Source organism: Streptomyces sp. NPDC001770 (assembly GCF_053596135.1).
The window spans coordinates 1-56,734 of sequence record NZ_JBSFFN010000040.1; the positions used below are offsets into that span (position 1 = coordinate 1).

At 72.4% G+C, this 56,734-nt stretch carries 51 protein-coding genes (1 of these 51 cut by a window edge); 27 read left to right on the forward strand and 24 right to left on the reverse strand.

The annotated features are described in order from the left end of the window. Positions 1-31 precede the first annotated feature (31 nt). From ACWCSV_RS29010 to ACWCSV_RS29045, 8 genes are all read right to left on the reverse strand, one after another. Positions 32-1,492 (reverse strand): diaminopimelate decarboxylase, encoded by a 1,461-nt coding sequence (locus ACWCSV_RS29010; protein ID WP_451147198.1) that lies wholly within the window; start codon positions 1,490-1,492, stop codon positions 32-34. Positions 1,493-1,664: 172 nt separating this feature from the next. Further along, positions 1,665-3,404, reverse strand: a complete 1,740-nt coding sequence (locus ACWCSV_RS29015; protein ID WP_451147200.1) for a PucR family transcriptional regulator — start codon at positions 3,402-3,404, stop codon at positions 1,665-1,667. 132 nt (positions 3,405-3,536) lie between these two features. Further along, on the reverse strand, positions 3,537-4,892 hold the full coding sequence (locus ACWCSV_RS29020) for a tetratricopeptide repeat protein (protein ID WP_451147290.1): 1,356 nt from the start codon (positions 4,890-4,892) through the stop codon (positions 3,537-3,539). 215 nt (positions 4,893-5,107) lie between these two features. After that, on the reverse strand, positions 5,108-5,905 hold the full coding sequence (locus ACWCSV_RS29025; RefSeq protein ID WP_451147202.1) for a family 1 encapsulin nanocompartment shell protein: 798 nt from the start codon (positions 5,903-5,905) through the stop codon (positions 5,108-5,110). Continuing rightward, positions 5,905-6,990 carry a Dyp-type peroxidase gene (locus tag ACWCSV_RS29030; protein WP_451147204.1) on the reverse strand — a complete coding sequence of 362 codons (1,086 nt, stop codon included), beginning with the start codon at positions 6,988-6,990 and terminating at the stop codon, positions 5,905-5,907. Before ACWCSV_RS29030 ends, ACWCSV_RS29025 begins: the two co-directional genes overlap by 1 nt. Before the next feature lie 160 nt (positions 6,991-7,150). Then, positions 7,151-8,608 (reverse strand): NADP-dependent phosphogluconate dehydrogenase, encoded by a 1,458-nt coding sequence (gene gndA / locus ACWCSV_RS29035; protein ID WP_451147206.1) that lies wholly within the window; start codon positions 8,606-8,608, stop codon positions 7,151-7,153. A 123-nt stretch (positions 8,609-8,731) separates the two neighbouring features. Further along, positions 8,732-9,301: a DUF5709 domain-containing protein gene (locus ACWCSV_RS29040; RefSeq protein ID WP_451147208.1), complete on the reverse strand. Its 570-nt coding sequence runs from the start codon at positions 9,299-9,301 to the stop codon at positions 8,732-8,734. Positions 9,302-9,797: 496 nt separating this feature from the next. Next, the gene (locus ACWCSV_RS29045; RefSeq protein ID WP_451147210.1) at positions 9,798-10,181 is read right to left on the reverse strand and encodes a hypothetical protein; all 384 of its coding nucleotides are present in this window, start codon (positions 10,179-10,181) and stop codon (positions 9,798-9,800) included. Positions 10,182-10,502: 321 nt separating this feature from the next. Between ACWCSV_RS29045 and ACWCSV_RS29050 the strand changes: the two genes are divergently transcribed. The 3 genes from ACWCSV_RS29050 to ACWCSV_RS29060 all read left to right on the forward strand — a co-directional run bounded on the left by ACWCSV_RS29050 (position 10,503) and on the right by ACWCSV_RS29060 (position 14,242). Continuing rightward, positions 10,503-12,104, forward strand: a complete 1,602-nt coding sequence (locus tag ACWCSV_RS29050) for a carboxylesterase/lipase family protein (protein ID WP_451147212.1) — start codon at positions 10,503-10,505, stop codon at positions 12,102-12,104. A gap of 94 nt (positions 12,105-12,198) precedes the next feature. Continuing rightward, on the forward strand, positions 12,199-12,795 hold the full coding sequence (locus ACWCSV_RS29055; protein WP_451147214.1) for a DinB family protein: 597 nt from the start codon (positions 12,199-12,201) through the stop codon (positions 12,793-12,795). A gap of 286 nt (positions 12,796-13,081) precedes the next feature. Further along, positions 13,082-14,242 carry a S1 family peptidase gene (locus ACWCSV_RS29060; protein WP_451147216.1) on the forward strand — a complete coding sequence of 387 codons (1,161 nt, stop codon included), beginning with the start codon at positions 13,082-13,084 and terminating at the stop codon, positions 14,240-14,242. 157 nt (positions 14,243-14,399) lie between these two features. On the opposite strand, the gene ACWCSV_RS29065 is transcribed toward ACWCSV_RS29060, so the two are convergent. Genes ACWCSV_RS29065 through ACWCSV_RS29080 form a run of 4 tightly spaced genes read right to left on the reverse strand, consistent with a single transcriptional unit; the run spans position 14,400 to position 18,981 of the window. Next, a complete protein-coding gene (locus ACWCSV_RS29065) occupies positions 14,400-15,758 on the reverse strand; it encodes a GH1 family beta-glucosidase (protein ID WP_451147291.1) in 1,359 nt (452 codons plus the stop codon). 20 nt (positions 15,759-15,778) lie between these two features. Beyond that, positions 15,779-16,618 (reverse strand): carbohydrate ABC transporter permease, encoded by an 840-nt coding sequence (locus ACWCSV_RS29070; RefSeq protein WP_327180262.1) that lies wholly within the window; start codon positions 16,616-16,618, stop codon positions 15,779-15,781. A 28-nt stretch (positions 16,619-16,646) separates the two neighbouring features. Beyond that, positions 16,647-17,657 carry a carbohydrate ABC transporter permease gene (locus ACWCSV_RS29075; protein WP_451147218.1) on the reverse strand — a complete coding sequence of 337 codons (1,011 nt, stop codon included), beginning with the start codon at positions 17,655-17,657 and terminating at the stop codon, positions 16,647-16,649. 10 nt (positions 17,658-17,667) lie between these two features. Next, a complete protein-coding gene (locus ACWCSV_RS29080; RefSeq protein WP_451147220.1) occupies positions 17,668-18,981 on the reverse strand; it encodes an ABC transporter substrate-binding protein in 1,314 nt (437 codons plus the stop codon). A 143-nt stretch (positions 18,982-19,124) separates the two neighbouring features. On the opposite strand from ACWCSV_RS29080, the gene ACWCSV_RS29085 reads away from it, so the two are divergent. The 5 genes from ACWCSV_RS29085 (at position 19,125) to ACWCSV_RS29105 (ending at position 22,989) form a co-directional block, all read left to right on the forward strand. After that, positions 19,125-20,480 carry an ROK family transcriptional regulator gene (locus ACWCSV_RS29085; RefSeq protein ID WP_451147222.1) on the forward strand — a complete coding sequence of 452 codons (1,356 nt, stop codon included), beginning with the start codon at positions 19,125-19,127 and terminating at the stop codon, positions 20,478-20,480. Positions 20,481-20,606: 126 nt separating this feature from the next. Beyond that, entirely contained in the window at positions 20,607-21,161 is a 555-nt protein-coding gene (locus ACWCSV_RS29090) for an N-acetyltransferase family protein (RefSeq protein ID WP_451147224.1), read from the forward strand. A 216-nt stretch (positions 21,162-21,377) separates the two neighbouring features. Continuing rightward, a complete protein-coding gene (locus tag ACWCSV_RS29095; protein ID WP_451147226.1) occupies positions 21,378-21,944 on the forward strand; it encodes a hypothetical protein in 567 nt (188 codons plus the stop codon). Between the two features lie 63 nt (positions 21,945-22,007). Continuing rightward, positions 22,008-22,343 (forward strand): hypothetical protein, encoded by a 336-nt coding sequence (locus ACWCSV_RS29100; protein ID WP_451147228.1) that lies wholly within the window; start codon positions 22,008-22,010, stop codon positions 22,341-22,343. 85 nt (positions 22,344-22,428) lie between these two features. After that, a complete protein-coding gene (locus ACWCSV_RS29105; RefSeq protein WP_451147230.1) occupies positions 22,429-22,989 on the forward strand; it encodes a GNAT family N-acetyltransferase in 561 nt (186 codons plus the stop codon). A 34-nt stretch (positions 22,990-23,023) separates the two neighbouring features. On the opposite strand, the gene ACWCSV_RS29110 is transcribed toward ACWCSV_RS29105, so the two are convergent. Beyond that, positions 23,024-23,626, reverse strand: coding sequence for a TetR/AcrR family transcriptional regulator (locus ACWCSV_RS29110; RefSeq protein WP_451147232.1), 603 nt, complete (start codon positions 23,624-23,626; stop codon positions 23,024-23,026). Between the two features lie 72 nt (positions 23,627-23,698). Here ACWCSV_RS29110 and ACWCSV_RS29115 point away from each other — a divergent pair, with 72 nt between their 5' ends. From ACWCSV_RS29115 to ACWCSV_RS29125, 3 genes are all read left to right on the forward strand, one after another. After that, entirely contained in the window at positions 23,699-24,526 is an 828-nt protein-coding gene (locus ACWCSV_RS29115) for a class I SAM-dependent methyltransferase (protein ID WP_451147234.1), read from the forward strand. A gap of 53 nt (positions 24,527-24,579) precedes the next feature. Continuing rightward, positions 24,580-25,953 carry an NAD(P)/FAD-dependent oxidoreductase gene (locus tag ACWCSV_RS29120; protein WP_451147236.1) on the forward strand — a complete coding sequence of 458 codons (1,374 nt, stop codon included), beginning with the start codon at positions 24,580-24,582 and terminating at the stop codon, positions 25,951-25,953. 209 nt (positions 25,954-26,162) lie between these two features. Further along, on the forward strand, positions 26,163-27,452 hold the full coding sequence (locus ACWCSV_RS29125) for a peptidoglycan DD-metalloendopeptidase family protein (protein ID WP_451147238.1): 1,290 nt from the start codon (positions 26,163-26,165) through the stop codon (positions 27,450-27,452). On the opposite strand, the gene ACWCSV_RS29130 is transcribed toward ACWCSV_RS29125, so the two are convergent. Next, positions 27,442-28,551 carry a DMT family transporter gene (locus ACWCSV_RS29130; RefSeq protein ID WP_451147240.1) on the reverse strand — a complete coding sequence of 370 codons (1,110 nt, stop codon included), beginning with the start codon at positions 28,549-28,551 and terminating at the stop codon, positions 27,442-27,444. The genes ACWCSV_RS29125 and ACWCSV_RS29130 overlap by 11 nt on opposite strands. Positions 28,552-28,789: 238 nt before the next feature. Here ACWCSV_RS29130 and glgA point away from each other — a divergent pair, with 238 nt between their 5' ends. Together glgA and glgC are read left to right on the forward strand one after the other, a co-directional pair. Beyond that, positions 28,790-29,959 carry a glycogen synthase gene (gene glgA, locus ACWCSV_RS29135; protein ID WP_451147242.1) on the forward strand — a complete coding sequence of 390 codons (1,170 nt, stop codon included), beginning with the start codon at positions 28,790-28,792 and terminating at the stop codon, positions 29,957-29,959. Positions 29,960-30,002: 43 nt separating this feature from the next. Next, a complete protein-coding gene (gene glgC, locus ACWCSV_RS29140; protein ID WP_390961164.1) occupies positions 30,003-31,220 on the forward strand; it encodes a glucose-1-phosphate adenylyltransferase in 1,218 nt (405 codons plus the stop codon). Positions 31,221-31,321: 101 nt separating this feature from the next. On the opposite strand, the gene ACWCSV_RS29145 is transcribed toward glgC, so the two are convergent. The 5 genes from ACWCSV_RS29145 to ACWCSV_RS29165 all read right to left on the reverse strand — a co-directional run bounded on the left by ACWCSV_RS29145 (position 31,322) and on the right by ACWCSV_RS29165 (position 36,284). Beyond that, positions 31,322-31,777: an ATP-binding protein gene (locus tag ACWCSV_RS29145; RefSeq protein WP_451147292.1), complete on the reverse strand. Its 456-nt coding sequence runs from the start codon at positions 31,775-31,777 to the stop codon at positions 31,322-31,324. A gap of 108 nt (positions 31,778-31,885) precedes the next feature. Beyond that, positions 31,886-32,329, reverse strand: a complete 444-nt coding sequence (locus tag ACWCSV_RS29150) for a response regulator (RefSeq protein WP_451147244.1) — start codon at positions 32,327-32,329, stop codon at positions 31,886-31,888. Beyond that, a complete protein-coding gene (locus tag ACWCSV_RS29155; protein WP_451147246.1) occupies positions 32,326-33,948 on the reverse strand; it encodes a sensor histidine kinase in 1,623 nt (540 codons plus the stop codon). The genes ACWCSV_RS29150 and ACWCSV_RS29155 overlap by 4 nt, the downstream gene beginning before the upstream one ends. Beyond that, positions 33,941-35,164 carry a PP2C family protein-serine/threonine phosphatase gene (locus ACWCSV_RS29160; protein ID WP_451147293.1) on the reverse strand — a complete coding sequence of 408 codons (1,224 nt, stop codon included), beginning with the start codon at positions 35,162-35,164 and terminating at the stop codon, positions 33,941-33,943. Before ACWCSV_RS29160 ends, ACWCSV_RS29155 begins: the two co-directional genes overlap by 8 nt. 199 nt (positions 35,165-35,363) lie before the next feature. Next, on the reverse strand, positions 35,364-36,284 hold the full coding sequence (locus tag ACWCSV_RS29165) for an RNA polymerase sigma factor SigF (protein WP_451147294.1): 921 nt from the start codon (positions 36,282-36,284) through the stop codon (positions 35,364-35,366). Between the two features lie 339 nt (positions 36,285-36,623). Here ACWCSV_RS29165 and ACWCSV_RS29170 point away from each other — a divergent pair, with 339 nt between their 5' ends. Together ACWCSV_RS29170 and ACWCSV_RS29175 are read left to right on the forward strand one after the other, a co-directional pair. Then, complete coding sequence (locus tag ACWCSV_RS29170; RefSeq protein ID WP_451147248.1) at positions 36,624-38,105, forward strand: SDR family NAD(P)-dependent oxidoreductase; 1,482 nt, start codon at positions 36,624-36,626, stop codon at positions 38,103-38,105. 399 nt (positions 38,106-38,504) lie between these two features. After that, positions 38,505-38,678 (forward strand): hypothetical protein, encoded by a 174-nt coding sequence (locus tag ACWCSV_RS29175; RefSeq protein ID WP_390961156.1) that lies wholly within the window; start codon positions 38,505-38,507, stop codon positions 38,676-38,678. Between the two features lie 107 nt (positions 38,679-38,785). Here ACWCSV_RS29175 and ACWCSV_RS29180 read toward each other — a convergent pair whose 3' ends face one another. Further along, the gene (locus ACWCSV_RS29180) at positions 38,786-40,225 is read right to left on the reverse strand and encodes a lipase maturation factor family protein (protein WP_451147250.1); all 1,440 of its coding nucleotides are present in this window, start codon (positions 40,223-40,225) and stop codon (positions 38,786-38,788) included. 80 nt (positions 40,226-40,305) lie between these two features. Further along, the gene (locus ACWCSV_RS29185; protein WP_451147252.1) at positions 40,306-40,812 is read right to left on the reverse strand and encodes a DUF1990 family protein; all 507 of its coding nucleotides are present in this window, start codon (positions 40,810-40,812) and stop codon (positions 40,306-40,308) included. 201 nt (positions 40,813-41,013) lie between these two features. On the opposite strand from ACWCSV_RS29185, the gene ACWCSV_RS29190 reads away from it, so the two are divergent. The 10 genes from ACWCSV_RS29190 to ACWCSV_RS29235 all read left to right on the forward strand — a co-directional run bounded on the left by ACWCSV_RS29190 (position 41,014) and on the right by ACWCSV_RS29235 (position 52,932). Next, complete coding sequence (locus ACWCSV_RS29190; protein WP_451147254.1) at positions 41,014-42,207, forward strand: DUF6777 domain-containing protein; 1,194 nt, start codon at positions 41,014-41,016, stop codon at positions 42,205-42,207. Between the two features lie 86 nt (positions 42,208-42,293). Beyond that, complete coding sequence (locus ACWCSV_RS29195; protein WP_451147256.1) at positions 42,294-44,468, forward strand: SpoIIE family protein phosphatase; 2,175 nt, start codon at positions 42,294-42,296, stop codon at positions 44,466-44,468. Positions 44,469-44,640: 172 nt separating this feature from the next. Further along, on the forward strand, positions 44,641-46,017 hold the full coding sequence (locus ACWCSV_RS29200) for a wax ester/triacylglycerol synthase family O-acyltransferase (protein WP_451147258.1): 1,377 nt from the start codon (positions 44,641-44,643) through the stop codon (positions 46,015-46,017). 119 nt (positions 46,018-46,136) lie between these two features. Continuing rightward, entirely contained in the window at positions 46,137-47,147 is a 1,011-nt protein-coding gene (locus tag ACWCSV_RS29205; protein ID WP_451147260.1) for an aldo/keto reductase, read from the forward strand. A gap of 1 nt (position 47,148) precedes the next feature. Next, a complete protein-coding gene (locus ACWCSV_RS29210; protein ID WP_451147262.1) occupies positions 47,149-48,006 on the forward strand; it encodes an amidohydrolase family protein in 858 nt (285 codons plus the stop codon). A 70-nt stretch (positions 48,007-48,076) separates the two neighbouring features. Beyond that, positions 48,077-48,937 (forward strand): Fpg/Nei family DNA glycosylase, encoded by an 861-nt coding sequence (locus tag ACWCSV_RS29215; RefSeq protein WP_451147264.1) that lies wholly within the window; start codon positions 48,077-48,079, stop codon positions 48,935-48,937. A 45-nt stretch (positions 48,938-48,982) separates the two neighbouring features. Then, positions 48,983-49,735, forward strand: a complete 753-nt coding sequence (locus tag ACWCSV_RS29220; RefSeq protein WP_451147266.1) for a LytR/AlgR family response regulator transcription factor — start codon at positions 48,983-48,985, stop codon at positions 49,733-49,735. Between the two features lie 47 nt (positions 49,736-49,782). Beyond that, complete coding sequence (locus tag ACWCSV_RS29225; RefSeq protein WP_451147268.1) at positions 49,783-50,145, forward strand: hypothetical protein; 363 nt, start codon at positions 49,783-49,785, stop codon at positions 50,143-50,145. A gap of 109 nt (positions 50,146-50,254) precedes the next feature. Continuing rightward, positions 50,255-51,745, forward strand: coding sequence for a sodium/solute symporter (locus ACWCSV_RS29230; RefSeq protein WP_451147270.1), 1,491 nt, complete (start codon positions 50,255-50,257; stop codon positions 51,743-51,745). After that, a complete protein-coding gene (locus ACWCSV_RS29235) occupies positions 51,742-52,932 on the forward strand; it encodes a sensor histidine kinase (RefSeq protein WP_451147272.1) in 1,191 nt (396 codons plus the stop codon). Before ACWCSV_RS29230 ends, ACWCSV_RS29235 begins: the two co-directional genes overlap by 4 nt. Positions 52,933-52,991: 59 nt before the next feature. On the opposite strand, the gene ACWCSV_RS29240 is transcribed toward ACWCSV_RS29235, so the two are convergent. Together ACWCSV_RS29240 and ACWCSV_RS29245 are read right to left on the reverse strand one after the other, a co-directional pair. Further along, complete coding sequence (locus ACWCSV_RS29240; RefSeq protein ID WP_451147274.1) at positions 52,992-53,561, reverse strand: sigma-70 family RNA polymerase sigma factor; 570 nt, start codon at positions 53,559-53,561, stop codon at positions 52,992-52,994. 172 nt (positions 53,562-53,733) lie between these two features. Further along, positions 53,734-54,195, reverse strand: a complete 462-nt coding sequence (locus tag ACWCSV_RS29245; RefSeq protein WP_451147276.1) for a universal stress protein — start codon at positions 54,193-54,195, stop codon at positions 53,734-53,736. A gap of 157 nt (positions 54,196-54,352) precedes the next feature. Between ACWCSV_RS29245 and ACWCSV_RS29250 the strand changes: the two genes are divergently transcribed. Next, positions 54,353-55,222, forward strand: a complete 870-nt coding sequence (locus ACWCSV_RS29250) for a polysaccharide deacetylase family protein (protein WP_451147278.1) — start codon at positions 54,353-54,355, stop codon at positions 55,220-55,222. Between the two features lie 148 nt (positions 55,223-55,370). Here ACWCSV_RS29250 and ACWCSV_RS29255 read toward each other — a convergent pair whose 3' ends face one another. Further along, complete coding sequence (locus tag ACWCSV_RS29255; protein WP_451147295.1) at positions 55,371-56,030, reverse strand: class F sortase; 660 nt, start codon at positions 56,028-56,030, stop codon at positions 55,371-55,373. A gap of 322 nt (positions 56,031-56,352) precedes the next feature. On the opposite strand from ACWCSV_RS29255, the gene ACWCSV_RS29260 reads away from it, so the two are divergent. Beyond that, positions 56,353-56,734, forward strand: partial view of a hypothetical protein gene (locus ACWCSV_RS29260; RefSeq protein WP_451147279.1) — the 5' portion only. Its footprint extends 215 nt past the window's final position; 382 of the gene's 597 nt are visible here — the first part of the coding sequence; the start codon lies at positions 56,353-56,355; the stop codon falls past the right edge of the window.

Below are 56,734 nucleotides of genomic sequence, written 5' to 3' on the forward strand. Positions count from 1 at the left end.
CTCAACTCCATCGGAGTACGCACCCGCTGGATCAACGGCGGTGTGGACCTGGAGATCGTGCCGCCCGCGCAGCTGGACATGGAGGCGATCGACGCTCGGAGGTGCTCTCCACCCCTCCGCGCACGCCGCTGTTCACAGCCCCGAGGCCCACCAGTGCGTCGGCGTGGCCGAGCCCGCTCTCCGCCGCGATCGACTCCAGCGTCTGGGCGTCGCGCACCGGCGCGAAACGCACCCCCTCGCCGCCGTCGCCCCCGCCCTTCGTACGGAAGCCGTACACCGCCGGCCTCGGCAGGCTGTTGTACGCCCACGGCGCCGAGAAGTAGTAGGCGCCCGTGTCGTAGAGCACCACGAAGTCGCCCTCGCGCAGTTCCGGGAGTTCCTGGGCGTACGCGACCACGTCGCCGGCGAAGCAGCAGGGGCCCGCGATGTCCTGCGCGAGCGGAGGCCCGTCCTTGGGCAGCCCGTCCGGCCCGAAGGCGCCCACCCGCAGCGGCCATACCCCGGGCATCAGGACGGTACGGGTCGCGGTCTGCGCGCCCGCGTGGGTCAGGGCGATGCGCCGCCCGCCCGCGTCCTTGGTGTACTCGACCAGCGCCCCGATGAACCCGTTCTTCGCCAGAAGCGACCGGCCGAACTCCGTCACCAGCGCGTACCGCCCGTCGAACAGGTCCGGCACGGCCGTGCGCAGCGCGGTCACGTAGTCGCCGTGGGTGGGCCGTACCTCGTCGTCGGCGAAGTTCACCGGCAGCCCGCCGCCGATGTCCAGGCTGGTGATCCGGCGCTCGCCGAGGTGGGCGTTGATCTCCTCGGCCAGCCGGTACGTCTCCGCGACACCGGCCGCGAGGAGTTCCAGCGGACAGCCCTGGGAGCCCACGTGGCAGTGCAGCCGGGTCAGCCAGGGGTGTTCGGCGAAGGCGCGCACCACGGCCGCGCGGGCCCCGGGGTCCCGCAGTGCGACGCCGAACTTCGACGTGGCGGTGGCCGTGCTCATGGCACCGATCGCACCGCCTCCCACCTGCGGGTTCACCCGCAGTCCGATGACCGAGGGAGAGTTGGACGAGCGCAGTGCGCCGATGCGGCGAAGCTCGTCGAGGCTGTCGGCGTTGACCGCGATCCCCAGCGCCAGCGCCAGCCGGATCTCCTCGCGGGTCTTGGCGGGCGAGTCCAGCACGATCGTCGAGGGCGCGAAACCGGCGTCCATGGCCAGCCGGAGCTCCCCGGGGCTCGCCACCTCGCAGCCCATTCCGTACGAGGCGAGCAGGCGCAGCACCGGAACGAGGGGGGACGCCTTCGCCGCGAAGGTGTGCAGGACCTGCGGGGCGCCGGCGAACGCCTCCCGCAGGGCGTCGACCGAGTTCCGTACCCCTTCGGGGTCGATGAATCCGACGACGGGCTGGGACTTTCCGAGCAGGCCGTCGGCGATCGCGTGGCGCACGACATGGGCGAACTTCGGGGTGGTCGGCGTGCCGGAGGCGGAGAACGTCTGGGTCATACGGTGACGATCGCCGATCGGCGGGCCCCGGTCTTTGTCGGCGGGGCCAAGCCTGGAGGTGAAATTCGTTCTGCCGGGCAAACACCGGGCGCACTGCCCCAGAAGGGGCGAGCGCGGACTGATGGGTGCGAACAGGTGCAGAAGTGCAGAGGCCCAGGTGCGTCGGACGGTTTCAGAAGCCGGCGGCGAGACGGACGGCGACGGTCAGCAGGAGCCGGGTGTCCGGGTCGTCCACGTCCACCCCGTGCCGTTCCCCGACCCGCCGCAACCGGTAGCGGAGGGTGTTGGGATGCAGACCGAGGCGGCGCGAGGCGGCCGGGACGTCACCCGCCGCGTCCAGGTAGGCGGCGAGGGACCGGACCAGCTCGCCGCCGGCCGCGAGATCGCCGCGCACCAGATCGTGCACCGGACCTCCGCCCGCCTCCCACAGCGGCCGGACCGCGTCGAGCATGCGCCGCACGTCGACCACCGGCCCGAGTCCCGGGGCGCCCGCCCACCGCACCGCCGCCCGGTGCTCGTTCCGGCCCGAGTCGCGTGCGGCGAGCCTCTCGCGCAGCACCCGGACGACGAGGGACGCCTCCTCGCACGAGGCCGGGACACCGAGGACGGAATCCACCACGGCCCCCGCGCCCACGAGCACCGGCGTCCCGCCGGGCAGCGAGGAGGCGAGGTCCGCCAGTTCCCGGGCGAGCCCCAGGGCCTCCCGGTCCTTCCCGGAGCCGACGGGCAGCAGGGTGAGCAACCGGTCCCGCTCCCGGAGAACCCGCACGCCGGGGCGGTACGAGGCGGCATGCAGGCCCAGTACGTCGAAGGTCCGGTGCAGGGGAGGAGCCACCGGATCCGCGGCCGATTCGGCGGCCACCGCCACCACCGCGCACGGCGTACCGGACGCGAGCCCGAGCGACCAGGCGTGGGTCCTGAGGTCCCCCTCGCCCCGCAGCAGCCCGCGCAGCGCGTGATCATGCCGTCGCACTTCGCCGCTCTCCCGCAGCCGGTGGCGTACGAGGTGGGGCGCGGCCGTCGTGGCGGCGGCGAGCAACGCGCGGGCCGCGCCCGGCAGCAGAGGGCTGCCGTCCGCCGCCACCCAGATCGAGCCGAGCACCTCGGGGCCGCTGCGCACCGCGACGACCAGGCGCTCGGGGCTGTCTCCTCCGGCGGGGCGGTGGATCACCTCGCGCGAGGTCCAGAGCGTGCGCAGCAGGCCGCTGCGGCGCATCTCGGCGACCCGCCATTCGGGTACCCGGCCGCCGAGGACGGTGGAGCGGCGGACCCCGTCCGCCTCGGGCCGGGTCGCGGAATGGGCCAGCACCCGGAACCGGGTGTCCTCGATGGTGATCGCCCCGCCGGTGGCAGCGGCGATCACCGCGGCGAGCGCGCTCAGTCCGCCGGGCGGGAGGTCGTCGGCCGAGGGCTCCTGAGCCGTGCCGCCCACCGCCCCGAACGCGAGGGCCGAGCGCAGCAGCGTCGCGGTGTCCGTCCAGTCCGCCCACGCGGCGCGGGCCAGCACAGCGATCCCCTGCTCCCGCGCCGCGTCCAGGACCTCAGGCGAGGGCCCGGTGTCGCCACCGTCGCGCAGCACCACCGCGCAGGCTTCCTGCCGGGCGGCCCGGCGCACCGCGGCCACGGCGTCCGGAGAGGAGGCGTCGGCACCCACGGCGAGGAGCAGCAGCCCTCGGGCGGACCCCGGTGTGCCGTTCTCGGCGAACGCGGTGCCCCGGACGGGGATGTCCTGCCCGGCCGGGGCCAGCAGCAGCCGTAGCGTGCCGCTGTCGTCGAAGGCCAGGACGTCCCGCAGAGTGACGTCCTGCGGGGCGACGTCGTGCGGGGTGAAGTGCGGCGGGGTGACGTCTCGGCGCGTGGCACCGGGCGTGGGCGAGGGCGGTTCGGCAGAGGGGGCCGGGCCACTGGTCATGGCACCGAGGATAGGAGGCGGGTCCCGCCCGCCCGGACGGCGTGGCCCGCCCCGGGGACGCAGCCCGTAGAGCCTGCCCGTCGCCCCCGCCGTTCCGCCCGGCGGGAGGAGCCCCGCCCCACCGCCCGCGCCCTACTGTCCGGCGCCCCCCAGGAGCGGGCGCGGGCTCACCGGTGCGGGACCCAGGGTGGTGGAGCCGGGGGCCGCCCGGTGCCCGAGACCGGTCCGGTACGCGTCCAGGGCGGCCTCCGTCCGCCCCGTCCTGCGCAGCAGGTCGCCGAGGAGCCGGCAGATGTCCGCCAGGTCTCCGGCCGCCCCGGCGCGCTCCAGCAGGGCCAGCGCCTTGACGTAGTGCTCCTCGGCGGTGTCGGTCTCCCCGTCCTCCTCGTGGATCAGCCCGAGGAGCCGGTGCGCCCCGGCCGCGTGCACCGCGCCCCGGTCCGGCTGGAGCTCGCCCAGCAGTCGGTGCAGCAGGTCCTCGGCCTGACGCGCCTTGCCCTGGCGGCGCAGGACGTCCGCGAGCTCCACCTCGACCTGGGCCGTGTAGAGGGCCGCCCGCTTCGAGGCCAGCATGTCCCGGGCGGCGAGCAGCTCGCTCTCGGCGCCCGAGAGGTCGCCGCCCTGGGCCCGCACGTAGCCGCGCATCCAGTGGCAGTGCGCCATCTCCGTACGGATCTGGAGTTGCTGGTAGATCTCGGCCGCCCGGGCCAGCGAGGCGTCGGCCTCGGCGGTGCGCCCGGCCGCGATGAGGGACCTGGCCACCCCGCGGTGCATGCCCGCCACCAGTTCCGGATCGTCGACCCGGGGGGCCAGCGCGAGCGCCAGCTCGCCCGCCTGTGCGGCCCGTGCGTGTGCGCCCATGTCCATGTACGGAGCGATCGACGCCGTGTACAGCAGCAGAAGCGCACCCGGGTCCGGCAGGCCGGAGGAGTTCAGCTCCTCGATGGTGCTCTCCAACAGGTAGCAGGCGTAACGGAGTTCGCCCGCCAGCAGGTGCGCGACGGCCCGGCCCCGGACGGCCCGCGCCCGCTGGGAGAGCGGGGCGTCCGCGAGCAGGTGCTCGGCCGCCTCGAAGTGCCGCCGGGCGACGGGGAGATCACCGGTCTCCAGGGCGCATTCGCCGAGCCCCAGGGTCGCCGACGCGCTCTCCTGGTCGAGCCCGAGCCGGTCGGCCTCGGCGAGCAGCTCGGTGAAGTCGGCCACCGCGTCCTCGGCGGCGCCGGTCGCAAGCGTGCGCTGGGCCTCGACCAGGCGCAGCCGCAACTCGGTCGCGAGGTGGGCGGGGCGCCCGGTGGCGATCTCCTCGTAACTCACGCCGAGCCGCTCGGCGAGGTGCCGGACGGCCGCCTCGGAGGGCCGGACCCGGCCGGCCTCCAGCGTGGATATGTAGGCGGGCGTGTACGAGGGTTCGGCGAGCTCGCGCTGGGTGAGACCGCGCTCCGCGCGCAGCCGGTGGACGCGCCGGCCGATCGTGGCGGGGTCGTCCACCGGTCCGCGTTCCGTCCGACGCCCGGTCGGGCTCTTCTCCGCCACGTGGCCCCTCATCTCGCCTCGGTACACACCCCGACCGCGACAGGTACGGGAGATGAGTATCGACCAGATCGTCCCGGGGCGTGGGCGAGGGGTGCATCCTCGGGGCAATTGCCCGTTGAGGACGGGTGTGTCACCGCGAACGGAGGCGGCGCGGCGGCTGCCGGGAGGGATCAGGCGATGAGCGGGACCACGGCCTCCGGAGTCAGCAGCCGGAAGGTGAAGGCCTGCTGGAAGTAGAGGTGCACGGAGGTGGCGTCGTGGCTCTGGTAGCCGATGGACAGGTCCTGGCCGAGCCGCAGTTCGAAGTCCCCGCCCCGGGTGGACAGCAGCACCCCGCCCTTGATCGCGGGCGCCCACAGGATGGGGTCGTCCAGCTGGCGGCCGATGTGGGTGGCCACCGGGTAGCCGTGGTCGGAGGTCTCGGTCGCCTCGGTGAAGGCGTCGGCGCCGAGCAGCAGCCGGTACGGGCCGTCGACACCGGCGAGCCGCAGCCGGGTCAGCGCCTGGCTGACGGCCGCCGGGTAGTCGCGCGCGTCGGCGGGCAGCGGCAGCGGATCGTGCGAGGAACCGTCGCGCAGACCGGTGATCCCGGCCGCCGGGTACCCGTCGATGACTGCCATGTCCTCGGCGAACGCGCAGGTGCGCGCCGCGTCCTTGACGGGCTGCCAGTCGCTGTCGTCGGACCCGCGCTCCACGTCGTCCACGGCCTGCCGGGTCACGGTGAACGGCACCCGCCACTCGACCACCGGCATCGACGTACGGGCCCGCGCCAGCACGTCCGGGGTTGGCGGGTCGATGGGCCGCAGGTGGCCGTCGCCGACCGCCGCCAGGGCGGGGCCCTCCGGGTCCGTCACGTCGACGACCCTGCGGCCCGCGACATGGCGGCTGAACGTCCGCCGCGCCTCCTCCTCGATCTGCTGCCAGGCGGCTTCGGTGACGGGGGCGAGTTCTCGGTGCAGGTTGTTCATCACTGGGCGCTTTCTTGCAGGCTGCCGATGCGCAGCGAACCGTCGTCCGGGAGTGCGGGCGGTGCGGGGAGTGCGGCGTCGGCAGAGCGAACCGGCTGGGCGGCCGTCTCCGGCAGCGGCCGGGTGCCCGCGGCGGCGGGGGGCGGGGGCGGGGCGTCGAGGAAGTCGGCGTCGGGGGCGTAGAAGAGCGTGCCGGTGACCGCAGTGGAGAAGTCCAGGATGCGGTCGTGCGTACCGGGCGGGTCACCGAGGAACATGTTGCGGAGCATCCGCTCCGTGACGCCGGGATCGGCCGCGTACCCGATGAAGTACGTACCGAACTCGCCCCGCCCGAAGCTGCCGAACGGCATGTTGGCACGGAGGATGTCCCGTTCGGTGCCGTCCGGGTCGGTGACGGTGTTGAGGGCGACGTGGGAGTCGGCGGGCTGGACACCCTCGGGGAGTTCGACGTCGTCCGCCTTGGTGCGGCCGATGACCCGCTCCTGCTCCTCGGTGCTCAGCGCCTTCCAGGAGGTCAGATCGTGCAGGTACTTCTGCACGAGGACGTAGCTGCCCCCGGCGAACGCGGGGTCCTCGTCGCCCACCAGCGCGGCTGCCCGGGCGTCGTCGCCCACCGGGTTCTCCGTACCGTCGACGAATCCCAGCAGGTCACGGTGGTCGAGATAGCGGAACCCCTGGGTCTCGTCCACGATCCGGACCGCCCCGCCGAGGCGGTCGAGCAGCTGCGCGGCCCACTCGTGGCAGACGTCCGCCCGCTCGGCGCGGATGTGCAGGAGCAGGTCGCCGGGGGTGGCCGGGGCGGTGTGGCGCGGTCCGCGCAGCTCCTGGAACGGGTGCAGCAGCGCCGGACGCCCGCCGCCGAAGAGCCGGTCCCAGGCGTGGGAGCCGAAACCCAGCACACAGGAGAGCCCGGCGTCCGGGAAGCGGAAGCCGAGGGACCGGGCGATCGAGGCGACCTCCGGCAGCACGGAGCGTACTGCCTCCTCACCACCCGGCTCGATCGTGCCGACGAGGATCAGCGCCGCCTCGGTGAGCGGGGCGACCACGGGCTGCACCTTGACGGGGTCCGGAACGGCGTCGGGCATCGGGCGCACTCCAGTGGCAGCGACGGGGCAGCGGGGGCGGGCGGGGAGGGGCTACTGCCACTCACCCACAGGCGCGGTCCGGCCGCACCCGGGCGCGGCCCGTACGGGCGGGGGCCGGGTTGCGGCCCCCGCGGGCACCACGCGGCCCCTGCCGGACCGTTCAGCTCGCGTCGACCTCCGAGCGGTCGCCGCCCCACAGCGTGTGGAACGACCCCTCCCGGTCGGTACGCCGGTAGGTGTGTGCCCCGAAGAAGTCCCGCTGCCCCTGGGTCAGCGCGGCCGGCAGCCGCTCGGCGCGCAGCCCGTCGTAGTACGAGAGAGCGGCCGCGAACCCGGGCGTCGGCACCCCTTGCAGCGCCGCCTGGGCGACCACCGCCCGCCAGTCGTCCTGCGCCGCGCCGATCTCCCGGGCGAAGTCCTTGTCGGAGAGGAGGCTCAGCAGCTCGGGCCGGCTGTCGAAGGCCGACCTGATCCGGTCCAGGAACGCCGCCCGGATGATGCAGCCCGCCCGCCAGATCCCGGCGACGGCGCCCAGATCGACGTTCCAGCCGTACTCCTCGCTGCCGGCCCGGATCTGGTGGAAGCCCTGGGTGTACGAGACGATCTTGGACGCGTACAGGGCCTGCTCCACCCGGTCCGCGAACGCCGCCGCCTCAGCCCCGGGCAGCGGAGCCGGGGTGGGTCCCGCGAGGTCACGGGCCGCCTCGCGCAGGTCGGCGTGGCCGGAGAGCGACCGGGCGAACACCGCCTCCGCGATGCCCGAGACGGGAACACCCAGGTCGAGGGCGATCTGCACGGTCCAGCGGCCGGTACCCTTCTGCTCCGCCCGGTCCTGCACCACGTCGACGAACGGCTTCCCGGTGGCCGCGTCCGTGTGGGCCAGCACCTCCGCCGTGATCTCGATCAGATACGAGTCCAGCCGGCCGGTGTTCCAGCTCCGGAACACCTCCGCGATCTTGGCGGGGGAGTAGCCCGCGACCCCGCGCAGCAGGTGGTACGCCTCGGCGATGAGCTGCATGTCCGCGTACTCGATGCCGTTGTGGACCATCTTGACGAAGTGCCCGGCGCCGTCCGGGCCGATGTGGGTGGTGCACGGGGTGCCGTCCTCGGCACGCGCCGCGATCTTCTCCAGCAGCGGTCCCAGCGACTCGTACGACTCCGCCGAACCGCCCGGCATGATGCTCGGCCCGTTCAGCGCACCCTCCTCACCGCCGGAGATGCCCGTGCCGACGAAGTGCAGCCCGCGCTCGCGCAGCTCCTTCTCGCGGCGCCGGGTGTCCTCGAAGTGGGCGTTGCCGCCGTCGATGATGACGTCGCCCTCCTCCAGCAGGGGTGCGAACTCCTGGATCACGGCGTCCGTGGGCTCACCCGCCTTCACCATGACGACCAGCCGCCGGGGCCGCTCCAGGGCGTCGACGAACTCCTGCGGCGAGCGCGCGGCGACGAAGTCGCCCTCGCCGCCGAACTCCTCCACCAGGGCGTCGGTCTTCGCGGTCGTGCGGTTGTGCACGGCGACGGTGAGACCGTTGCGAGCGAAGTTCCGGGCGAGGTTGCGGCCCATCACCGCGAGTCCTGTCACGCCGATCTGAGCGGTGCCGGTCGGGGTGTTGCCGGTCATGGGGGTGCTCCTGGCTGTCTCGGGGGTGGTTGTCGGCAAGGGATGGCCTCGGTGGCGGCGGTACGGTGCCGCGTGGGCCGGTACGCATCGGGACGTCCGGACCTTCCGTCTGCCCGCCGGGGGTCAGTGCGCGCGGGCGGGGTCGTCCTCGGAGGCGGCAGCACCTGCGGCGGAGGCGGACTCGGTGCCTAGGGCGTCCGTGCCGTTGTCCGGCGGGGTGGCGGGGTCCCACTCGGGGAGCCACGGCTCCTCGTCGGGGACGACGTGCATGGCCGCCTCCTCGGCGGAGGCCGCGGCCCCGTCCACACCGACGTCGTTCGCGGTGAGCGTGGCCGGTACGGTCCCGTCCGCCTGCTGAGTGATCCTGCCGGCACGGTCCGTACCCACCTCGTCGTCCCACGGCTCGCCCTCACCGTCGGCCAGGTCGCCGGCTCCGTCGCTGTCGCTCGCGGCAACTTCCGGCAGCTCGCGGGAGAGCCGGCTGTCGAGCGACTCCCCGTCGTGCTGCTCGGAAGCGGTGGTTCCCACGTCGTTCACGGCCCACGGCCGCTCCGGCGGCGAGTACCCCTCGTCCAGGGCGTCGCTGAGGTCGGAGTCCACCAGGGTGTCCTCGATGTCCAGCTGTTCGTCGGGGTCGGACGCCTCCTCCGGCTGGGGCTGATAGACGTCGTCCCCCCGGTCGGTGTCGCTCATTGCATGTCCTCTCGCCGATGGCGGAGCCGTACCGTCCCCTGCCGCAATTGCACTCCGGTCGCGCGCCCGCCGCAAAAGGAGGATTTCCGCAGGCGCCGGGGTGGCGGCGCCTGCGGAAGCGCGTATGCCCTGATCGGGGCCGCCGAAGCGCCCCGCCCCCCGGCCGCGGGGGCTCTGTGGGGCTTCGCGCCCGCCCACACCCTGCGAGCGGTTCCCGCCACTCGGGACGCTCCGGCGTCTCGGGCGGAGGCTGCCCGCACGGTGGGGCGAGGGGCGCGGACCACATCCCGGGCACCCGGATCGCCGGGGCCCGGACCGGAGGCATGCAGTGATCAGGGGCGGCGGCCCACCTACGGCCGAAGGGCGTCGCCGTCCTCCCTTTCAAGGATCGGGGGCCCGGCCGCCCGTCGCCACGGCAGGGCGGACGGGGGTGCGGCCGGACGCCTTCGGGGAGAGCCGACCGCCGGGCCCGGCGGCTCGGAGCGTGCCCGTCGTGTCAGAAGTCGTACGTGCCGTAGAACAGGAGGCCGCATACCACCGGGGCCCCCACGACGGCGATCAGCCAAGGGGCGCCCGGCCGGGTGTGCGGGTCCAGGAAAGCGGCTGCCAGCAGTATCAGCGCCGCGGGTACGAACAGGAACATCCCCACCAGGGCACCCACCACCGCCCAGGCGAGCAGGCCCGTTCCGACGACGAGGGACGCCCACGCGAAGGGGCGGGGCTCGTTGCGCAGCATGAGGGGAACGGACACGGGCAGGGCCGTGAGCAGGAAGTCCGCCGCCAGCCCGGTCGGCAGGCCGATGGCCGTAGCGGGAATCGTGGTCGCCGCCGCGAGGAGGACGAGCGCGGACTGTCCTGTCCGGACCGGCCGGCTTCCCATGAGTACCTCCGGGCTCGAACCTGTTCGAATTTGAACACGTTCAAGCCATTGTGCTTCCCGGTTCCCCGTCAACTCCGGCTCCGGTGCTCCAGGTTGGTGGTCGGCGATGAGGGCGGAGGGTCTTTCGCCGGCTCGCAGGCGGCGAGGCGTGCGGCACTCCTCTCCGAGTGCTCCCTCCGGCCGGAGTGGAGTGCCGCCGCCCCTCCATTCACATCGCAGCCGCGTCAATCGCCTCGATTCCGGTGTTGGCGCCCGCACCGCTCCCGTCGGCACGATGGGCTCCGGCCCGCAGGCGGTCGCGCGACGACAGGGGGAGTACCGGTGGATGTGTTCACGACGAGGTCGGGTGCGGTGCGCGGCCGGCCGGCCGGGCGGGTACCCCACGTCACGGCCGTGCTCGGCATCCCGTACGCGGCGCCACCGTTCGGACCCCGTCGGTTCCGGGAGCCCCGGCCGGTGGCGGAATGGACCGGTGTCCGCCCCTGCCTCGCCTTCGGCCCGGTGGCCCCGCAGTCGGCCGAACTCCCGGGCGCGCCCGGATGGAAGCCCGGGGACGAGGACATCCTGACGGTCAACGTCTGGACGCCGGGAGGGGCCGGCGACGCGCTCCCCGTCCTGTTCTGGATCCACGGAGGAGCCTTCGCCTTCGGCTCCTCCGCCCAGCCCGACTTCGACGGCGCCGCCCTGGCCGGGCTCGGACTGGTGGTCGTGAGCTGCAACTACCGCCTGGGCTTCGAAGGCTTCGGCCATGTCCCCGGCGTCCCCGGCGATGTCCTGGCCGGCATCCCGGCCGCGGCGGGCGGGGCCGGGGACGTCTGCCCGGACAACAGGGGGCTGCTCGACCAGATCGCCGCCCTGGAATGGGTACGCGACAACATCGCCGCCTTCGGGGGCGACGCCGCACGGGTCACCGCGGCCGGCCAGTCCGCGGGCGCCTCCTCGGTCGCGTGCCTCATGGCCATGGACCGCGCCCGGGGGCTGTTCCGGCGCGCGGTGCTGCACTCCGCCGTCAACTCCTGCGCCACGGCCGAATCGGCCGCCCGCACCACGCGGGGGGTCGCGGAGGCGGCCGGAATCCCCGCCACCCGGGAGGCGCTGCTCGCCGCTTCCCCGCAAGCGCTGGTCACGGCGTCCGACGCCGTGGTCGAGGCATGCCGCCGGAACCCGGCGACCGGCCGGCGCCACCACGATCCGGCCATTTTCGGACCGGTCGTCGACGGCACCCTGCTGCCCACCGACCCGCTGACTGCCGCGTCCGACGGGTTCGCGCCGTCCGACGGCTTCGCGGCGGACGGTGTCGAGCTTCTCGTGTGCCGCACCACGGAGGAGTACGCCCTCTTCGAGGCGGTCGGCAGCAGTGCGGACATCGGTACGGAGGCCCGACTCGACGCCTTCGCGCGGGACTTCGGGCTCCCCACCGCCCTGGTCCGGGGGTACCGGGACCGGTCGGCGGGCGGATCCGTCCGCGAGACGTACCTGGCCATCCGGGGGGACCTGCTTTTCGCCGAGTACGGCGACCGGCTCGCCGAGGCCCACGCGCGGGCGGGCGGTACGGCCTTCCTGGCGCACTTCGACCGCAGGTCCGGCGGGTGCCCGGCCCGGCCGGTGCGGGCCTGGCACGCCGCCGACGTCCCGTTCGCCTTCGGCACGCTCGACGACGAGAACGTCCACTTCCTCGTCGGAGGGCCGCCGGGTGACGCCGACCGTGAACTGTCCGCGCGGATGATGCGGGCGTGGGCGGACTTCGCGGCGTGCGGGGACCCGGGGTGGGCGAGGCTCGGGGTGGGACCCGGGGTGGGCGTGCACCACTGGCGTACGCGAGAGGAGGCCGGCGGCCGGGGTCCCTCCCCGGAACGGGAGGCGGCGGGGACTGCGGTGCGCGCGCTCTGGCGGGAGGCGGGGATGCCGCTCCTGACCCCCTGAACATGCCATCGGGCAGGCCCCGGCGGACCATGTGGACGGGGCGGCCCGGGAACACGCCCGACGGGGTGTCAGTGCGGGGTGCGAGACTGCCCGGATGAGTCGATCACTGCCCAAAGACGATCTTCAGTCCTCCCTCCAGGAAGCGCGCGACACCCTTCTGCGAAAGCTGGAAGGGCTCTCGGAGTACGACGCGCGTCGCCCCCTGACGGCGACCGGGACCAATCTGCTGGGCCTGGTCAAACACCTGTCGGGCGTCGAACTGGGCTACTTCGGCGACACCTTCGGAAGGCCCTCCGACGAGCCTTTCCCGTGGGCCGACGGCGACGCCGAGGACAACGCCGACATGTGGGCGACCGAGGACGAGAGCCGCGAGGAGGTCGTCGCCCGCTACCGGCGCGTGTGGCAGCACTCGGACGCGACCATCGCCGCACTGCCGCTCGACGCACCCGGCACCGTGCCGTGGTGGTCCGAGTCGAAGCGCGAGGTGACGCTCCACAAGATCCTCGTGCACGTGACCACCGAGACCCACCGCCACGCCGGCCACGCCGACATCGTCCGCGAACTCGTCGACGGAGACGTCGGCTACAGGTCCCGGGGGGACAACCTCCCCGAAGGGGACGCGGCATGGTGGAAGGAGTACGTGGACCGGTTGGAGCGGGCCGCGACGGCGTTCCGCTCGGGCCGGGGCTGAGGCGGGGAGCGGTCGCTCGTACGCGGCCCCCTGCGCAGGGGGCGCCGGCTGCCGTGCCGCCGCCCCCTGCCGTCCTGTCTCCACGATTCAACGTCCGCTATTTGTAAGGACATTGATGCGAACAGGCGTTGACTCGAATCCCGTACTTGGCATGGACCTGACCATTTCGTTGCGTTAGGGTCGTCGCGTGCCGCGCTGAGAGCGCTCTCAGTCGAATACCCCGCGAGCGCTCGCGGACGCCTCCTGTTCCACCCCCACGCATCGGAACACCAGAAGGGGCACTGCCTTGAAACACCTGACACCCCTGCGCGCCGCTCTGTCCGCGCTCCTCGTCGTCGGCGCCTGGGCGACCATCGGCCCGGCCCCGGCGTCGGCGGCCGACACCGCTCCCCCCACGAGCGCCGCCGCCTCCCGGCCCGCCTCGGCCGGACTGCTCGCCGCCATGACCAAGGACCTCGGGCTGACGCCCGCGCAGGCCAAGGCCAGGCTCGCCGCGGAGAAGACCGCCACCGCCCAGGAGCCGGCCGCACGCCGTGCGGCCGGAGCCTCCTACGGAGGATCCTGGTTCGACGCCGGGACCGGCAGACTGACCGTCGGAGTCACCGACGCGAAAGCCGCCGCAGCCGTACGGGCGACCGGCGCCGACACCAAGCTCGTCCCTCACACCCAACGCGCACTCGACCGGGCCAAGTCGAGCATCGACGCGCTCACCGCGCCCGACGGCGTGGCGAGCTGGCACGTGGACGCGGAGGCCGGGTCCGTCGTCGTGGAGGTCGCCGCCGCCTCGGCGAAGGACCCGGAGGTCCGTTCCTTCCTGGCGAAGGCCAGCACGACAGCACCTGTGACAGTGCGTCAGGTCAAAGCCCTGCCACAGACGTTGGCGGCCGGAACGGTGGGCGGTGACCCCTACTACACCGGCAACGTCCGCTGCTCCATCGGCTTCTCGGTGAACGGCGGGTTCGTCACCGCCGGGCACTGCTCGGGGGCCGGCGCGGCGGTCCGGGGCTGGGACGGATCGGCCATCGGCAACTTCCAGGGCTCGACCTTCCCCGGCGACGACTACGCCTGGGTGAACGTCGCCAACGGCTGGTGGACGGTGCCGGTGGTCCTCGGCTGGGGCACCGTCTCCGACCAGCTGGTACGCGGCTCCGCCGAAGCCCCGGTCGGCGCCTCCATCTGCCGCTCCGGCTCCACCACCCACTGGCACTGCGGCACCGTGCTCGCCAAGAACGAGACGGTCAACTACAGCCAGGGCGCGGTGTACCAGATGACGAAGACCAACGTCTGCGCCGAAGGCGGCGACTCCGGCGGCTCGTTCATCAGCGGCGACCAGGCCCAGGGCGTCACCTCCGGCGGCTGGGGCAACTGCACCAGCGGCGGCGAGACCTGGTACCAGCCGATCAACGAGATCCTCAGCCACTACGGCCTGACACTCACCACGGCCTGACACTCACCCCCACGGCCTGACACTCATGACGGCCTGACACTCACCACGGTCTGACGTTCCCGACGGATCATCGGCACCCTGGCAGGAAAATGACAAGGCCCCGGCCGCGTGACGGAAAGCCGTCGCGCGGCCGGGGCCCGCTCCCGGAGGAGTGGCGTCAGGCGGAGTCCGCCACTCGCCCGGAGGACTGCTCGCGGACGATCTCCGCGTAACGGCGCCCACTGGTCTTCACTGTACGGCGCTGGGTGTCGTAGTCGACGTGAACCAGCCCGAACCGCTTGTCGTACCCGTAGGCCCACTCGAAGTTGTCGAGCAGCGACCACGCGAAGTACCCGGCGAGCGGAGCTCCCTTGGCGACCGCCCGGTCGCACGCGGCCAGGTGCTCCTCCAGGTACCGGGTGCGCTCCGGGTCGTGCACCGAACCGTCCGCCGCGACCGTGTCCTGGTAGGCCGAACCGTTCTCGGTGACGTAGATCTTGCTCGCGCCGTACTCCTCGGTCAGGCGCAGCAGCAGCTGCTCCAGGCCCTCCGCGTGGACCTCCCAGTCCATGTACGTGACGGGGGCGCCGGGCACCGGGACCTGCCGGGCGTGCGGGACGGGGCCCGACTCGTCGGCGGTGACGACCTGGCGGAAGTAGTAGTTCAGGCCCAGCCAGTCGAGCGGGGCGGCGATGGTCTCCAGGTCGCCCGGCTGCACCGGGAGTTCGACCCCGTACAGGTCGAGCATGTCCTGCGGGTAGCCGCGGCCGTGGATCGGGTCGAGCCACCAGCGGTTGGTGTGTCCGTCGGCGCGGACGGCCGCCGCGATGTCGGCGGGGCTGTCGCTCGCCGGCTCGATCGGGGAGAGGTTGTTGACGATGCCGACCCGGGCACCCGGGGAGGCCGCCCGGATCGCCTGCACGGCGAGGCCGTGGCCGAGGTGGAGGTGGTACGAGGCGCGGACGGCTGCCGTGATGTCGGTCAGGCCCGGCGCCATCTTGCCTTCCAGGTGGCCGATCCACGCCGAGCAGAGCGGCTCGTTGAGGGTCGCCCAGTCCTTGACGCGGTCGCCGAGGCGCTCGACGACCGCGGAGGTGTACGCCGCGAAGTGCTCGGCTGTCTCGCGGACCGTCCAGCCGCCGCGGTCCTGCAGGGCCTGCGGGAGGTCCCAGTGGTAGAGCGTGGCGAAGGGGGTGATCCCGTTGCCCAGGAGTCCGTCCACCAGCCGGTCGTAGAAGTCCAGGCCCTTCTTGTTGACCGGGCCGTCACCGCCGGGGACGATGCGCGGCCAGGCCAGCGAGAAGCGGTACGCGCCCGCGCCGACCTCCTTGATCAGGCCGATGTCCTCGGGCACCCGGTGGTAGTGGTCGCAGGCCACGTCGCCGGTGTCGCCGCCCGCCACCTTTCCGGGGGTGTGGGAGAAGGTGTCCCAGATGGAGGGGGAACGGCCGTCCTCCGCGACGGCTCCCTCGATCTGGTACGAGGCGGTGGCCACTCCCCAGGTGAAATCGGCCGGGAGGGAGTTGAGGTCGTTCACGGACTGCCTTTCTGAGATGGTCACTTGACAGCGCCTGCCGTGAGGCCGGCGACGAGGTAACGCTGCAGCAGGAGGAACCCGGCGACGACCGGGACGCTGACGACGAGCGAAGCCGCCATCACCTGGTTCCAGTAGACGTCGTTCTGGGTCGCGTACCCCTGGAGCCCGACGGCGAGGGTCCTGGTCGTGTCGTTCGTCATCACCGAGGCGAAGAGCACCTCGCCCCACGCCGTCATGAACGCGTACACGGCGACGGCGACGATGCCCGGCACAGCGGCAGGGACGACGACCCGGAACAGCGCGCCGAGGGGACCGCAGCCGTCCACCTTGGCGGCCTCGTCCAGATCCTTCGGGATGGAGTCGAAGTACCCGATCAGCATCCAGATGGAGAAGGGGAGCGAGAACGTCAGGTAGGTGAGGATGAGCCCGCCGCGCGAGCCGTACAGGGCGATCCCGGTGCTGTTGCCGATGTTCACGTAGATGAGGAACAGCGGCAGCAGGAAGAGGATGCCGGGGAACATCTGGGTGGAGAGCACCGTGATGGTGAAGACCCGCTTGCCGCGGAAGGCGTAGCGGCTCACCGCGTACGCCGAGAACACGGCGATGATCACCGAGGCGACCGTGGCCGCGCCCGCCACGATCAGCGAGTTGGCGAAGTACTTCGCGAGCGGGACGGTCTTCCAGATGTCGAAGTACGGGCGGACGGTGAGGCCCGACGGTATCCACTGGAACTTGCCGGACACGTCCTGGAGCGGCTTGAGCGAGCTGCTGACCATGACGTACACGGGCAGCAGGACGAAACCGGCCAGCAGGGTCAGGATGATCCGCCGGGTCCACACGAAGGACGCCGGGGCCGCCATCGGTGAACGGCGCTTGTGCGTGGTGGCGCTAGACACCGGAGCCCTTCCTTCCGCGTGAGGTCAGCAGCAGGTAGACGGCCGTCACCAGCAGCAGGAAGAGCAGGAGGAGGACGGACATCGCCGAGCCGGTGCCGAAGTTCCAGGTGACGAACGACGACTGGTAGATGTGCAGCGAGATGAGGTCCGCGTTCTCGGGTGCCGCGCGGCCGAAGAGCACGAACGGCGTGTTGAAGTCGTTGAAGGTCCAGAGGAAGAGGACCAGCACGAGCACCTGGTTGACCGGCCGAAGCGACGGCAGGGTGATCTTGCGGATCTGCTGCCAGATGCCGGCGCCGTCGATGGACGCCGCCTCGTACAGCTCGTTCGGGATGTTCTGGAGCCCCGCCATCAGGATGAGGAGGGCGAAGGGCCAGCCCTTCCAGACCGAGACGACCAGCAGCGCGATGAAACTGTTGTCGCCGATCAGCCAGAAGGACGGCTGGTCGGTGATGCCGAGCTGGTCGTGCAGGACGTGGTTCACCAGGCCGTTGTCCCGCTGGAACATGAACGCCCAGGTGATGACGGCCGCGTAGACCGGCAGCGCGTACGGGACGAGGAAGATCGCCCGCAGCACGCCGCGGCCCCGGAAGTTCTCCTGGAGCATGATCGCGGCTGCCACGCCGAGCAGCCAGGACAGGCCGACGGCGAAGAAGGTGAAGACGCAGGTCACGAAGAAGGAGTGGAGCAGCGCCTTGCCGATGGGGGCGTCGAAGTCGACGGCGACAGAGTAGTTGTCGAGGCCCGTCCAGGGAGCGTTGCCCCAGTTGCTGATGAAGAACTGGGTGAGCTGGCGGAAGCTCATCACGATCCCGACGATCATCGGGATCAGGTGGACGAGCAGTTCGAGCAGGATCGCCGGGAGGAGCAGGAGATAGGGCAGTCCGCCGTTGCGGATCCGGTCGGGGATGCGCGGCAGTCTCCTGCGCGCACCCCCGGTGCCCCGGCCCCCACCGCTGTCCGACTTACCGACCCGGGGGTCGGCGGTCACGGTGGAAGTCATGATCGGTGCCTCACTGCCCCATGGTCTGCTGGGCCTTTTCGAGGGCCGCCTTGACGGTCTCGGTGGTCACCGGCTTGCCCGCTGCGGCGTCGGCCCACAGGTCCTTGACCGCGGTGCCCACCGCCGTCTCGAACTGGGACTCGTTCGGCACCTGGGGGAGCGGCGCCGCGCTCTTGCTCAGCGTGTCACGCAGGACCGAGAGGTCCGGCGCACCGAACGCGTCGTCGGCCTGGGCCACCTTGACGGGCGGGATCGCCCCGTAGGTCTTGTTGAGGAGCTTCTGCTCCTCGTCGCTGGTCATGAACTTGACGAACTTCTTGGCGCCGTCGAGGTTCTTGGTGTTCTTGAACACCGCGATGTTGATGCCGGCGACCATCGAGTTGGTCTGGGCGTCCTGGCCCGGGGTCCCGGACGGGACGGGCACGGGGGCGACGCCCCAGTCCTCCGGCTTCATGCCCTGGGCGGCGAAGGTGGAGGCGGCGGCCTGCCACAGCACCATCCCGGTACGGCCCTTGGCGAAGTCGGTGAGCGACTGGTTCTGCGCGTACTCCGCGTTGCCCGGAGCGATGATCTTGTCCTTGGCCATGAAGTCGATGTACTGCTTCACGGCGGCGACCGCACCGTCCGAGGTGAAGGTGGCCTTGCCCGCGGAGTCGAAGAAGTCGGCGCCGTGCTGCTTGCCGAGGACGAACACCTGGTGGATGTTGTTGGAGAGGTTGCCGCCTTCGGCGCCCAGACCCCACTTGCCGTCCTTGGACAGCTTCTTGCCGTCCGCGACCAGTTCGTCCCAGGTCTTCGGCGGCTGCGCGATGCCGGCGTCCGCGAACATCTTCTTGTTGTAGTAGAGCGCGTACGACAGCGAGTACAGCGGCACGGCCGCGGGGTCCTGACCCGCCGCACCGGCCGAGGCGACCGCCGACTCGACGAACCGGTCCCGGCCGCCGATCGCGTCGAAGTTCTTCGTGTCCCACGGCAGCAGGGCGCCCGAGGCCTGCAGCGAGGCGGACCAGGTGTTGCCGATGTTCAGCACGTCCGGGCCCTGACCGGAGGTGGTGGCGGCGAGGATCCGGTTGAGGAGGTCGGCCCACGGCACGACCTCCAGCTTCACCTTGATGCCGGTCTGCTCCTCGAACTTCTTCAGCTCGGGGGTGAGGGTCTTCTTGTCCGCCTCGACGTTCGGGCCCTGGTTCGAGGCCCAGTAGGTGAGCGTCTTCGGCGACTCGTTGCTTCCGCCGCCCGAGGAGGACCCGCCTCCGCAGCCGGTGACTCCGGCGGCGATGGAGATCGCGAAGGTGGCGGCTGCGGCGGCTCTGATGGTGCGCATACGGGATGGCCCCTTTCCGGGGATGGCTGCGTTCGGGGAACCGAACGGCCTCCATGACTTAATTTATGCCGTGATCTAAGAGCTGAAGGAAGGTCGCGTCAAGGGGTTGGACCGGGGTATGTTGCCGGAAGGAAGGGAGCAACATGGCCGAGCGCAACAGACGGACCGTGCGTGACCTGCGACGGGGCAACCGGGCAAGGGTATTGCAACGGTTGTATTTCGACGGCCCGCTGAGCCGCCAGGAGCTCGCCCCGGCCACCGGGCTGAGTTCGGGTTCCATCAGCAACGTCGTCGCCGAACTCGTCGCGGAGGGGGTCCTCGAAGAGGCGGGCATCGTCGATTCGGACGGCGGGCGGCCGCGCACCCTCCTCCGGGTGGCGCCCGCGGGCGGCCTGCTGATCGGGATCGACATCGGCGAAACCCGGGTGCGCGTCGAGCTGTTCGACCTCGCTCTCACCGAACTGGCCCGCACCGAAAGGCCGCTGGCGCAGCACGGGTACGACGTCGAGCGCATCGTCGGCCATGTGCGGGCCGCTGTCGCGGACGTCCTCGCCGACGCGGGCGCCGACGCGCACCGGCTGCTCGGCATCGGCATCGGTGTTCCCGGCATCATCGAACGCACCCACTCCTCGGGGAGCGAAGGCCCCGACGGATCAGGGGCCGTCGTGCACGGGCAGACCATCGGCTGGCGGGCCGTTCCCTTCGAACGGCTGTTGCGCGAGGCCGTCGACATCCCGGCCGAGGTGCCGTTCTTCATCGACAACGGTGCCAAGACGCTCGGGCAGGCCGAGATGTGGTTCGGCGGCGGACGCGGCGCGGACGCCGCCGCCATCGCCCTCATCGGCTCCGGCGTCGGCGCCTGCGTGAACCGGGGCGGTGTCCTCGACGAGAACCGCGTCAGCGTCCCCCTCGAATGGGGCCACACCACCGTCCAGTTGAGGGGGCGCCGGTGCCGCTGCGGCTCCATCGGCTGCCTGGAGGCGTACGCGGGCGGCGAGGCGATGCGCGAACGCTGGTACGAGGCCGGCGGACCGCTCCCCGAGGACACCGACGACGAAGCGGCGCTCGCCGCCCTCCTCGCCGCCGCCTACCCGCCGCCCGGCGGCGCGGACCCCGACCCCGTCGCGGTGGCCCTGCTCGACGAGACGGCCGAATGCCTCGGTGCCGCACTCGCTGACCTCGTCAACCTCTTCCTGCCCCAGCGGATCCTGCTCGGCGGATGGGCGGGACTGCTGATCGGCCCCCACCTCCTCCCCGCGATCCGCCGGTACGCCGACGCGTACGCGCTCCGCCACGCAGCCTCCCGCGTCACCATCGAGATGGGCCGGCTGGGCCCGGACGCCGTCACCGTCGGCGCGGCCACCCTGCCCCTCTCCGACTTCCTCACCCGCGGCGGCAGCCGCCCCACCCCGCTGCCCGCCCCCGACGCCCCGGCCGGCCCCGCCCGTACCCCGGCGGACGCGGTGCGGGCCAGGGCGGTGGTCGCCGAAGGCGTCTGACGCGGAAGGACGTCGGAGTTGCCCGGCGGCCAGGCCGGAGTGAATCCTGTGGCGCCCCGAACCGGCCGTGATCACCGGACCGGGGGCGCGACGTTCCCCGGCCGGGGGTTGGTTAGGGTCTGAGCCATGTCTCCTTTCCCTGAGCCCGCGTCCGAGGCCGCTGCGTCCGCGTCACAGGCCACTGAGCCCGCGTCCGGGCTCGTTGGGTCCGCGTCCGGGCCCGCGCGCTCTCCCGCTCTGCGCCCCGCGACCCGCGCCGACCTCCCCGCCGTACTGGCCCTGCTCGCCGACGAAGAGCGCGTCGTGGACCCGGCGTCGGTCGTCGTGACGGATGCGTACGAGCGCGCCTTCGCGGCGATCGACACGGATCCGCGCAACGAGATGCTGGTCCTGGTGGAGGACGACGGCGCGGTGGTGGGATGCCTCCAGGCCACGTACATCCCGGGGCTCGGCAAGGGCGGTGCCGAACGGGTCCTGGTCGAAGCGGTACGGATCCGCGCGGACCGGCGCGGCGGCGGGCTCGGCCGTACCCTGATGGAACTCGCGGTCGCCCGGGCACGCACGCGTGGCTGTGCACTGGTCCAGCTGACCAGCGGCAACCAGCGCGAGAACGCGCACCGCTTCTACACCGCACTGGGGTTCGCGCGCAGCCACGAGGGGTTCAAGCTCGCGCTCCGGTGATCCGTCGTCGAGCCCGGCATCACCGGCCGGGTGCGCGGGTCGGTCCATCGGTGTGTGCGAGTGCCGATCCTGCGCACTCCGGACCTGGCGGGTGCCATTCGATGGCCAGACCGTCGTGGCGAGGCGGATTGTCGCTCGGTCTACGCCCTTTCGACCGTCGCGCATGAGTCGATATGACCCACAGGGTCCATATATGCACCAGGTCGGCTTCGAGTTTTGGGAGAGAGCCGGGCATCCTTCGACCTCTTCCACTTGAATGAGGACATGGATGGAGCGGTTGTCGGGCTGATCGGAACACTCGTGGGTGCGGCGAGCGGAGTTGTGGGGACGCGAACCGCCACCCGCCTCGGTGGATCGGAACAGCGGCGCACTCAGAACGACCAGTCGGAGAGGCAGGGAAGAACCTCCGCCTATTCGACGCTCGTCACGACGTGCGGTCGCGCGTACCGAGTGGGCTACGCCGCGCAAGTGGCATCGCAAGGAGAGGGTGCTCGGCGGCTCTCCGGCACGTCCCAAGTGCCTCAGCAGTTCAGATCGGCCGTCGAGGAGGTCGATGAAGCCGTGGACGTCGTGAAGCTGCTCGGGCCGGAGAGGATGGCGCGTGCCGCGGACAACATGATGTCGGCCTTGAGCCTCTGGTGCGACGAGGTCGAACTTCTGGCTCGTGGACGGGGAGACGTTCAACGTGCGAGCGAGGCCATTGAACTGTACGAGGAACTGGCTGAGAGGCTCGTAGTGTTGGGACGTGAGACGCTCAGCGGCACAGCCGCCGCCGGGCCCTGAGGACTCGGTCCCCGACGCCCGCTCCGGGACCGTCATCCTGGTCCGCTGCACCGAGGCCGCGCCATGACCGAGCCCCTCGCTTCCGGCAGTCACGCGGCCGAGGTGGAACTGGTGATCGATCAGTTCAACCTCGTTGGGCCGGCCGAGGCCACTGCCACCGTGCGGTGCGTGCTCGGGCCGGTTCGCCTCGGCGCCCGCTTCGACCGCATCATCGACTCGACAGAGACCGTCGACCTGGAACTGACGCAGATCCTTGCCTACTTCGGGCGCGCGGTCGAGGAACTCGACCCCGTCCACACCGCCTTCGTGACCCTCCACGGCACAGGAGTCCGACTGCTCGTACCAGCCGCAGCGGGCTCCCGCCGGCCGGTCATCCAGGGAACCAATCCGCCACCATGACCGAAATGGTGGATACGCCACTCCGCCGCCGGCCTGCTGCGCATATCCGGTAGCGGTCCCGGCTGCCGGTGGCGAAGATCGCGGCGTGAACACTTTCCTGGAGACCGACCGGCTCGTGCTGCGCGCGTTCACCGAGGCCGACACCGACCACCTGTTCGCCCTGGACAACGACCCTGAGGTCATGCGCTTCATCAACGGAGGGCGGCCCGTGAGCCGCGCGGTGATCCGGGCGCAGACCCTGCCCAGGCTCCTCCACGATCACCCGTGCTTCGGGACCCGCGGCTACTGGGCCGCGGAGGAGAAAGGCACCGGCGTCTTCCTGGGATGGTTCGAATTCCGCCCCCTGGACGACCACGACCCTGCCGTGGTGGAAATCGGCTACCGGCTGAACAAGGCCGCCTGGGGCAGCGGCTACGCCACCGAGGGGGCACGGGCGCTGATCCGCGAGGGCTTCACGGCTCTCGGGGTGGAGCGGGTGACCGCGAACACCATGGCGGTCAACACGGGATCCCGGCGTGTGATGGAGAAGGCGGGCCTGTCGTTTCTCCGCGACTTCACCGGGGACTGGCCCGAGGCGATCGAAGGCTCCGAGCACGGCGAAGTCGAGTACGAACTCACCCGGACCACGTGGGAGCGGCACCCGTAGGAGCCGCCGTTCGGCAGCGATCGCGGCGGTTCCCTCAAGCCGGTCGCCTGCCCACGGCGTCCGCGACGACCGCGGTCACGAGCCTGCTGACGGCTGCCGTGGCCGGCGGACCGGGGGCGTGGTCCGCGAAGAGGAGATGCCCGCCGCCGACCAGCGAGAGGGTGAGCGAGTCGATGTCGGCATCCGCCGCGATGCGGCCCCGTCCGCGCTCGTCCGCGAGGTAACCGGAGATCGCGGTCGTGGCCTCGGCGAGGATCGCGATGCCGCCTCCCGGCCGGGCGTGCCGCAGCCGTGCGCGCAGCTCGTCCCGGAAGGTGATGAGCGGGATGACGGCCACCGGGACCGGCCCGAACAGGGTGGTCAGCGCACTGGTGAGGTTGCCGGCCACGGTGCCCGTGCCGACGGATCCGCGCAGCACCTGCGCCTGCCGCTCCAACTGCGCGGCCCGGTCGAGCACCAGGTCGGTGAGGAAGGCGTCGAAGTCGGCGAAGTGCCGGTGCAGGACGCCTTTGGCGCATCCCGCCTCGTCGGTGACGGCCCGGCTGGTCAGCCCGTTCGGCCCGTCCCGCAGCAGCACGCGTTCGGCGGCGTCGAACAGTTGTTGCCGCGCGTCGCGAAGGTGCACCCCGGTCGGCACTCACAGATCCTCTCGCGCTGCGGCCCCCTGGAACCCGTTGTCGAGTGGGCGCACGCCCATTAAGGTGGGCGCGTGCCCACATTACCGCGAGAGCAGCCCGAACCGCCCCGCGTGGCGATGCATCAGGCCCGGCGGACGGCCGAGTCGTTCGGCGCGGACGCGCGAGGCTACGACCGGGCCAGGCCCCGCTACCCCGACGCGCTGGTGACGCGGATCGCCGCCGGGAGCCCCGGGTGCGACGTGCTGGACGTTGGCTGTGGCACCGGCATCGCGGCCCGTCAGTTCCAGGCGCTCGGCTGCGACGTGCTCGGCGTCGAGCCCGATGCGCGGATGGCCGACTTCGCGCGAGCCCGTGGCCTGCGGGTCGAGGTGGCCACCTTCGAGGGCTGGCAGCCGGGCGACCGGACCTTCGACGCGGTCGTCGCCGCGCAGTCGTGGCACTGGGTGGACCCCGTCGCGGGCGCCGTGAAGGCCGCCCGTGTCCTGCGTCCGGGCGGACGGCTGGCGATTTTCGGGCACGTGTACGAGCCGCCGGCCGAGGTGGCGGAACCGCTGGCCGAGGCCCTCCGGCGGGCGGCGCCCGACTCGCCGTTCGGCGACCAGCCCGCCCGGCGTCCGCTCGGCCTCTACCAGGCGGTCTACGCGAAGCTCGCCGACAAGGTCCGGGAGACCGGACAGTTCGAGGATCCCGAGCAGTGGCGCTTCGACTGGGAGCGGCCCTACACGCGCGAACAATGGCTGGATCTGCTCCCCACCACCGGCGGCCTCACCCGACTCGCACCCGATCGGCTTGCCGAGGTACTGGAGGCGGTCGGGGGCGCCATCGACTCCCTGGGGGGACGCTTCACGATGGAGTACACCACCCTGGCCGTGACCGCCGTACGAGCCGCCTCCTCCTGAGCGGAAGCACCCGAACGGCTACGGGCACGAGTACGGGACGCGAGGGGGCACTCATGGCACGGGTCGCGGTGATCGGGGCGGGGATCAGCGGGCTGGGGGCGGCGCTCATGCTCGCCCGGCGCGGCCACCCGGTCACGCTCTTCGAGCAGGACGGGCGACAGGCCGGCGACGACCTGGACCAGGATTTCTTCCACTGGCGCAGACCCCGGGTCCCGCAGGCGAACCAGCCCCACGCGCTCCTCGCTCCCGTGCGCACGGTGCTGCGCGCCGAGGCGCCCGACGTCTACGCCGACCTGCTGGCGCGCGGGGCCCGGGAGTACCACGAGTTCGACTGGTTCGGCGAGCATCCCCCGTACCGGGCCGGTGACGAGGAGCTGGTCACCCTGCGCACCCGCCGCATCGTGCTGGAGGCCGCCCTGCTCGCGGCCGTGCGGCGGGAACCCGGCATCGACGTGCGGCCGGGCTGCCGGGTGCACGGCCTCACCGTCGAGGCGGGCCGACCCGCCCGGGTCACCGGTGTACGGGTGGGGGAGGAGGCGTACCGGGCGGACCTCGTCGTCGACGCGTCCGGGCGGCGCTCGCCGGTGCCCGGCTGGCTGACCGGGGCCGGCTGCCGCCCGCCCGTGGCCGAAAGCCATCGGACCGGGATCGCCTATCTGTGCCGTTGGTACCGCCTGCGGCCGGACGGGCCACGCGACCCCGGCCGGGTGAAGACCGGCTCGGCCGCACCGTTCGCGCTCGCCGGGGTCTTCCCTTCCGACAACGGCACCTTCGCCGTCAACCTCGTTCTCCCGACAGGCGATCCCAGCCGCGGCGCACTCACCGACCCGGCCGTCTTCGAGGCCGCCGGACGGCTGTTCCCCGCCATCGACGCCTGGCTCGCCCTGGCTCCCGCCCCGCAGTCGGACGTCCTGGCGATGGCGGGCCTGGACAACCGCTGGACGGCCCTCGCCGACGCGCACGGACCTGTCGTCGCCGGCCTGGTCGGCGCCGGGGACAGCCTCGTCCACACCAACCCCACCCTGGGCCAGGGAACGGCCCTCGGGCTGCGCGCCGCCCAGTACCTCGCCGCCCATGCCGACCGGATCGCCGCCGATCCGGCTGCGTACCACGCCTGGACCAACCAGGCCCTCCGCCCGTGGTTCGACGGGCAGGTGGCCGCAGACCGCGCCAACGGGCAGCGCCTCGCGGTGAGTTCGCCACACCCGGACCGGTGGGCCGCCGCCCGTGCCGCCTGCGCCTTCGAGGATCCCGTCGTGATGCGGGCCCGCGCCCAGGTGCGCCACCTCCTGCTCCACCCCCACGAGGCCTACGGCACCGACGAAGTGGACCGGCACGTCCATGCCTGGCTGGCGGCGCGCCCCGGCTTCACGCCCCGCCACGACGGCCCCACCCGGGAGGAGTGGAACGCGGTCCTCCCCGGCTGATGGACAGGCAGTGGCCATGGTCACCGATCGCCGCCCGTATCGCGGCGACCTTCCTCGCGGCCCTGGTCAGACACCCGGAGGGCGGGTACCGGACCGTCGCGCCCGGCTCCGGCGAGGATGCCGGTGCGGTCGCGTACTTGTCACGAGCCTTTGTGCGCACCTAAGTTGACGCCTGAACTGTGTCCACCTGCCAGCGGGGGAGCCGCATCATGGCCGCGAACGGACGGCATCGCAGATACCAGCCGAGCCGGATCAACCGGGCGTCGCTCACGGTGACGGCGGGAGGTGCGGGCATAGCCCTGCCGCTGATCACAGCGGGCACCGCGCACGCCGCGTCGACGGACACGTGGGAGAAGGTCGCCGCCTGCGAGTCGACGAACAACTGGCACATCAACAACGGCAACGGCTATTACGGCGGGCTCCAGTTCAGCGGGTCCACCTGGGCCGCGTACGGTGGCACCGCCTTCGCCGCGCGCGCCGACCTCGCGACCAAGGACCAGCAGATCGCGGTCGCCGAGAAGGTCCTCGACGGGCAGGGGCCGGGGGCGTGGCCGGTCTGCTCCGAGCGTGCCGGGCTGACGCGGGACGCCGCGGGGTCCGGTACGGTCACCCAGACCCAGGGCTCCCGCCCCGCCGCGTTACCGGCCACCGCAAAGCAGGAAGCCGAGCAGGCAGTCAGGCAGACGCCCCCGCGGACGCCGGCGGCCACGGCGAAGCAGGCGCCGAAGAAGACCCCCGCCGCCACCCCCACCACGGTGCCGGGCAAGCGCGAGGCGTACACCGTGGCGAGCGGCGACTCGCTCTCCGCCATCGCCGCGACCGAGCGGCTCCAGGGCGGCTGGCAGCGGCTCTACACCGCCAATCGCACGGTCATCGGCGAGGACCCCGATCTCATCCTCCCCGGCCAGCGGCTCGACCTCGCGCCCGCCCGGGCGGCGTCCGGCGCCACGGAACAGCAGGACGCGAAGCCCGCCGCCACCAAGCCCGCCACCACGAAGCCGGCCGCCACCAAGCCCGCCGCCGCGGAACCCGCAGCCAAGCCCGCGCAGGCGAAACCGGCGGCCAAGCCGGCTCCCGCCAAGCAGCCGTCGAAGGCCGCCGGCATGGTCGCCCCCGTACAGGCGTCCCTGGGCACCCCGTACCACCAGTCCGGTTCCTGGGCCAGCGGCTACCACACCGGCGTGGACTTCCCGGTCGCCACCGGCACCTCGGTGAAGGCCGTCGCCAAGGGCACCGTCGTCTCCGCGGGCTGGGCCGGCGCGTACGGGTACGAGATCGTCATCCGCCACGGCGACGGCAAGTACAGCCAGTACGCCCATCTCTCCGCCCTCAACGTGCGCGCGGGCCAGCAGGTCTCCGCCGGACAGCGCATCGCCCGCTCCGGTTCCACCGGCAACGCCACCGGCCCGCACCTCCACTTCGAGATCCGGACCGGACCCGGCTACGGCTCCGACGTGAACCCCCTCGCCTACCTGAGGGCCGGCGGGGTCAAGGTCTGAGCCCGCCACCGGGGGCGGCAGACGCGGGCCCGCCCACCGCCGGGGAGTGCGTCCGCTCGGCGCCGCCGGCTCCGGCGGCGGGCGGTTCGGGCTCCTCGGCGGGCTCCGGCAGCTCCACCCGCTCCCGCCCGCCCTTCCGGGGGCCGGGCGCCCGGCGCCGCGTCGCCCCGGAGCCCGCCCCGTCCGCCTCCCCGGCCGGCCGGTCGCCCCGCCGCTCGGCAGCCAGCCGCTGAGTCGTCAGCAGCACCAGCCCGGCCGCCGCCAGCGCACCGCTCGCCAGCGCCAGCAGGGTCCCCACCGGCCCGAAGCGGAAGTGCTCACCGAAGAGCGTGAGCCCGACCACCGCCGCCACCACCGGGTTCACCACCGTCACCGTGGCCAGCGGCGCGGTCAGCCCCGCGCCCCGGTACGCCGCCTGCGAGAGCAGCAGCCCCGCGGCGGCGAACACCGCGATCACCAGCAGCGACGGCAGCCCCTCGCCGAGCGCGCCCGAGGTCCACTCGACGGCCACCGTCTTGGTGAACACCGAGGCCATCCCGAACGCCACCCCCGCACCGGTCGCCAGCACCACACTGCGCATCATGGGCCGCTGCACCCCTGGGGCGTGCGTCGGAAGTCCCGTCCGCCCGGCGGTGTCCGACACACGCCCCAGCCCCTGACCCGCCAGGAAGAGCGCCGCGACCGCCCCGAAGGTCGCGGTCGCCAGCAGCAGTTGTTCGGCACCACCCAGCGCGTGCGACTCGGCGCTCCCGGTGAGCGCCAGCAGTCCCGCGAGCCCCACCGTCGCCATGACCGCCCCGCGCCACGCGGTGCGTCCCGCCGCCCGCCCGACGAAGAGCGCCGCCATCGGCAGCGCGAAGACGATCGTCAGCGCCCCGAGCGGCTGGACGAGGCTGAGCGGACCGTACGCCAGCGCCACCACGTGCAGCAGCGCCCCCGCGCCGTTGAGCCCCACGGCCGCCCACCAGGCGCCGTTGCGCAACGGCGCGTACGAGCGCCGGTCCCCACCGGAGGCCACCCGCTCCTGCACGATCGCCCCGGCCGCGTAGGCGACCGCGGAGACCAGGGACAGCAGCACCGAAAGCACGAGGGAACTCATGGGACCACGATGTCCTTTGCGAGCCGCCGAGTCGTCGTCCCAGAGGGGGCGATCCGGCGTACTGCCTCCGTAGTACGGGCAGGTGTGCGACGTCCTTCCTTCGACGGTAGCCCTCCTTCCCCCGGGCCGCCGGAGAAGATCCGCACCGCCACGACGTGTACCCGTAAAGTGACCACGGCTCCCCACCGACAGGTGACGGGGTCTTTCGCGTACGCCCCGGGTGAGTGACCATCAAGGCATGAGGGTCGGACTGCTCACCCGCGAGTATCCCCCCGGCGTGTACGGCGGCGCCGGAGTGCACGTCGAGTTCCTGGCGCGCGAACTACGGCCACTGGTCGATCTCGCCGTGCACGCCTGGGGCGAACCCGACGGACGGGAGGACGGCGTGCACTGGCACCGCCCGGCACTCCCGGCCGACGCCAACGACGCGCTGCGGGCGCTCTCCGTGGACCTGTCGATGGCCGCCGCGCTCGGCGACCGCGACCTGGTCCACTCGCACACCTGGTACACCAACCTCGCCGGCCATCTCGCCAAACTCCAGCACGGCGTTCCGCACGTGGTCACCTGCCACTCGCTGGAACCGCTGCGTCCCTGGAAGGCCGAGCAGCTCGGCGGCGGATACGCCCTCTCCGGGTGGGCCGAGCGCACCGCCCTCGCCTCCGCCGACGCGGTCGTCGCGGTGTCGCACGGCATGCGCGACGACATCCTCGCCTGCTACCCGGAGCTCGACGCGGCCAGGGTGCGGGTCATCCACAACGGCATCGACACCCGTCTCTACGCCCCCGACTCCGGCACGGACGTCCTCGCCCGGCTCGGCATCGACCCGGACCGGCCGTACGTCCTGTTCGTCGGGCGCATCACCCGTCAGAAGGGCGTCCCGCACCTGCTGCGCGCCGCGCGCCTCCTGGAGCCGGGCACCCAGCTGGTGTTGTGCGCCGGAGCCGCCGACACCCCCGAACTCGCCGAGGAGTTCCGCCTCGCGTACGAGGAACTCGACGCCGGCCGCAAGGGCGTGCACTGGATCCCGCAGATGCTCGACCGGCCCGAAATCGTCCAACTCCTCACCCACGCGGCAGTGTTCGTCTGCCCTTCGGTGTACGAACCGCTCGGCATCGTCAACCTGGAGGCGATGGCGTGCGGCACCCCCGTGGTCGCCTCCGCCGTCGGCGGTATCCCCGAGGTGGTGGAAGACGGGGTCACGGGGGTACTCGTTCCCTACGACGAGAAGGAGCCGGACCGGTTCGAACTACGGCTCGCCCAGGCACTGAACGGAGTGGTCGGCGATCCCGCCGGGGCCCGGAGGATGGGCGCGGCCGGACGGCGGCGCGCCGTGGAGGAGTTCGGGTGGGACCGGGTGGCCGGCCGCACCGCGGAGCTGTACCGGGAGATCTGCGCGACAGGTGAGTAACCACCGGCAAAGGCGCCGGTGGAGGTCGGACAAAGGGGCGGCGATGCGCGGTGGACCTTCGGTGCTCGGAATCGTACTCGCGGGAGGGGAGGGCAAGCGGCTGATGCCGCTCACCGCCGACCGGGCCAAACCGGCGGTGACGTTCGGCGGCACGTACCGGCTGGTCGACTTCGTCCTGTCCAGCCTGGTCAACGCGGACGTGCTGCGCATCTGCGTACTCACCCAGTACAAGTCGCACTCGCTTGACCGGCACGTCTCCACGACCTGGCGGATGTCCAGCCTGCTGGGCAACTACGTCACACCGGTGCCCGCGCAACAACGGCTGGGCCCGCGCTGGTACTTGGGGAGTGCCGACGCCATCCTCCAGTCGCTCAACCTGGTCCACGACGAACAGCCGGACTACGTGGCCGTGTTCGGTGCCGACCACGTCTACCGCATGGACCCGCGCCAGATGCTGGCCAAGCACATCGACAACGGAGCGGGCGTCACCGTCGCCGGGATCAAGGTGCCGCGCGCGGAGGCGTCCGCGTTCGGGATCATCACACCCGGCACCGACGGCACCCAGGTCGAGAGATTCCTGGAGAAGCCCACCGACCCGCCCGGCCTGCCGGGCGACCCCGACCGGGTCTTCGCCTCCATGGGCAACTACCTCTTCACCACGAAGGTCCTGGTGGACGCGTTGCACCGGGACGCCGAGGACCCGCACTCGGTCCACGACATGGGCGGCTCGATCCTGCCGATGCTCACCGCGCGCGGCCAGGCCCAGGTCTACGACTTCGACGAGAACCACGTGCCCGGCGAGACGTCCGTACAGCACGGCTACTGGCGCGACGTGGGCACGCTCGACGCCTACTACGACGCCCACATGGATCTGCTCTCCGACCGGCCGGCCTTCAGCCTCGACAACCGCCGCTGGCCCATCTACACCCACGCCGGTCCGCTGCCGCCCGCGAGAATCGTGGCCGGCGGGATCGCGAGCGAGTCGGTCATCAGCCCCGGCTGCGTGATCCGCGGCCAGGTCTCCCGGTCGGTCCTCTCGCCCGGCGTCGTCGTCGCCGAGGGGGCCGTCGTCCAGGGGTCGGTGCTGCACGACAACGTCCGGGTGGGACGCGGCGCCATCGTGCGGGGTGCCATCCTCGACAAGAACGTCGACGTTCCTCCCGGCGCGGCGATCGGCGTCAACCCGGAGCGGGACCGGGAGTTCTACACGGTCTCCGGCAACGGTGTCATCGCCCTCGGCAAGGGTCAGCCGGTGCGCTGAGGAGCGGCCCGGCGCGTCCGGGCCGCGAGCCCGCCGGTCCAGCGGCCGAGGCTACGCCGAGCCGAGGCTCTTCCGGGGCTGAGGTTCTCCGGGGCCGAGGCTCAGGAACCGAGCCGGAACTCGGCCCGGATGCGCTTGCCCACCGGGACCGCCTCCGCCGTCACCTGGTCGCAGAGCGCCACCACGATCTCCATGCCGTGCCCGCCCAGCCGCGAGGGGTCGGGGGAGTACAGCACCGGCAGCGCGGTGCTGCTGTCGTAGACCGTCACGCTCACGCTCTCGGCGGTGCCCTCCAGCTCCAGGAGGTACGGGCCGTGGCTGTAGCGGTCCGCGTTGGTGACCAGCTCGCTGACCGTCAGCATCAGATCGCTGCGGGTGTGGGCGCCCAGCGGCGCGAACCACTCGGCCGCGAGCCGGGTGAGAAACCGGTCCGCCAGGGCACGCGCCTGCGCGATGCACCCGGGCTCACCGTCGAACACCTCCGCCGTGAGCAGTACATCGGTGCAGGGAATGCCAGGTCCGGGTGCGTCCGGCAACGAAGCGGCCTGTTCGTTCATGTGCTCCAGCCAGGGCCCGGCGAGGGAGGTGAGAGTCGTTGTCACGGGAGCCGTCTACCCGGGCCGGGGCATCCCACTCCTGGTGAATCCGGAAAACCGGCGGCGGGCTCACGTACGCCCGGGAAGCCGCACCACCGTCACGAAGAACTCGTCGATCTGCCGGACCGCCGCGATGAACTGGTCCAGGTCGACCGGCTTGGTGACATAGGCGTTGGCGTGCAGTTTGTAGCTGCGCAGGATGTCCTCCTCGGCGGAGGACGTGGTCAGCACCACCACCGGGATCGTGGCCAGCTCCGCGTCGCTCTTGATCTGCTCCAGCACCTGGCGGCCGTCGTACTTCGGCAGGTTCAGATCCAGCAGGATCAGGTCGGGGCGGGGAGCCTCGGCGTGCGGGCCGCGCCGGTAGAGGAAGTCCAGCGCCTCCTGCCCGTCCCGCACCACGTGCAGGGTGTTGCGGATCTTGTTGTCCTCGAACGCCTCGCGCGTCATGAGCTCGTCGCCGGGGTCGTCCTCCACCAGGAGGACCTCGATGGGCTGTACGGAACTGGTCACGTGGCATCTCCCGACGGGGCGAGCAGGGCGGGAGCCAGGAGCTCCGCCGTGGTGTGCGTGGGGGCATCCGGGCTGACGGGCAGGGTGAAGTGGATCAGCGTACCCTCACTCGGCTCCGGGTCCAGCCAGATCCGGCCCCCGTGGAACTCGATGATCTTGCGGCAGAGGGAGAGCCCGATGCCGGTGCCGTCGTACGCGTCCCTGGCGTGCAGCCGCTGGAAGATGATGAACACCTTGTCCGCGAACTCCGGCGCGATGCCGATGCCGTTGTCCGCCACCGTGAAGTGCCACAGCGCGTCCTCGCGGACACACCCCACCTCGATCCGGCAGGGAACATCCGCGCGGCGGAACTTCACCGCGTTGCCGATCAGGTTCTGCCACACCATCGCCAGCGTCGTGGAGTCGCCCAGCACCTCCGGCAGGGAATCCTCCCGGACGACCTCCGCGCCCGCGTCCTCGATCGCCAGCGTCAGATTGGCCAGCGCGCGGTCGAGCCCGCGCTCCATGTCCACCTGCTGCCAGCTCTCGTGCACCCGGCCCACCCGAGAGAAGGTCAGCAGGTCGTTGATGAGTACCTGCATCCGCTTGGCGCCGTCCACCGCGAAGTCGATGTACTGCTTGCCGCGCGCGTCCAGCTCGTCGCCGTACCGCTTCTCCAGCAGCTGGCAGAAGGACGCCACCTTGCGCAGCGGCTCCTGGAGGTCGTGCGAGGCGACGTACGCGAACTGCTCCAGCTCCGCGTTGGAACGGCGCAGCTCCTCCGTCTGCTCGGCGAGCAGCGTCTCCCGGCTCCGCGACTCCGCGAGCTCGTCCACCAGCCGGACGCGCATGGATTCGACGGCCGTCGCCACCGACCGCACGTCCGCCGGACCGTGTACGTCGATCTTCCCCTCGTACGTCCCCGACCTGACCTCGTCCGAGGCGGCGCGCAGCCGGTTCAGCGGCCTGCCGACCACCCGGTGGAAGAGCAGGCTCAGCGCCACCACCGAGGCGAGGAACCCCGCGATCAGCGCGATGAGCACCCGGTCGCGGGTCGCGCGGGCGTCGTCCAGCTGGGCACGAACGTGGTCACGTGCCTGGTCCAAGTGGTCCTGCTGGGCGCCGTAGAGAGCGCGCAGCGCGTCGAACTCCGTCTTGCTCTGGAGCAGCGGCGCCGACGCCTCCCCGGTGGGACCGCTGGCCCGCACCGCTCCGATCAGCGGTTCGGCCTGCGAGGTCCGCCACTTCTCGGCCGCCGCGGCGATCCGGTCCAGGTCACCTGCGTACGGCTGCTCGGACCCGACGAGCTCCCGCACCCGGGCCAGCCGCTCCTTCTCGTCGCGCTGCCCCTGTTTGTACGGTTCGAGGAACGAGTCGTCGCCGGTCAGCACGAAGCCCCGGACCCCGGTCTCCTGGTTGAGCAGCGCGTTCTGGAGCTGGAAGGAGGCGGAGCGCGCCGGCTGGACCCGGTCGACCAGGTCCGTCGTCCGCGCGGACATGTCGTTGAGGACGACCGCGCCGATGACCAGACACGTGACGACCACGACGACGAAGCCGCCCAGGATGAGGTGGACCCAGCTCTGCACCGACAGCCGTGAGGCGCCTCCAGCGCGTATGGGCTTCCCCTGAGGATCAGCCATTGTTCTCCACCTTTTCCCAGCTCAGATGCAATACGGCCACGTCGTCCGCGAGCCCGCCGAAGGGCGCAGCCCCGGCCGTGGCCCCCGCCACGAGGGCGTCGATGAACGGTCGGGCCGCCAGCTCCGAGCAGCCCTGCGCCATCGCGAGGAGCCCCTCCTCGCCGAGGCGGCTGTCGGGGCCGGTACGCCCCTCGAAGAGACCGTCCGTGAAGAGCACCAGACTGCTGTCCGGGCCCAGCGCCAGCTCGCTCTCCGACCAGTGCCGCGCTCCCGGGAGCAGCCCGAGCGCCATACCGGTCTCGGGTTCCACCCAGGAGATCTTGCCGCCCTGGCGCAGCAGCAGCCCCGGGTGACCGGCGCGCACGATACCCACCCGGCTCCCGTCCGGCGGGAAGGTGAGCGTGGTCACCGTCGCGAAGAGGTGCGGGTCGGAACGCTCCGCCACCAGGATCTCCTCCAGGAGATTGATCTGGTCGAGCGGGCTGGTGCCGCAGAGCACCGCGGTACGCCAGGCCACCCGCAGACACACCCCGAGCGCCGCCTCGGCCGCGCCGTGGCCCGACACGTCCCCTATGACCGCGTGCACCGTGCCGTCCGCGGTCTGCACCACGTCGTAGAAGTCACCGCTCAGCAGCGCGTGGACCCGGCCCGGTTCGTAGCGGGCCACCGCCTCGAAGCGGTCGTCCCGCAGCAGCGGCACGGGCAGCAGTCCCCGCTCCAGGCGGGCGTTCTCCTGGGCCATCTGCTGATTGGCCCGCAGCGCCGCCGAGGCCCGTTCCACCTGCTTGCGCTGGAGGGCGTACCGGATCGCGCGGCCCAGCGTCTCCGGTTCGAGCCGGCCCTTGGCGAGGTAGTCCTGGGCACCGTTGGCCACCGCTGAGAGCCCGGTACCCGCCTCGGTCAGTCCGGTCAGCACCACGATGGCCGCGTCCCCGGACGCCTCCACGATCTGCGTCACGGCGTCCAGCCCGTGCACGTCGGGAAGGTGCAGATCGAGCAACACACAGACGGGGGTGCGGCAGGTCCGCAGGAACTGTCGCGCCTCCGCCAGCGTCTTGCACCAGGTGAGCGAGGGGTCGAGGTCGCTGTCGGAGAGCATCTCCTCCACCAGGAGGGCGTCCCCGGCGTCGTCCTCCACCAGAAGGATCACCGCGTCCATGCCCCATACGGAGCCGTCCGCGGCCGCGACGGCCGTCGTCTGCTGAGCGGGAACCACGGCGGGTCCCGCCTGACGGACCGGCACACCCCTCGTGGGCAGCTCGGTCACACTCCACCCCCTCGTAAGGATGGCGCGGGTCGCCCCACGCCTCGCCTGGAAGCATAAATGACCCACGCCCGGTGCCGGAGCGCCGGACGTGGGTCCCGGGAGGGCCGGCCGGAGGGCATCCGGCGGCTGTTTCCCGACTGAAGCGGTCCTACTCCTCGACGGACATCCCGGCGCGCAGCCGCGCCACGATCCGGCTCAGCAGCCGCGACACGTGCATCTGCGAAACGCCCAGCTCCGCGCCGATCTGCGCCTGGGTCATCTCCTGCCCGAACCGCATCTGCACGATGCGGCGCTCGCGGTCGTCGAGCTGCTCCAGCAGCGGCGCGAGGGTGTGCAGGTTCTCGACCGTCTCCATGGCCGGGTCCCGCTCGCCCAGCATCTCGGCGTAGGCGCGCTGGTCCTGGCCGTCGTCGCCGTCGGAGGACGGGGTGTCGAGCGAGCCGGCCGAGTAGCCGTTGGCGGCGACCAGACCCTCGATGATCTCCTCCTCGGAGAGGTCGAGGTGGGCCGAGAGCTCCTTCACCGTGGGGTCGCGGTCCAGCTGCGAGGAGAGCTGCTCCTTCGCCTTCGCCAGTTCGACGCGCAGCTCCTGGAGCCGGCGCGGCACGTGCACGGACCAGGTGGTGTCGCGGAAGAACCGCTTGATCTCACCCACGATGTAAGGCACCGCGAATGTGGCGAACTCCACCTCGCGGGAGAGGTCGAACCGGTCGATCGCCTTGATCAGGCCGATCGTGCCGACCTGGATGATGTCCTCGGTGTCGTCCCCGCCCCGGTTGCGGAACCGCGAGGCCGCGAACCGCACCAGTGAGAGATTCATCTCGATGAGGGTGTTGCGGGCGTACTGGTGCTCGCGGGTGCCCTCTTCGACCGTCTGGAGGCGGTCGAAGAAGATCTTCGAGAGGGCCCGCGCGTCCTGCGGGGCCACCTTCCCGGCCTCTTCGATCCAGGGCAGTTCGCCCAGGCCCGTCTCCGTACCGACACCGGCAGGTGTCCGCGTTCCCGCCCGGTCGTGCCGCGACGCCTCCGTGGCGTCGGTTCCGGTGGTTCGCAGTGACATCGCCGTCATGGTGTCGCCCTCCCTGTTGCCGTAGCTGTCGGTCCGGCGTCTGCCCGGGTATTCCGGAGTCATGCCTGCCAATTTCAGAAACTTTCGCGGAGATCCCGTCGACGCGGTGGGCGGGCCCTGTCACCGGCAGCCCTGACCGCGCCCGTCTGCGCGCGCGGAGCATGTGTACACCCGGACGGAGGAGGGTTGCGCACATGGCAGACTTGACCGGGTGTCCGGGCCCGCGACGACCGGTGGCCCGCGGGGCAGGCGGTGTCCGGCGGAACGTGGCCGGGGTCACGACGACCTGACCGACTCCGGTTCGCCGACACGACCCAGGACGACAGAGGAAGCAGCAGCATGACGGTGACAGAGGAAAGCCAGGGACTCGCGCCCGGCATCGAGGACTTCGGTCCCGGTATCGCTCCGGAGCGGCTGGCCGTCTGCCTGAGCGTGCTGGACGAGCTCGACTCCATCGACGTCGACCACCCGGACGCCATCAAGGTGCGGCGGGCCACCGCCGGGATCTACCGGACCGTGAAGCAGCGCCGCCGCCAGGAGCGCCGCGCCGCCAAGACGGCCCACGACAAGGCCGTCACCGAGGCGACCGCCACCGGTTCCGCCGAGCGGATCGACGACGAGACGCAGGGCGTCCTGCCCTCCTCCTCGGCCACCGCGGAGATCGCGGGCATCCTCCAGCGGCCGCGTTCCTGCTACATCTGCAAGACCCGTTACACCGAGGTGGACGCCTTCTACCACCAGCTCTGCCAGGACTGCGCCCGCGAGAACCGGGCCCGGCGCGACGCGCGTACGGACCTCACGGGCCGCCGCGCGCTGCTCACCGGCGGCCGGGCGAAGATCGGCATGTACATCGCGCTGCGGCTGCTGCGCGACGGCGCCCACACCACGATCACGACCCGCTTCCCGAACGACGCGATCCGCCGCTTCAAGGCGATGCCGGACAGCGACGAGTGGATCCACCGGCTGAAGATCGTCGGCATCGACCTCCGCGACCCCGCCCAGGTCGTCGCGCTGGCCGACTCCGTCGCCGCCGAGGGCCCGCTGGACATCCTGATCAACAACGCGGCGCAGACGGTACGCCGGTCGCCGCAGGCGTACAGCGAGCTGCTCGCCGCCGAGTCCGCTCCGCTGCCCGCCGGGGTACTGCCGCCCGCCGAGGTCATCGGCACCTTCGGCAGTGGCAGCGTCGACCGCGTGGCCGCGCTGCCCGCCGCCCGCAGGGAGGGGCTGACCGCCGACGACGTCACCGGGCTGGCGCTGGTCACCGGATCCGCCTCACTGGAGCGCATCGCGGCCGGCACGGCCATCGACGCGGGCGGGCTCGTACCCGACCTGCACGACACCAACAGCTGGATCCAGACGGTGGAGGAGGTCGAGCCGATCGAACTTCTGGAGGTGCAGCTCTGCAACTCCACCGCGCCGTTCATCCTGATCAGCCGGCTGCGTCCGGCGATGGCCGCCGCCGCGGGCCGGGCGTACGTGGTCAACGTCTCCGCCATGGAGGGCGTTTTCAGCCGTGGCTACAAGGGAGCGGGCCACCCGCACACCAACATGGCCAAGGCGGCCCTGAACATGCTGACGCGCACCAGCGCCCAGGAGATGTTCGAGAAGGACCGCATCCTGATGACGGCCGTCGACACCGGCTGGATCACCGACGAACGCCCGCACCCGGACAAGATGCGCCTGGCCGAGGAGGGCTTCCACGCCCCCCTCGACCTGGTGGACGGTGCCGCCCGCGTCTACGACCCGATCGTGCGCGGCGAAGCGGGCGAGGAGCTCTACGGCTGCTTCCTGAAGGACTACGCCCCCGCCGGCTGGTGACACCGCCGGCACCATGAGGTTCACAGGACGGCCGCACCCCGACCCGGGGTGCGGCCGTCCTGTCGTCGTCCCGCCCGTCCCACCCGTCCTCGCCGTCCCCGGAGCCCCCCGCCGCAGCCCTGCTGAGCGGATTCATTTGGCCGAAAGTGACCCAAGGCACACGTTCTGTCGAGCGGGATGCCGCTCATTTGGTTACGCTGGGGCGAACGGACGGCACCGAGGGATCCACGAAGCTTCCTCGATCGTCCCGGGACAGGTCTGCAACCAGGCCGTCGTCCCGCCCCGTACCGGCGCCACCGCGACCGTATGCCCATGCCCTTGCCCCTGTGTGCGGCGGTCCGCGGTGGAGAAGCCGCGGTACCCCACTGCCGGGGGTTACGCGACGCGAAGGAGTGCGCGGTGACACCTGAACTGACGACAGACGAGAAGCGACCGGCCGAACGGACCGGCGATCGGGCCCGTAGACCCGAGAAGCTCCGGAACATCGAGGTCTGGGCGAGGTCGGCTCCGATCCGGCTGGCCGGATACGAGGACGACCTCGCCGAACCGCACATCCTGCCCGGCATCGACTGACCCCCGGTCTCCCGCCGTGCACGAGAGCCCCGGTCCCCGCCCCGACGGGTGGGACCGGGGCTCTCGCACGTCCGGGAGGGGCGGTGCGGGCCGCCCCGTCGCGCCGCTCACCCGGAGTCCTCCGGCGGCCGGAGCGGCAGCGGCCGGCGCACCGGGCGCATGAACTCCCGCACGTAGGTGCGGTGCCACCACTGCCCGGTGCTCCGCAGTTCGGCGGCGTCGGTGAAGCGGTACCGGTACACCGACGCCCGCACGTGGGCGGGCGGTCCGTCCGGGAAGGGGTTGTGGCCCAGCAGACGCAGGGTGTCCCGGTCGCCGCGCAGCAGCCGCTCGGTGAGCGGGCCGAACCAGGAACGGGCGTACGCGGGGGAGAGCGCGGCGAACCACATCATCCAGTCGAGCCGCAGATGGTACGGGGCGAACTGGCGGGGGAGCCGGCCCGGATCCCCCGGCTTGCCCCGGAACCCGTACTCCCGCCAGCGCGTGCCCGGGTGGATCACCGTGTCGTCGGTTCCCTCGACGACGACTTCGAGCCGCACCCTGCTGATGCTGCCGAACGCGCCGTAGGTGTTGACCAGATGGAGTGGGTCGTAGGAGCGGTTCATCACCTGGCGACGGGAGAGCAGATTGCGGGCCGGCCGGTAACCGAGCACCAGGAGAAGGACGGTGACGGCGCAGACCACGATCTCGTACCAGAGCGGGGCGGCGGGCAGAGGCCGGGGAGACCCCGCGAGCGGGGACCAGTCGACCGCCGGGAGCGCGAGGGCGACCGTAAGCCAGTTCAGCCAGGCGAAGTTGCCGGAGAGGATCAGCCACAGCTGGGTGACCACCATGACGGCCGCCGCCACGCCCGCCACCGGCTGAGGAGTGAAGAGGAGGAAGGGGACCAGGAGTTGGGTGACGTGGTTGGCTGCCACCTCCATTCGGTGCACCGGGGCCGGCAGATGGTGGAAGAACCAGCTGAGCGGGCCCGGCATCGGCTGCGTCTCATGGTGGAAGTCCAGGCAGGTCAGCCGGCGCCAGCACTCGTCCCCGCGCATCTTGATGAGACCGGCCCCGAACTCCACCCGGAACAGCAGCCAGCGCATCAGCCAGAGCACCAGAACCGGCGGCGCCGTCCGCTCGTTGCCGAGGAAGATCGCCAGGAACCCGGTCTCCAGCAGCAGCGACTCCCAGCCGAAGCCGTACCAGACCTGCCCGACCTGCACGATCGAGAGGTACAGGGCCCAGGGCAGTGCCCACAGGAGCAGGGCGCCCCACAGCGGCAGGAGTCCGTCCAGCCCGGCCAGGAGCGCGACCGAGACCGCGCAGCCGGACCAGGCGACGGCGGCGAAGAAGCGGTCGGAGTAGTGGAGCCGGAAGATCCCGGGAGCGGCGGTCCAGTGGGTGCGCCGCAGCAGTTCGGGCACCGGCAGTATGCCCCGCTCGCCGATGAGCGCGCGGAACTGGAGGGCGGCGGTGAGGAACGCGGTGAGATAGACGGCGGCGAGAGCCCGCTGGAAGATCAGCCTGCTCAGCCCGTAGGTGTCCGCGGTGAACCAGTCCACCGGCGTCAGTATCGTCCGGCCCGGCCCGGCGCCGCGTGACCGACGCGGCGCTCGGGGCGGCCCGTTGTCCTGACTCGGACTCAGGCGGCCGCGATACGGCGCAGTGTCCGCCCCAGGCGCCGGACGTAGCTCCGCTGGAACACCCGGACGAGTGGTCCGGCCAGGCGGCTGTACCAGAGGGCGGGCCGCGAGAACGCCGTGACGGCGAACCAGACGGTGCCGTCGTCCGCCAGCTCCACGACGAAGGACTCCTCGCCCCGCTCCGGATGGCCGTCGAGCGTTCCGTACGCGAACCCGATGCGCTGGGATGTGTACTCGGCCCACACCACCTCGCAGGGGGCCGTGACATGCAACGGCCCCAGGCGCAGAGTCACTTCGACGGAGGTACCCGCCTCGGCGCGGTCGGCGGACGCCGCGACGAGGGTTCCCGCCGCACGGTGCATGCGCCACTCGGTCACCGCCGCACCGGCCGCCTCGAATGCCGCCCGGCCCCGGCCCACCGGGGTGCGGTGGTGCAGATGGTCGTACCCGCGCGGCAGCGGGCGCCGACGGGTGGCGCCGGTCTCCGGATAGGTGAAGGTGCGCACGTCGGCCGTCCCTCTGTTCGCGTAAGCCCGCCGGGCCGTGGTGCCACGGGCGCTACGCGGTGGTCCGCCGTCGAGCCTAGCGCCTCTCTTGAACGTGTTCAAGGCTGCGCCGGGCGGCCGTATCCCGGCTTGCGACCGGTACGGAGGTGCGTCAGACATGAGGAGACCCACCACCCCCGTACGTACTGGCAGGAGAGCACTGTGCGCTCGTCCCGACGACTTCCGTATGCCCTGTCCGCCGTGGTCTCCGTGGCGGCCCTCTCCGCTGCCGGGTGTTCCGGCGCGCCCCGGCCCGCCCGGCCCGCCGCGACGAGCGTCGGCCACGAGGTGCTGCTCCAGCCGGCCGCCGCCCGGGGACCCGCGCCCTTCACCCGGTCCACGGCCGGAGCGGTCCCCGGGGCCGAGGACGCCCCGGCGCTTCCGGCGGGCGGCGCCCCCGCCGCCGCTCCGGCCGTCCGCACCGTCACGGGCGACGCGGCGGGGCTCTACGGAGGCGTCCGGAACACGCCCAGCTGCGATGTGGGCGCGCAGGCCGACCTGCTGACCGAGGACGCCGCCCGGGCCAGGGCCTTCGCTCGGGTGGCGGGCATCGAGGCGGTGCAGATCCCCGGATACCTGCGCGCGCTGACCCCGGTGGTGCTGCGGGCCGACGTGCGGGTCACCGACCACGGCTTCGCCTCGGGCGCCCCCACCAGCTTCCAGACCGTGCTCCAGGCAGGCACCGCCGTGATGGTCGACGGCCGGGGGCTGCCCCGGGTGCGGTGCGCCTCCGGCAACCCGCTCGCGCCCGCGGTGGCCCTCACGGGCCGGATCGCCGACCGGGGCGAACGCTGGGCCGGGTACGCCCCCGAGCGGGTGCTGGACGTCGCTCCCAGCTCGGGCGTGCTGGAGGCCCTGGTCATCGCGGATCTCGTCGAGGGGACGTGGATCGAGCGGCCGAGTGGAGAGGGCGCCGAGGACAGGAACCCCTCCGCCCCGCCGGCGGCCGCCCCTGGCGACGGCTTCTTCCCCTTCTCGCCCGACGCCTCGGACGGAGCGCGGCAGGTGCCCGACGGCACGGCGGACTCCGATCCCGGTGCCGCCCCCGGCCCGGACGGCGCTCCCGCCCCCGGTTCCCCGGACCCGGGCGACGGTCTGCCCGACTTCACGGGGGATCCCTACGTGGACCTGCCGGACTTCACCTCTGACCCGTACGCGGACCTGCCGGACTTCACGGGGGATCCGTACGTGGATCTGCCGGACTTCACCGGGGATCCGTACGCGGACCTGCCGGACTTCACGGGGGATCCGTACGTGGATCTGCCGGACTTCACCGGGGACGCGGACTCCGGAGTCCAGGAGCCCGCCCGGGTTCCGGGTGAGGCGGAGGCGGCCCAGGAGACGTCCACGGCGTGACCGTCACAGGCCGCGTCGCGTTGCCGGGGCCCGCCCGCCTCGCGAACCGCTCGAAGAATCGGACAAAGGGTGGCAGAGTGGCCGACATGGATGATCGGGTAGCGGGTGCCCTGTCATTCCCGGAAGACTGGCCCGCCCACCCGGACCTCAGCCTCGCCCTGAACCGTATGGGCAGCTTCGACTGGGATCTCGACAGCGGCCTCATGCACATGGACCAGCCCGCACTGGACGTGTTCGATCTGCGGGCCGAGGAGTACGACGACCAGCCGACCTCCCTCTCCCTGCGGGTGCCCGAGGACGAGGGTGCCCGGCTCGACGCCATGGTCACGCAGGCGCTGAAGGCGGGACGGGAGAGCTACGGCGCCTACTTCCGCTGCCGGCTCCGCGACGGCTCGCTGCGCTGGACCCACACGCAGGGGTTCATCCGCCGCGACGCCGAGGGCCGGCCCCGCCGCATCCTGGGCATCGTCCGGGACGCCTCCCAGGAACTGGCGGACTCCGCCGCGCGTCAGGAACTCGACGAGGAACGGCGCCGGCGGACCAGCCTGGTGCAGGCCACGTCGGCGGCGCTCGCCCACGCACGTACCGTGCAGGACGTCATCGACGTGCTCAAGAACTCCCGGGGCCTGGCCCACCTGGGGGCGACCAGCCTCGTCATGGGGCTGCTGGAGGCCGGGCGCATCCACCTGGTGGCGGACGGGCCCGAGGGGTCGTTCGTGCCGGGCACCCGCTACACGCGGGTGGACGAGCGGTACCCGATGAGCGAGGTGCTGCGGACGCTGGACCCCCGGTTCATCGAGACCTCCGAGGACTTCGCCACCTCGTACCCCGAGCTCTGGGAGCAGGTCGGCCACCTCGGGATCACCTCCGCCGCCTATCTGCCGCTGATCGCCCAGGCCCGCCCGATCGGCGCGCTCGGCCTGCTCTACGACGACCGGGTGGGCTTCGCCGCCGACGAGCGCAACCTCCTGGTCTCCCTCGGGAGTTCGATCGCGCAGAGCCTCCAGCGCGCGATGCTCTACGAGCAGGAGCACGACCTCGCCGAGGGGCTCCAGCAGGCGATGCTGCCGCGCCGCATTCCGGAGGTGCCGGGCGCGCAGGTCGCCGTCCGCTACCGCTCTGCCCGGATGGGACGCGACATCGGCGGCGACTGGTACGACGTCATCCCGCTCCCCGGCGGCCGGGTCGGCGCCGTCATCGGGGACGTGCAGGGCCACGACACCCACGCCGCGGCCGTGATGGGACAGCTCCGGATCGTGCTGCGCGCCTACGCGGCCGAGGGGCACAGCCCCGCCACGGTCATGGCCCGCGCCTCCGTCTTCCTGCACGAGCTGGACACCGACCGCTTCGCCACCTGCAACTACGCCGAGGTCGACCTGACCACCGGGGTGATGCAGATGGTCCGGGCCGGGCACATGGAACCGCTGATCCGCAACCCCGACGGCAGCTGCCACAAGCTGTTCGTCGAAGGCGGCCTGCCGCTCGGGCTCTCCGCCGAGTTCGGCAGCCTGGACTATCCGGTGAGCACCGTCGAACTCGACCCCGGGCAGACGCTGGTGTTCTACACCGACGGGCTGGTGGAGCTCCCCGACACCGATTTCGACGCCGGAATGCGGCTGCTGACCGACATGGTGCGGGGCGGCCCGCAGGACATCCGGCGGCTGGCCGACCAGCTCTGCGAGTCGGTCGACGAGCACGGCGGCGAGGACGACGTGGCAGTCCTCCTGCTGCGGCGGGACGCGGCGCCCACACCCCAGCCCGGCGGGCGGCTCCGGCAGCACGTCGCCCAGAACGACCCGGAGGCGCTGAGTTCGGCCCGCCACATGATCCGGGCGGCGGTCCGCGCCTGGGGTGCCAGGGAACGCGCGGACGAGATCGAACTCGCCGCCGACGAGCTGATCACCAACGCCCTGATGCATACGGACGGCGGGGCGATCGTCACCATCCGGATCCTCGCCGGAGGCGAGCGCCGGCTGCGCGTGGACGTGGAGGACCGCTCCAGCGCGCTGCCGCGCCGCCGCGACGCGGGGGACGCCGGAGTCTCCGGGCGCGGGCTGATGCTCGTCGACCGGCTCGCCGACGTCTGGGGGGTGGAGTCGCGAGGCGGCGGCAAGTGCGTCTGGGGGGAGTTCCTCATCCCCGAACGGTTCGACCGGCCGGGCCGGCCCGGCCGCCGCGAGCCCCACGAGCTCCCCGACCGTCCGGAGCCGCCCGACCGGCCCGGCGGCCCCGGACGGTTCAACCCGTCCCGGCGTTCCTGAGCCCCGCCCTCACCCGGACGCGGACCGGACTTTGCCAGCCCGTGAACGGATTCCGGCGCCTACTGTGCGGTAGCGGAAAGTAACATGTCCGTTCTTGACCGTAACCGACCGCCGTGGTTTGACTGGGGTCGTACGGCGGTCCAGCTCTTCCCCCGATGACATGAGGTCCCGCATGGGTACCGAACTGCTCGCCCCTCTCGATCTGGCCTTCTGGCACCTGGAGTCCGAGGCCCACCCGATGCACCTGGGCGCGCTCGCCGTCTTCTCCCCGGTGTCCGGTGGCCCTCGGCAGGACGTGCTGGAACTGCTCCGGGAGCGCGCGGCCGCCGTCCCGCGGCTCCGGATGCGGGTACGGGACGTCCTGCTGCCCCTCGGCGGCGCGGCCTGGTCCACCGACAAGGACTTCGACGTCCGCCTCCATGTGCACCGCGCCGCCCTGCCACCGGGGGACTTCATGGCGGCGGCGGCCTCGCTCGCGGGCGACCTGATGGAACGCCCGATCGCCCGGGGGCTGCCGCCCTGGGAGATGTACCTGCTGGAGAGCGGGTCCGGCGACGGTCCGTTCGCCGTGCTGGTGAAGCTGCACCACGCGCTGGCCGACGGCATGCGCGCCGTCGCGATCGGTGCGGGCATCTTCGACGAGATCGCGGCCGTCGCCTCCCGCCGCGCGACGGCCGTACGGCGCACCCCCGTCCCGCCGCGCTCCTGGATGCCCGGCCCCCGGGAGGTCGCCGGTCTCGCGCTCGGCCGGCTCGAAGAGGTCGGGCGGGCGCTGGGCGTCGGAGCCTCCGTGGTCCGCGCGAGCCGGCTGGCGCCCGGCGGCTCCGGCGCCCTGGCGGCAGGCTCCAGCGGCACCCGGCGGCTCGTCACCGCGGACCTGGACGCCGAGGCCGTGCAGCGCGTCCGCAGAGCCGAAGGCGGTACGGCCAACGACGTGCTGCTCGCCGTCGTCGCCGGGGCGCTGAGGCGCTGGATGACCGGGCGCGGCGAGGAACTGCCGGGTGACGATCCCCGGGCCCTGGTGCCCGTCTCGCGCCGGCGCCCCGGCTCGGCCGCCCAGAACGGCAACCGTCTCTCCGCCTACCTCCTCGGCCTCCCGGTCTCCGAACCGGACGCCCGCCGCCGGCTGCGGGCCGTACGCATCGCGATGGAACGCAACAAGGCGGCAGGCCCGCTGAAGGGCGCGGGAGCCGTCGCCGTACTGGCCGACCGGCTGCCGCCGCTCGCCCACCGCTTCGGCGCCCCGCTGGCCGGGAACGCGGCCCGGATGCTCTTCGACCTCCTGGTCACCAGCGTCCCGCTGCCGCGCGCCGATCTCTCGCTGGGCGGCTGCCCGCTGCGCTCCCTCTACCCGATGGCCCCGCTGGCGCGTGGGCAGTCGCTCGCCGTGGCGCTCTCGACGTACGGCGGGCGGGTGCAGGTCGGGCTCGTCGCCGACGGCCGGGCGCTCCCCGACCTCGACCTGCTCGGAGCGGCGATGACGGACGAACTCGCGTCGCTCCAGGAGCTCGCCGGGGCACCCCTGCGAGCCCTCGGCCTGGTGAAGTGATCGGACTGATTCTCGACGAAGGGGGGAAATGAGCGGCGTCTGTCCGGTTGACTTGCCCCAGTGATCCGATGAATCATCGCCCTGTACGGAAAGCGATCATTCAGTGAGGGCGGCAGGCCATGCGGCGCAGCACACTCGGACGTACCGCCGTGGAGGTCACCGAACTGTCCTTCGGGGCAGCGGCCATCGGCAATCTCTTCAGCGCCGTCGACCCCGAGCAGGCGGCCCTCGCGGTGGACGCCGCGTGGGACGAGGGCGTCCGGCACTTCGACACCGCCCCGCACTACGGACTCGGCCTCTCCGAGCGGCGGCTCGGTGCCGCGCTGCGGTCCCGGCCCCGCGCCTCCTACACCCTCTCCACCAAGGTCGGGCGGATCCTCGACCCACTGCCCGCCGGAACACCGGTGCCGGACGGCCTCGACGACGGCTTCGCCGTGCCGGTGACCCACCGCAGGCGCTGGGACTTCAGCGCGGACGGAGTGCGCAGGTCCATCGAGGACAGCCTGCGGCGCCTCGGCCTCGACCGGATCGACGTGGCCTATCTGCACGACCCCGACGACCACGCGGACGCCGCCTTCGGCGAGGCGTACCCCGCCCTGGAACGGCTGCGCGACGAGGGTGTCGTCGGCGCGATCGGCGCCGGAATGAACCAGACCGCGATGCTCACCCGCTTCCTGAGGGAGACCGACGTCGACGTCGTGCTCTGCGCCGGCCGCCACACCCTGCTCGACGGCAGCGCACTGGACGAACTCCTCCCCGAGGCCGAGGCCAGGGGTCGCAGCGTCGTCGTGGGCGGGGTCTTCAACTCGGGCCTCCTCGCCGACCCGCGCCCCGGCGCCCCCTACGACTACGCGGCCGCCCCCGCCGCCCTGCTCGAACGCGCCCTGCGCATGAAGGCCGTCACCGAGGCGCACGGCGTCCCGCTGCGCGCCGCCGCCCTGCACCACTCCCTCGCCCACCCGGCCGTCGCAAGCGTGCTGGTCGGCACCCGCTCGCCCGACGAGGTGCGCGACGCCGCAGCCCTGCTGCGCACCCCGCTGCCCCCGGCGCTCTGGGACGACCTGCGGGACGAAGGACTCCTCCCGGCCCCCGGCGCACCCACCGGGTCCCGCGCCCCCGAGGAGCGCTGACATGACCGCCCCCGCGACGATCGTCGACGCCCACCACCACGTCTGGGACCTCTCCGTACGCGACCAGGAGTGGATCACCGGCGAGGAACTCGCCCCCATCCGGCGCAGCTTCACCCTCGCCGACCTGGAACCCGAGGCCCGCGCGGCGGGCGTGGGCGCCACCGTCCTCGTCCAGACCGTCACCGTCGCCGAGGAGACGCCCGAGTTCCTCGCCCTCGCCCACGGCAGCGACCTCGTCGCCGGGGTCGTCGGCTGGACCGACCTCACCGCCCCGGACGTCGCCGACACCCTCGCCGCACTGCGGGAGCTGCCCGGCGGCGACCTGCTGACCGGCATCCGCCACCAGGTCCAGGGCGAGAGCGACCCGCGCTGGCTGCTCCGCCCCGAGGTGCGCCGCGGCCTCGCCGCCGTCGCCGCCGCCGGTCTCGCCTACGACCTGATCGTCCGCCCCCACCAGCTGCCCGCCGCCACCGAGGCCGCAGCACTGCTGCCCGGGCTCACCTTCGTACTCGACCACGCCGGGAAGCCCCCCGTCGCCCAGGGGCACCTCCAGCCCTGGGCCGACGACCTGCGCGCACTGGCCGCGCTGCCGAACACGGTCTGCAAGCTCTCCGGCCTCGTCACCGAAGCCGACCCGCACCACTGGACCACGGACGACCTGCGCCCCTTCACCGACGTCCTGCTCGACGCGTTCGGACCGCACCGGCTGATGTTCGGCTCGGACTGGCCGGTGTGCCGGCTCGCCGCCCCGTACGCGGAGGTCCTGGACGCCGCGCGCACGCTCACCGCGGACCTCTCCGAGGACGAGCGCGCAGCCGTCTTCGCCGGGACGGCGACCCGCGTGTACCGGCTCGCCTGAACCACCCTCCGGCGCGAGTGGCCCCGGCCAGCGGTGGCCGACCGTACGGGGCCTGCGGCAGGCTGGACACATGCCCGAGCTGCCGGAAGTCGAAGCCCTGCGGGTCTTCCTCGGCGACCACCTGGTCGGCAGGGAGATCGCCCGCGTCCTCCCGCTCTCCGTCAACGTGCTCAAGACGTACGCCCCGCCACCCGCCGCGCTGGAGGGCGCCACCGTCACCTCGGTGGACCGGCACGGCAAGTTCCTCGACATCGGTGCCGGCCCGCTCCACCTCGTCACCCATCTGGCCCGGGCCGGTTGGCTCCGGTGGCGGGACTCCTTCCCCGCCAAACCGCCCGGACCCGGCAAGGGGCCGCTCGCCCTGCGTGTGGTCCTCGTCGGCGACGACGGATTCGACCTGACCGAGATGGGCAGCAAGAAGCGGCTCGCCGTGTACCTCGTCCACGACCCGGCGGACGTACCCGGCATCGCCCGGCTCGGCCCCGACCCGCTCGCCCCTGAGTTCGACCGGGAGGCCCTCGCCGCCCTTCTCGACGGGGAGCGCCGCCAGATCAAGGGGGCGCTCCGCGACCAGTCGCTGATCGCGGGCATCGGCAACGCCTACAGCGACGAGATCCTGCACGCGGCGAAGATGTCCCCGTTCAAGCGAACCGCAGACCTCGGCGAGGACGACATCAGTCACCTCCACACCGCGCTGCGCGCCACCCTGGAGGACGCGGTGGCCCGCTCCAGCGGGGTCGCCGCCGGTGAGCTCAAGTCCGAGAAGCGCAGTGGCATGCGCGTTCACGGACGTGCGGGGGAGCCCTGCCCGGTCTGCGGGGACACCGTCCTGGAGGTGTCCTTCAGTGATTCCGCCCTCCAGTACTGCCCCACCTGCCAGACGGGCGGGAAGCCGCTCGCCGACCGCAGGACGTCACGCTTCCTGAAATGAACAGGTCACGCAGAGGCCGCCGGGCACCGCCTACACTCCGGCCTCATGCTGCGCGTACTCGCCGTCGACGACGAAGAACCGGCCCTGGAGGAACTCCTCTACCTCCTGCGCGCCGACCCCCGCATCCGCAGCGCCGAAGGCGCCACCGGCGCCACCGAGGCGCTGCGCCGCATCGGCGCCGCGGTCGACGCGGGACCCGACGACCCCGGCGCGATCGACGTCGTCTTCCTGGACATCCACATGGCCGGCCTCACCGGGCTCGACATCGCCCAGCTGCTGGCAGGGTTCGCCGCGCCGCCGCTCATCGTCTTCGTCACCGCCCACGAGGGCTTCGCCGGCCACGCCTTCGACCTCAGGGCCGTCGACTACGTGCTCAAGCCCGTGCGCCGCGAACGCCTCGCCGAGGCCGTCCGCCGCGCCGCCGAACAGATGGGGGAGCGCACCGCCCCCGTGCACGACACCGGCGGCGACCCGGTGCAGGTCGAGCTCGGCGGAGTGATCCGGTTCGTGCCCGTCGAGGACATCGCGTACGCCGAGGCCCAGGGCGACTACGCCCGCCTGCACACCGACACCGGCAGCCACCTGGTACGCATTCCGCTCACCACGCTGGAGGAGCGCTGGCGCTCCCGGGGCTTCGTCCGCATCCACCGCCGCCACCTCGTCGCCCTCGCCCGCATCGACGAACTCCGTCTGGACGCGGGCAGCATGAGCGTCCGCATCGGCGGTGCGGAACTCGCCGTGAGCCGCCGCCACAGCCGGGCCCTGCGCGATCGGCTGATGCGCCAGGGAAGCCGCTGACCAGGCCCCTTCCCAGCCGGCCCCCGCGCGCCCTAAACTTCCAGCCCATGTCCGCAGAGCCCACGCCCCGGCGCGAGGTCGTCACCGGAGTACCCCGGCGGGTGCGTCCGCTGCCGCGCCACCGCACCCAGTCCGAGATCGACGAACAGACCGCCCTCGGCGGAGCGTACGTACGCTCGTTGATGCGCAGCCAGCTCCGGGCCGGGCTCACCGCCTTCGCCGCCCTCGCCCTCGTCGCCGGCACCCTCCCGCTCGTCTTCACCACCCTGCGCAGTGGCGCGGTCGTCTGGGCCGCCCTCGGGTTCGCCGCCTACCCGCCGATCACCCTGCTCGCGTGGTGGTACGTACGCCGGGCCGAACGCAACGAGCGGGACTTCGCCCGGCTCGTGGAAGGCCGCCCCGCCCTGTGAGGAACCCCTCCGGCCCCCCGCCCGGCCACTCCGCTCGCTGTCCCGGTAAAGGCGGCTCCGGTGAAGGACGCGCCGGTGAAGGACGCCCACGTGAAGGGTGCCCCGGACGGTGAACGTGCCCGACCACGCGGCGTCGTGGGCCGCGGTCGCCCTCGTCGTCCTCGCCACCGTGCTCGTCGGCGGATTCGGCCTGCGGATATCCCGCACCACCTCCGACTTCTACGTCGCCTCCCGCACCGTCCGCCCCCGGCTGAACGCGGCGGCGATCAGCGGCGAATACCTCTCCGCCGCCTCCTTCCTCGGCATCGCCGGACTGGTGCTCGTGCACGGCCCCGACATGCTCTGGTACCCGGTCGGCTACACGGCCGGATATCTGGTGCTCCTCTTCTTCGTCGCGGCCCCGCTGCGCCGCTCGGGGGCGTACACCCTGCCCGACTTCGCCGAAGGACGCCTCGAGTCGCGCCAGGTACGCCGACTGGTCAGCGTCTTCGTCGTCGGCGCGGGCTGGCTCTACCTCGTGCCCCAGCTCCAGGGGGCCGGGCTCACCCTCCAGATCCTCACCGGCGCACCCGGCTGGCTCGGGGACGTACTCGTCGCCTCGGTGGTCGTGGTCGCGGTCGCGGCGGGTGGGATGCGGTCGATCACCTTCGTCCAGGTCTTCCAGTACTGGCTGAAGCTGACCGCGCTGCTGGTCCCCGCGCTCTTCCTGGTACTCGCCTGGCAGGGTGACGGCCGCCCGGCCGTCACCTTCGGCGGACAGCACGCCGTCTTCCGCGCCGACCACCCGCTCTACGCCACGTACGGACTGATCGTCGCGACCTTCCTCGGCACCATGGGGCTCCCGCACGTCGTCGTCCGCTTCTACACCAGCCCCAACGGCCGCGACGCGCGCCGCACCACCGTGGCCGTGCTCGCCCTCGTCGGCGTCTTCTACCTGCTGCCGCCCGTCTACGGAGCGCTGGGGCGCCTCTACGCCCCCGAGCTGCGGCACGGCGCCGACGCCGACGCCGCCGTCCTGCTGCTGCCCGCGCGGGTCATCGGAGGGCTCGGCGGCGACCTGCTGGGCGCCCTGATCGCCGGAGGCGCCTTCGCCGCGTTCCTCTCCACCGCCTCCGGACTGACCGTCGCCGTGGCCGGGGTCATCACCCAGGACGTCCTGCCGCAGCGTGGCGTGCGCTACTTCCGGCCCGCGACCGTCCTCGCCATCGCCGTACCGCTGGCCGGGTCGCTGCTGGTCAGCCGGGTGCCGGTGGCCGACGCGGTGGCCATGGCCTTCGCCGTGTCCGCCTCGTCCTTCTGCCCCCTGCTGGTGCTCGGCATCTGGTGGCGCCGCCTCACCCCGCCGGGAGCCATCGCCGGACTCCTGCTCGGCGGCGGCTCGGCGCTCCTCGCCGTCGCGATCACGGTGAGCGGTGCCGTACGGCCGCCGGGCTGGCCCCACGCGCTGCTGGCCTGGCCCGCCGTGTGGTCGGTGCCGGTCGGCTTCCTCGCGATGGTCCTCGTCTCGCTCGCCACCCCGGGGCGCGTACCCCCGGGCACCAACGCGGCGATGACCCGCTTCCACCTGCCGGAAGCCCTGACGGCGGGGAGGGAGCGATGACCGGGGCGCAGATCGCGGTCCTCGCCCTGCCGGCCGTCCTGCTGGCCGGAGCGGCCTTCCTGCTCGGCCGTCGCACCGCGCGTCCCGTAGGGCCCAGCGACGTCGGCACCCCCGTCGAGCACGCGACCTTCGAGACCCTGCACACCGCGTCGCTGGCCGCACCCCCCCTGCGGGCCGGACTGACCGAGGACAGCGCCCGGCGCTCCGCACGCCGGCTGCGCTCCCTGCTGGGCACGGACGCGCTCTGCCTCACCGACCGGGAGCGGGTGCTCGTCTGGGACGGCGCGGGACACCACCACGGCCCCGAGGTCATGGAACAGGTCAGGAACCTGCTGGAGAACGGCCGCGACACCGCCTTCGCCACCGACTGCGAGGACATCGACTGCCCGCTGCGCTGGGCGGTGGCGGTGCCGCTCACCGTCGACAACCGGGTTCTCGGGGCGCTCGTCGCCCACGCGCCGCGCGAATCCGCGGTGCTGGCCCGCGCGACGGGCGAAGTGGCCCGCTGGGTCTGTGTGCAACTGGAACTCGCCGAACTCGACCGCTCCCGAACCCAGTTGATCGAGGCCGAGATCAAGGCACTGCGGGCCCAGATCTCCCCGCACTTCATCTTCAACTCGCTCGCCGCCATCGCGTCCTTCGTCCGCACCGACCCTGAGCAGGCCCGTGAACTCCTCCTGGAGTTCGCCGACTTCACCCGCTATTCCTTCCGCCGTCACGGCGACTTCACCACGCTCGCCGACGAACTCCACTCCATCGACCAGTACTTGGCGCTGGTGCGTGCACGGTTCGGCGAGCGTCTCTCGGTCACCCTGCAAGTGGCGCCCGAGGTGCTGCCCGTCGCGCTGCCCTTCCTCTGCCTCCAGCCACTCGTCGAGAACGCCGTCAAGCACGGGCTCGAAGGGGCCGTCACCCGAAGCCGGATCACCATCTCCGCCCTGGACGCGGGCTCCGAGGCCGAGGTCGTCATCGAGGACGACGGCACCGGTATGGACCCCGAACTACTGCGGCAGATCCTGCGCGGCGAGGGCGGTGCGTCGAGCGGCATCGGCCTGCTCAACGTCGACGAGCGGCTGCGCCAGGTATACGGCGACGACTACGGGCTCGTCATCGAGACCGGCGTCGGCGCGGGCATGAAGGTCACTCTGCGGTTCCCCAAGTACCGCGCCGGCGTGCACGGTTCCTGACCGGGTGCCGATCGGCGGGCGGCAGTCCGGCGACACGCCCCAGGCCACGCGGCATCCGCCTACACGGAGGTGGTGCAGGCTTCCGGCTTCCTCGCCCGGCCGGCCGCGCGGGACCTGTCGGAGTAGCCGGGCAGGCCGCGCTGGAGCAGCCGGAGGGCGTAGTAGGAGCGCGACTTGACCGTGCCCGGCGGAATGCCGAGTACCTCGGCCGTCTCCCCGACGCTGAGCCCGCGGAAGTAGATCTCCTCCAGCACCGCACGGTGTTCGGGGCTCAGGCCGCGTACCGCCGCGCGCACGTCCAGGGAGCGGACCGCCGAGTCGGCGGTGTCCAGCGGGGCGGACGCGCACTCCAGCACGGAGTCGCTCACCTCGGCGGGGCGCGCCTGCCGGGACCGCCGCGCGTCGATGGCGAGGCGCCGGGCCACGGTGAAGAGCCACGGCCGCATGGACTCGTACGGTGCGGCGAAGGCCTCGGGGTGCTGCCACGCGCGCACCAGCGTCTCCTGGACCAGGTCCTCGGCCCCTTGGCTGTCGCCGTAGGTCAGTTGCTGGAGGAAGTGCAGGAGCGCGGGACCGTGTTCCCGCAGCAGCTCCGCGATGGCCCGCTCGTCGGTGGTCGTCGTGGACATCGTGGAACGTCCCTTCCCGCAGGTCGCAGGCGGCCTCGTCGCCGCCTGGCGTATACGAACCCATCCGACGGGCGGAGGACCAGGCTGCGGGCCGGAGCGTGCGACGAGCGGTCGCACGGTGCGGTGAACGGTCGTAACCCCCTCGGCGGCGGGTCCCGACGAGCCCCGCGGGCTACGGCACCACCGTCACCGGCCAGCGGCCCGCCTTCACCAGCCGTACCGCCACCGAGCCGATGATCCGGTGCCCGGCCGACTCGGAGGCACCGACCACCACGGCGTCCGCCTTCAGCTCGTCCGCGGCGGTGACGAGCCCGTTGTACGGGTCGCCGGGGAAGGTGTGGAACTCCCAGCGCACGTCCCAGGTGTCCTTCGTCCGTTCCGTGGCCATGCGGATCTCGTTGATCAGCCCCTCGGCCACGTCGCCGGTGGTTCCCGCCACCGGTGCCCCGAGCGCCGCACCGGTGACCATCAGGGGCTGGACGTAGACCAGCGCCAGCGTGGCGTGCTGCCTGCGGGCGAGCCCGGCGGCGTAGGCGGCCGCCCGCATGGAGGACTCGGAGCCGTCAATGCCCGCGACGATCACCTTGGGACCATCCGTGCCTCGTTCGAACTGGTGTCGCTGTTGGTCGGTCACGGCTGGAAGGCTAGCCGCTTCGGCGCGCGGCGCCGAACGGGGTCCCACGTGCGGTGTTGGACCGGTCGGCACAGGCGTGACCCTTCCATCGGGTGGACCTCGCCCGGCCCTCGTGTCGAAAAGTCCGGCGAAAGGATCTTCGTGCGAGCAGTTAGCCATGAAATATGAAAAGAAGCAGCCGGGGCGCCGGACGCTGCTGAGGATCGCCGCCGGGGCCGGCGCGGCGGCCGCCGTGCGCCTCATCGCGGCGGAACCGGCCGCCGCTCCCACCGGACCGGCCGCCGCCCCGCGGACCGCGGTGGCCGCAGGCCCGCCGGCCGCAGGACCACCCGCCGCGGCACCCCGCCGGCCCTCCGCCTACCGGCTCCAGCCCATGGTCGGCAGGGCCGCCGAGGCCGCACCCCGCCGCCGCCCCGCGCTGCCGCCCGTACGCACCCGGCCCTTCGAGGAACTGCCGGACCTCGGGCACGCGATGGTGCTCACCTTCGACGACGGCCCCGACCCCGTCTACACCCCGCAGATCCTGGCCACCCTGCGCAGACACCAGGTGCACGCCATGTTCTTCCTGTGCGGCGAGATGGCCGACGACAACCAGGATCTGGTGCGGGCCATCGCCGAGGACGGTCACGTGATCGGCAACCACACCTGGACGCATCCCCTGATGACCGGCCTGAGCCGGGCGGAGGCGAGGGACGAGATCGAGCGGACCAGCGAGGTGATCCGGCGGACGGCCGGGGACGCGCCGCTCTGGTTCCGGGCTCCGTACGGGGCGTGGAACCGCAACGTCTTCGAGATCGGCGCCGAGCTGGACATGGAACCGATGGCCTGGACGGTCGACACGCTGGACTGGGAGACACCCGGCACCGACGCGATCATCAGCCGGGTGCTGGCCGGCGCGGCCCCGGGCGTGGTCGTCCTCTCCCACGACGCCGGCGGCAACCGCTCGCAGACCGTCGAGGCACTACCCCAGTACCTGCCCCGCCTGATCGACCAGGGCTACCGGCTCACGGTGCCGTACCGCACGTGAAGCACCGGGGCCTCTCCGCCGGAAGCGGGCGCCCGGCGCGTGCGGTGCGTGCGTCGGCCGCGTACAGGGGCGGCGCGGCACCCAGCGCGCACCCGGCCGGTCCGGCGGGAGGCCCCGGACACCTGACGCACGGACGGGCGAAGACGCCTCAGCGGGTCTCCACCAGGCGCGCGAAGACGACCACGTTCCCGTCGTACCCGCCGGCCTTCGTGTAGCCGCCGCCGCAGGTGATGACGCGCAGTTCGGCGTAGCCGGTGTCGCCGTACACCCGGGGGCCGGGAAATTCGGCCTTGGAGAAGACCTCCACGCCGTAGATCTCGAAGACCGCGACCCGGCCGTCGTAGCGGGTCACCTCCACGTGCTCGCCCTTCGTGAGGGCGCCGAGCCCGTAGAAGACGGCGGGCCCCGACATGTTGTCGACGTGCCCGACGATCACCGACGTTCCCCGCTGCCCGGGGGAGATGCCGTTCTGATACCAGCCCGCCAGGTTGGTGTCCTGCGGGGAAGGCGCGGCGATCCAGCCGTCCTGATCGAGGCCCACGTCCACGATCGGGGCGTCCACCTTGATCGCCGCGATCGAGACACGGGCCGCGGGGGCGTACGGCAGCATCTGCACCGGCTCCGCGGCAGGTGGGACGCTCCCGGCGTCCTGGGAGCCGTCGATCCGGGCGGCGGCCACCGGCTGCGGCGGCCCGGCCGGCACGTCGACGCCGTTCCTCATCAACGCGATCCCGGTGAGCATGACCAGGGCGACGGCACCCCAGGGAGTGTGTCTGGTCCGCTGGACCTTCCAGTTGTCCCGGCCCATGGTTCTCCCTTTCGTCGCCACGCTCGGCACGCTAAGGGCCCAGGGGTACGACGGCGATCGGAGCGGCGCGAACGGGTGGCGCCGGATTTCCCGCAGGTCAGCCGCGCTGCCTGTCGGAGTAATGGCCGGATAAAAATTCTGACGGTCCGTGACCTGCGACTCCGTCAGGTCGCCCCGCGCACCCCTCGGCGTGTCGCCGCACCGGAAGCGGCGGTGCCGACATGCGACCCGGAAGGGGTTCTGGTGAGGGTTCGTCATGGGACGCGTTCGACCGATCCCGGAGGAGTGGCTTCCGGGGCGCGTCCCGCTGGAGGTTCTCACGATGCGTGTCACACGCGCTCTCGCGGTCACCGCGACGGCATTCGCGGCGGTCGGACTCGCCCCCTCGCTGGCCGTAGCCGGCGGCGGGCCGTCGCCGTCCGTCCCGGTGAACGTCACCGTCAACCCGCGTGCGGTCCACCAGGGTGCCACGCTGCAGATCAGCGCTCAGGGCTGCAATCGCGGCGGCCGGGTGTGGTCGAACGCGTTCCCGACGGTGGAGCTCTCGGCGGGCCGCACCGGCTACGCCACCGCGCGCATCCGCTACGACACCACCCCGGGGCACTACAACCTGTCGGTGCGCTGCAACGGCAGCAACAACGGCAGCAACAACGGCAACAGCAACGGCAACAGCAACGGGTTCGGCGACGACGACGCCAGCGACT

What these genes read in the sequence shown, in the direction of transcription:
- ACWCSV_RS29010 (WP_451147198.1), bottom strand. Translation starts at nt 1,492, where the DNA reads ATGACCCAGACGTTCTCCGCCTCCGGCACGCCGACCACCCCGAAGTTC.
- ACWCSV_RS29015 (WP_451147200.1), bottom strand. Translation starts at nt 3,404, where the DNA reads ATGACCAGTGGCCCGGCCCCCTCTGCCGAACCGCCCTCGCCCACGCCC.
- ACWCSV_RS29025 (WP_451147202.1), bottom strand. Translation starts at nt 5,905, where the DNA reads ATGAACAACCTGCACCGAGAACTCGCCCCCGTCACCGAAGCCGCCTGG.
- ACWCSV_RS29030 (WP_451147204.1), bottom strand. Translation starts at nt 6,990, where the DNA reads ATGCCCGACGCCGTTCCGGACCCCGTCAAGGTGCAGCCCGTGGTCGCC.
- gndA (WP_451147206.1), bottom strand. Translation starts at nt 8,608, where the DNA reads ATGACCGGCAACACCCCGACCGGCACCGCTCAGATCGGCGTGACAGGA.
- ACWCSV_RS29040 (WP_451147208.1), bottom strand. Translation starts at nt 9,301, where the DNA reads ATGAGCGACACCGACCGGGGGGACGACGTCTATCAGCCCCAGCCGGAG.
- ACWCSV_RS29045 (WP_451147210.1), bottom strand. Translation starts at nt 10,181, where the DNA reads ATGGGAAGCCGGCCGGTCCGGACAGGACAGTCCGCGCTCGTCCTCCTC.
- ACWCSV_RS29055 (WP_451147214.1), top strand. Translation starts at nt 12,199, where the DNA reads ATGAGTCGATCACTGCCCAAAGACGATCTTCAGTCCTCCCTCCAGGAA.
- ACWCSV_RS29070 (WP_327180262.1), bottom strand. Translation starts at nt 16,618, where the DNA reads ATGGCGGCCCCGGCGTCCTTCGTGTGGACCCGGCGGATCATCCTGACC.
- ACWCSV_RS29075 (WP_451147218.1), bottom strand. Translation starts at nt 17,657, where the DNA reads ATGACTTCCACCGTGACCGCCGACCCCCGGGTCGGTAAGTCGGACAGC.
- ACWCSV_RS29080 (WP_451147220.1), bottom strand. Translation starts at nt 18,981, where the DNA reads ATGCGCACCATCAGAGCCGCCGCAGCCGCCACCTTCGCGATCTCCATC.
- ACWCSV_RS29085 (WP_451147222.1), top strand. Translation starts at nt 19,125, where the DNA reads ATGGCCGAGCGCAACAGACGGACCGTGCGTGACCTGCGACGGGGCAAC.
- ACWCSV_RS29090 (WP_451147224.1), top strand. Translation starts at nt 20,607, where the DNA reads ATGTCTCCTTTCCCTGAGCCCGCGTCCGAGGCCGCTGCGTCCGCGTCA.
- ACWCSV_RS29100 (WP_451147228.1), top strand. Translation starts at nt 22,008, where the DNA reads ATGACCGAGCCCCTCGCTTCCGGCAGTCACGCGGCCGAGGTGGAACTG.
- ACWCSV_RS29120 (WP_451147236.1), top strand. Translation starts at nt 24,580, where the DNA reads ATGGCACGGGTCGCGGTGATCGGGGCGGGGATCAGCGGGCTGGGGGCG.
- ACWCSV_RS29125 (WP_451147238.1), top strand. Translation starts at nt 26,163, where the DNA reads ATGGCCGCGAACGGACGGCATCGCAGATACCAGCCGAGCCGGATCAAC.
- ACWCSV_RS29130 (WP_451147240.1), bottom strand. Translation starts at nt 28,551, where the DNA reads ATGAGTTCCCTCGTGCTTTCGGTGCTGCTGTCCCTGGTCTCCGCGGTC.
- glgA (WP_451147242.1), top strand. Translation starts at nt 28,790, where the DNA reads ATGAGGGTCGGACTGCTCACCCGCGAGTATCCCCCCGGCGTGTACGGC.
- glgC (WP_390961164.1), top strand. Translation starts at nt 30,003, where the DNA reads ATGCGCGGTGGACCTTCGGTGCTCGGAATCGTACTCGCGGGAGGGGAG.
- ACWCSV_RS29145 (WP_451147292.1), bottom strand. Translation starts at nt 31,777, where the DNA reads ATGAACGAACAGGCCGCTTCGTTGCCGGACGCACCCGGACCTGGCATT.
- ACWCSV_RS29155 (WP_451147246.1), bottom strand. Translation starts at nt 33,948, where the DNA reads ATGGCTGATCCTCAGGGGAAGCCCATACGCGCTGGAGGCGCCTCACGG.
- ACWCSV_RS29165 (WP_451147294.1), bottom strand. Translation starts at nt 36,284, where the DNA reads ATGACGGCGATGTCACTGCGAACCACCGGAACCGACGCCACGGAGGCG.
- ACWCSV_RS29170 (WP_451147248.1), top strand. Translation starts at nt 36,624, where the DNA reads ATGACGGTGACAGAGGAAAGCCAGGGACTCGCGCCCGGCATCGAGGAC.
- ACWCSV_RS29195 (WP_451147256.1), top strand. Translation starts at nt 42,294, where the DNA reads ATGGATGATCGGGTAGCGGGTGCCCTGTCATTCCCGGAAGACTGGCCC.
- ACWCSV_RS29200 (WP_451147258.1), top strand. Translation starts at nt 44,641, where the DNA reads ATGGGTACCGAACTGCTCGCCCCTCTCGATCTGGCCTTCTGGCACCTG.
- ACWCSV_RS29205 (WP_451147260.1), top strand. Translation starts at nt 46,137, where the DNA reads ATGCGGCGCAGCACACTCGGACGTACCGCCGTGGAGGTCACCGAACTG.
- ACWCSV_RS29210 (WP_451147262.1), top strand. Translation starts at nt 47,149, where the DNA reads ATGACCGCCCCCGCGACGATCGTCGACGCCCACCACCACGTCTGGGAC.
- ACWCSV_RS29215 (WP_451147264.1), top strand. Translation starts at nt 48,077, where the DNA reads ATGCCCGAGCTGCCGGAAGTCGAAGCCCTGCGGGTCTTCCTCGGCGAC.
- ACWCSV_RS29220 (WP_451147266.1), top strand. Translation starts at nt 48,983, where the DNA reads ATGCTGCGCGTACTCGCCGTCGACGACGAAGAACCGGCCCTGGAGGAA.
- ACWCSV_RS29225 (WP_451147268.1), top strand. Translation starts at nt 49,783, where the DNA reads ATGTCCGCAGAGCCCACGCCCCGGCGCGAGGTCGTCACCGGAGTACCC.
- ACWCSV_RS29235 (WP_451147272.1), top strand. Translation starts at nt 51,742, where the DNA reads ATGACCGGGGCGCAGATCGCGGTCCTCGCCCTGCCGGCCGTCCTGCTG.
- ACWCSV_RS29240 (WP_451147274.1), bottom strand. Translation starts at nt 53,561, where the DNA reads ATGTCCACGACGACCACCGACGAGCGGGCCATCGCGGAGCTGCTGCGG.
- ACWCSV_RS29250 (WP_451147278.1), top strand. Translation starts at nt 54,353, where the DNA reads ATGAAATATGAAAAGAAGCAGCCGGGGCGCCGGACGCTGCTGAGGATC.
- ACWCSV_RS29255 (WP_451147295.1), bottom strand. Translation starts at nt 56,030, where the DNA reads ATGGGCCGGGACAACTGGAAGGTCCAGCGGACCAGACACACTCCCTGG.